The following is a 56327-nucleotide window of genomic DNA, read 5'->3' as shown; positions in this document are numbered from 1 at the left end:
AGACGATCACCCGGATGGCGTTGAGCGGCAACAGTGAACGCATCTCCGCGCAGCGTGCCTACGAGTTGGGCATCCTGTCCCAGGTGGTGCCGGCCGATCAGCTCCGCGAAGCAGCGGGCCGGCTCGCCGCCAGGATCGCCACTAATTCGCCGACCGCGATGCGCGCCACCAAGGAGGCGCTGTGGCACTCCCTGGAAGTCGGCATGACGCAGGCCCGCAACGATGCCGCCGACGAAATCTGGCGGCTGCGTAATCACCCCGATCACGGTGAAGGCGCAAGGGCGTGGCACGAGAAGCGCACGCCGCAGTGGCAACCGCTGTCGGACGCTTTGGAGGTTTCATGACGTACCAGAGGCTGGTGGTCGAGCGGCGCGGACCAGTCGGCTGGATCATCAACGACCGGCCGGACCGCCTCAATGCCTTCGACGCTGTGATGCGTGACGAATTCCCCAGAGCCTGGGCCGAATTGAACACCGACTCCGACGTTCGCGTCATCGTGCACACCGGTAACGGGCGGGCTTTCCAGGTGGGAGCCGACGTCGCGGAGCTCGAAGGCGAGGCCGTGCTTCAGTTCCAGGAGACCATGCGCACGCTGGACCTGAAGTTGACGGCGTGGCACTGCAACGTCGAGAAGCCGGTCATCACCGCCGTGAACGGGGTTTGTGCGGGCGGTGGATTGCACTGGGTGGCCGACGCCGACGTCGTGATCGCATCGTCGGATGCGAGCTTCGTCGATCCGCACGTCTCCATCGGTCAGGTCAGTGCCCTGGAGACCATCGCGCTGATGCGCAAGATGCCCGCCGAGGCCGTGCTGCGGATGGCTCTGGTCGGCAGCCACGAACGGCTCAGCGCCCAGCGCGCATACGAACTCGGCATGATCAGCCAGGTCGTCGACCCGCCCGAGAAGCTGCGCGAGGTCGCCCAGGCGCTCGCCGAAAAAATCGCCCGGAATTCGCCCGCGGCGATGCGCGCCACCAAGCGCGCGCTGTGGGGCGCACTCGAACATGGCCTCACTGATGCATGCCGCGAAGGTGCGAAGCATCTGACATCGATGTGGGGGCATCCGGATCAACGCGAGGGTCCCCTTGCGTTCGCGGACAGGCGAACTCCGAACTGGGCTCCGCTAGAGGCTGATTCGTGAGTCTCGCGGAGTTACTGGACGGCCTGCCCGACGTCGCGGTACACATGCTCGGCGCCTCAGTGTCGCGCGACGAGCTCGCGGCCAGCGCCGAACAACTCGACACGATGCTGGTAAAGAGCGGACTCGCGGCGGGACAGGTGGTCGCCGCGATGCTGCCCAACGACGCCACGACCATCGCCGCGCTGTTCGGCACATGGCGCGCCGGTGGCGTGTACACACCACTGAACCCCAGGGCGGCCGATGCCGAAATCGTGACACAGGTGGAGACATTGCGCCCCGCCGTCGTCATCACTGCTCCTCAACTTGCACAACGATTCTCGGCGTTTCGCCTGCCGGTCATCACCGGTGACTCGCTGAGATGGGCAACAACCGCGTCGCCGGACCACACCGCCGTCCTGCGGCGCTACGACGACTCCTACGACCAGGATGTCGCGCTGCTGCAGTTCACGTCGGGCACCACCGGTCCGCCGAAGCCGGTGCCCCTTCGCCACAGCACGGTGCTGGATCTGATCGACCGGCTGCTGCTCAAACTCCGCGGGACGAAAGCTGTTACAGACCAACCGAAGCGGCCCCCCATGCCGAATCTGGTCCCGTTGTCGTTGTCCCTGTGGGCCGGTATCTACCAGGTACTGTTCGCCTTCCGGGCGGGGTCGGGTGTCGTGCTGATGGACCGGTTCTCCCCGTCGGATTTCGCGGCGCTGGTCAAGCAACACAAGCTGCGCTCAACCGTGCTGCCACCAGCGGCGCTGACCATGGTCCTGCACGACGACTCGGTCCACGACCTATCGCCGCTGAAGATCGTCCGGTCGATCACCGCCCCCCTTTCGCCGGTACAGGCGGCCCGTTTCCGGGACAAGTTCGGGGTTATCGTGCTGAACTCCTACGGCCAAACGGAACTCGGCGGCGAGGTCGTGGGCTGGTCGGCCGCCGATGCGCGCGAATGGGGCGACACCAAACTGGGATCGGTCGGGCGGCCGCTGCCGGGCATCGACGTCACGATCGTCGACGACGAGGTGATGGTGCGCACGCCGACGACGGCCGCCCGCAAAATCGATCCAGCCTTCCTGGACCGCCTCACCCACGACGGTTGGTTTCACACCGGCGACCTCGGCTGGTTCGACGACGACGGCTTCCTGTGGCTCGACGGCCGGGTATCGGACATGATCAACCGCGGTGGCCTGAAGGTGTTTCCGGGCGCCGTGGAGGACGTCCTGCTGGCCGCCGATGGTGTGCGGGAAGCCGCCGTCGTGGGGATACCCGATGAACGGCTCGGAGAAGTGCCGTGGGCCTTCGTCGCGCGTCACCAGGATGACCCGTCGGAGGAGGATCTGATCGCGTGGTGTCGCGAACGTCTGACGCCTTACCGGGTTCCCGTGCGCGTGGTCTTCGTCGAGCAGTTGCCCCGCAACGACGTCGGCAAGGTGGTCAAGCGCGAACTGGCAGCATTGGCCGGCGAGTGACCCTTCTAGGTCTGGATACCACCGTTCTGCTAAGTTGAGAATCAATATTCTCAGTAGGTTGGAGGTGCGGGTGAGCGGCAAGGCATTGGAAGTGTGGGACGCCGACAACCACATGTACGAAACCATCGACGCCTACACGCGGTATCTGCCGGAGAAGTACTCCGAGGCGCTGAAGTTCATCGACGTCAACGGCCGCAAGAAGCTGCAGATCCTTGGTGTGGTCACCGAATGCATTCCGAACCCGACTTACGAGGTCATTCCCACCCCGGGCGCGTGGGCCGATTACTACCGCGGGATCAATCCGGAGGGCAAAACGCTGCGGGAACTCGCCGACCCGATCCGCTGCCCGGACGAGTTCCGTCGTCCTGACCTGCGCCTGGCGTTGATGGACCGCCAAGGTGTCAACGGCGCCGTGATGTTTCCCACCACGGCGGGCATGCTCGAGGAACGCACAAAGTCCGACACCGAGCTCACCCATGCTGTCACCCACGCCTTCAACCGCTGGCTGCTCGACGACTGGACGTTCAATTATCAGAACCGCATCTTCGCGGTCCCGGCAATCTCGCTCAACGATCCCGCAAAGGGCGTCGAAGAGCTCGAGTGGTGTTTGGACAACAGTGCCAAGACGGTGCTGATCCGTCCGGCGCCCGTCCCGCGGGAGGACGGTACGTCGCGTTCACCGGCATTGCCGGAATTCGACGAGTTCTGGAGGCTGGTCGAGTCGGCGGGCATCTCGGTCCAGATGCACAACTCCGACGCCGGCTACGATCGCTACCTCTCTGATTGGGAGGGCGGCGACGAGTTCCAGGGCTTCCAGCTGACGAAGTTCCGCGGCTTCATCTACGAGGAGAGCCGCCACATCTTCGACACCCTCGCGGCCTTCATCGCACACGGGGTATTCGAGCGGTTTCCGGGCTTGCGAATCGGTGTCGTCGAGAACGGCGGGTCGTGGGCTCACCGGCTGATGGATGTGTTCGATCGGGTGTACCGCAAGAAGCCGCGGGAGTTCAGCGAGCATCCCTGCGATGTCTTCCGCAGGCATGTGTGGGTCAACCCATTTCACGAGGAGGACATGTCGCACCTCATCGACATTCTCGGTGCGGATCGCGTGATGTTCGGGTCAGACTTCCCGCATCCCGAGGGACTGGCCGACCCTGCGGGTTTCGTCAAGGAGCTCGAGGCCCTTCCGGCGGCGACCACGGCGCGAGTGATGGGCGGCAACCTCAAAGAGCTCATCGGCGTCTAATCGGGTTCGACTGCGGTCCTCACCCGCATGTCGAATCGAATTGTGGGACATTACGTTTGGCCCCCGAACCGGGCACGCAATTCGGTCTTGAGCACCTTGCCGGTGAGGTTGCGGGGCAGCGCATCAACGATTTCGAGCCGTTCGGGTGTTTTGTGCTTGCTCAGCCCTCGCGCTCTACAATGTTCGGAGACCGACGACAGCGTCACCGTTGCGCCGGCGCGCACGACGACGACGGCGCAGACGCGCTCCCCGGTTCGCTCATCGGGCACGCCGATGACCGCGACGTCGGCCACCGCTGGGTCGGCGGCCAGTACGCCCTCGATCTCCAGTGCCGAGATGTTCTCCGCATTGCGGATGATCGCATCCTTGATTCGTCCGGTCACGACGACGTTTCCGTCGTCCTCGATGCGGCCCAGATCGCCTGTGCGGAACCAGCCGTCGGCGTCGAACGCGTGGGCATCCAAGGAGGCGTCGACGTAGCCGAGGAAGCACTGCGGCCCCTTGAGGCGCAGCTCCCCCTCCACCCCGCATTCGACCTGCCGCTCCGCTTCGTCGACGACTCGCACCGACACGCCCGCCACCGGCGGTCCGACAGTGCGGTCGAGGACATCCGGTGCAGCCTCCGGCGTCTGCGACGTGGCTACGGGAAACTCGGTCAAACCCCAGGAATTCGCGGCGCCGTTGACCGAAAAGGTCTGACGCAGTTGGTGACCCAACTCCGCGGTGATCGGGGCACCCCCGCCGACGCATCCCCGCAGATCGGGAAAGAGCGGCTCGGCGCCGTGTGCCCGCTGTGCCGCCATAAACGCGACGAAGAACGGTGTCGCGCTGCCCAACAAGGTCGGCCGATGCGCCGCGATGGCGATGGGGGTCTCGACAGGATCGAACACGTCGAACAGCACCAGCCGCATGCCGGTACGGAGAGCCGCGGCGAGCATGGCGGCGCCTCCTATGTGCGAAACCGGGAACGCGATCGGGTTGATGTCGCTGCTGGAAGCGCCGACGATGCCCACAACCCCCGCCGAGCCGGCGATGACCGAGCGGTCGCAGTGCCGTGCGCCTTTCGGCGCCGCCGTCGTGCCCGACGAATAGTAGATCCAGCGCGAGTCCTCGCTGCTCCTAGGCGGCTCAGGCAGCGCCTCGGGCGAGCCGGCAGGCAGCCGAAGCCCGCCGGTGATGGGCGCGGCGTGGTCGACGACCACGATGGACATCGGCCGCGCAACGGCACGTTCACCAGCGAGCTGATACGCGAGTGCGGCGTGGTCGAAGTTGCGCCACACACCCGGAACAATGATGACGTCGGTAGCGAGTTGCGTTGTCACAAAGCGCAGTTCGCTCGCCCGCCAAATCGGTAGCACCGGGTTCTGAACTGCGCCAAGACGTGTCAGTGCCGCCATGACGACCATCGTCTCCAGGGTGGTCGGCAGTTGCCATGTCACCACCGTGCCCGCGCCTATTCCCCGCTCGGCCAGCGCCGCCGCGCACGTCAGCGCCGATTCCCGCAGCTGTGCGCAGGACAGGCAGCGCCCATAGTCATCGGCGAGGACCACCCGATCCGGATGCGCTCGAGCTGCGGTCTCGATCAGGGACCAGTAGGTCTGCGCAGCGGGATGAGGGGTCACCGGCTCGGCAGGTGCAGTCGGCGTTTGGCGAGGATGTTGCGCATGATCTCCGAGCTGCCACCCGATATCGTGTAGGCGCGCGACCACAGCCAGCATTCACGTAGCCGTTGTTTGGCCTGCGCTACATCACGGTTTGCCGTCCCGCCGACTGTCGCATACGCTGCCAGCTCCGCCCCATAGGCCGCGACTCGGTGATATGTCTCGGCAAAACTCAACTTCGCGATCGAGCCGTCACCCGGTTGTTCGTCACCCATTGTCAGCCGCTCCACGTGGTCGTCGATGAACGCCTTGGCCACTTCGACCTCTACCGCCAACTCGGCCACCTGCTGGCGGATGTCGCCGGACTCCAGGGCCGGCGCGCCGTCGACATGGACGTGGCGGGCCACGGCGACCAAGTCGTCGATCAACAATTCCAGCAGGATGACGTTGCCGCCGATGCCGAACCGTTCAAAGTCCAAGCCCGCCATGATGATCGACCAACCTTGGCCAACCTGACCGATCAGGCTGCCGGAGTCAAGCCGAACTCCGGTGAGGAAGACCTCGTTGACTTCGATCGCATCACCGATCGTGCGGATCGGGCGAACCTCGACACCGTCCGCAGCGAGCGGCACGGCGAAGATCGAGAGTCCGTGGTGGCGCGACGAAGTCGGATCAGTGCGGATCAGGGCGAGGCCCATGTCAGCCCAGTGTCCGTCGGTAATCCAGATCTTGTGGCCGTCGACGAGCCAGCTGCCATCGGCTTGCGGCGCACCGCGGGTGCGTACTGCCGCGATATCGCTGCCGGCATCGGGCTCGCTGAGCAGCTGGCACCAGACGTGCTCGCTGCTCCGGATCGGTGCCAGCAGCGTGCGCTTCTGCTCTTCAGAACCGAAGTGCAACAAGACGTGTGCGGCCAAGTTGACTTGGTCGACGGGCCGTGGTGCGCGAGCGCGCAGAATCTCCTCGCTCACGATGCGGTCATGCAGTGGGTGGTAATCGGTGCGCCCACCGTATTCGACCGGCCAGTCCGCGCCGGTGAACCCCGCATCGAACAGGCTGGCAAACCACTTGCGAAGCAGGGCTTCCTGTTCGGCGGTTTCGGGGGCGCGGTGGCCCTCGCGCGCTTCGAACGCCGGTGCATGTTCGGCGATGTGTGCCCTGACCCGACTCCTGAATTCGGACAGCTGTGCGCGTGAAGGTCGGTTCCCGAAAACGCTCACCAGCCTGACACCTCCGCCAGCAGCGCCCGACTCGACCGCGCCGTGCCTATCAGCTGAGCGTTCGTGAAGACACGACGAAGTTCGAAGTGCAGCGGGTACTCCCAGGTGAATCCGATGCCGCCGGACAGTTGCATGCAGTCGTCCACGGCGGCAGTGGCTTTGGCCGCTACGAACGCGTGCGCCGCCGCCGCCAGCGCGGTCGCTCTTTCGTCGGCGACGGCAATTGCACGCGCCGCCCTCATGACTACGGCGCGTGCTTTGACCTCGAAGAGCAGTAGCTCTACCAGACGGTGCTGAATCGCCTGGAAACTCGCGATCGGCGCACCGAACGCGACGCGCTCCTTGAGATATGCCGTCAGCCGTTCAAGGGTCATCGATACGGCGCCGACAGAATCGGCCGCGACGAGCAACCGAGCCACGGAGATCAGCTCGTCCGCCCGTTCGCGCGACCCGATCAAGGCGCTGGGCGCGTCCGCGAGATCGGCCCGCCATACCGTTCTGGTGACGTCGAGCAGATCAGCATCCAACGTGAACCGTGCGGGATCCAGGTCGCAGAACAAGTGAATCCCGTTGCGCGCCAGAAGAACAACTACATCAACGTCATCGCCGCGGATGACCCGTACGGAGTCGTCGAAGGTCGAAAAGCCCGCCGTCGCAGTGCCGGCGAGCAAGCCGGGCAGTAACAGTTCCCTGACCTCCTCGGGCGCCGAGGCGAGTGCCGCGGCGGCCATGGTCGTGCCAAACCACGCCGACCCGTCCTGTGCTCGCCCGAGTTCCTCGGCCACAAGGCATGTCTCGACAGGACGCCAGCCTGCGCCACCCATCACCTCATCGACGAGCAGCCCGGTCCAATCCATCGCCGCGAGGTCCTTGACAGATCCCTTCTCAACGCGTTCGGCCAGAAACTCCCGCGCCGACACTCGCAGTAGGTCGAGGTCGACCTCGAAATCGACCACGCCTGAGTTCTGGTCAGCCATCGCGTGTCAGCTGCGCGAGAGCAGCTGGTCGGCGTTGTCGCGCATGATTCGCCGCTTCGAGGCGTCGTCGAGCGGATCGAGCAGGTTGGCGAACTCGCTCGGCACAGCCAGGCCCTCGGCGTGCGGATAGTCCGAACCCATTACCAGGCAGTCGTCGTATCCCATGCCCGCGACGATCGCCGGGATGTCGTCCTCGGGGTACGGCACGACACGGACATGACGCCGGAAGATCGCCGACGGCCGCTCGTTCAGTTTCCCGCCGATCCACGGACCGTTGCGGCCCATGCCGCGGCTCTTGTCCATGTGTCTGACGAAGAACGGCACCCATTCCGCCCCGTGCTCGGCGACGAGGACGTTCAGACCCGGAAAGCGACCGAAGAGGTTGTCGAAGATGAGCGCGGACAGCGTCTCCTCGATCGGCCGCTGGCCGTAGATGTTCATCCACTGCCACGCCGACATGTGCCACGAGGCAGGGTCGGAATTCTGCCCCCAGGCCGGCGAGATCGCATTGAAGTACCAGAACGGCATGATGTGGAACACCAGGATGCAGCCGGCCTCTTGCAAACGTGCGTAGATGGGGTCGAAGTACGGGTCGCCGGGTGACCGGCCGTAAGCCGGCCCAGTCGGCAGCAGCACGAATTTGGCACCCTGTGCGAGGATCGCCTCCGTCTCGGCGATCGCAGAATCCAAGTCGCGCAACGACATCAGCGCCGTGGCGAAGATCTTTTCTTCGTAGTTGAAACCCCATTCCTCGTCGAACCATCGGTTGAACGAGCGCAGATTGGCATACAGTGCCGCCGTGTCGTCGACGTAGTGTTCGGCGGCCAGCGCCATACCGCTGGGATAGATGACCATGCGCTCGATGTTCTGGTCCGCCATGACCGTTAGGCGGGCAGCACGCTCGATGAATTCCGGTTGCATGGGTTGCGGCTCGTAGGACTCCTCAGGGTTGCCCGATCCCATCTGCTTGAGCATCTCCTTGAGTGAGCCGGGCCGGTAAGCAACATCAAGACCCAGGCCCCCTTCGCTGTTGAAGGTGGCGACGCGATGCCCCGCGAGGATCACCTCGACGCCGTCCGCCCCTCGCACAGTGGTGATGGCCCGGTCCCGAAACTTTTCCGGCAGATAGCGGGTGAACGCATCCCGCGTCTCGTAGCAGTGGGTGTCGCAGTCAAAAATACCGTAGTCGAGTTCGGTCGCCACTGCGTCGCTCCTTCGCGCGAGAATGATTATTCTCTATTTTCAAGAAACATACTATCCTGGTCCGGCAATGGCTATCGCGGGGCGAGCTGGCCAGGGCAAGGAAGGCATGACCCCATCAAAGCCACTGACGGCCAACGTGATCGGCGGGAAGCAATGAGCCTGCGGGTTCCTGCACTGGTCAGGTGGATTCCCGTCGACGCCGAGGCGCTGCTGAACCGGGAGGTCGCGCGTGCCGACAAGTGAGGCCGAAGACCTTCGCAGCGTCGTCCGCGACTACCTGACTGCCACATCGCCCCGCGAGACCGTACGCAAGCTGATGTCGACGGACACCGGGTACGACGAGCCATCCTGGCGCCAGATGGCCGGCGAGTTGGGTCTGCACGGCATTGCCGTACCCGAGCGATGGGGCGGCGCGGGCGCTGGTGTGACCGAACTGGCAGTGGTCTTCGAAGAGATGGGGCGCGCGCTGTTGTGCTCCCCTTTTTTTGCCACCGTTGGGCTGGCGAGCCAGGCCGTTCTGTCCAGCGGTGACGACGCGGCTGCGGAACGGTTCGTACCCGGGTTCGTCGATGGCTCTACCACCGCGACGCTGATCCTCAACGGCCGACTCGACGCGTGGGACCCCGCCGCTGTGACATGCCGGGCTGACCGCGACGGCACCGGCTATCAAATCCATGGCGAGGCACCGCTGGTGATCGACGGTCACACCGCGGACGTCGTACTCGTAGCGGCCGGCACATCGGCGGGCATCTCGTTGCTTGCGGTAAGCGCCGAGTCACCGGGGCTGCGCCGAACGCCGCTGGCCGGACTCGACCGCACCCGCAAGCTGGCCCGGGTGGAGTTCGACGGCGCGCGAGCGGATTTGATCGGACCCGACGGTGGCGCCGAGAACTTCCTGGCGCGCACATCGGACCTCGCCGTCATTGCGTTGGCGGCCGAGCAGGTCGGTGCCGCGCAACGCTGCCTCGACATGGCCGTCGACTACGCCAAGAATCGAATCCAGTTCGGTCGCCCGATCGGCAGTTTCCAAGCGGTGAAGCATCGGTGCGCGGACATGCTGGTCCGGGTGGAGGGTGCGCGTTCGGCCGAGTCGCATGCGGCAGAAGCGGCGGGCACCGATGACCTGCCTACGGCCGCGTCGGTCGCGAAGCTGGTGTGTTCGGAAGCCTTCCTCCAGGTTGCGCTCGACAATATGCACATCCACGGCGGCCTCGGGTTCACCTGGGAACACGATGCCCACCTGTTCGTCCGGCGCGCCAAAGCCACCCAGTTGATCTTCGGCGACCCGGACTACCACGCCCAACGCCTCGCCACGCTCGTCTCCGGACCGAAAGGACCCTTGTGACCGTTTGCTTCTCCCTCGAACTGCCCACCCAACGTGTCGAAACGGCCGACGAATTCGTGACCGCTGACGCGATCGCCGACATCGCACGAGTGGCCGAAGCAAGCGGATTCGCGGCAGTCCACGTCACCGACCACCCCGCACCCGACGCAAAGTGGCTCGACCACGGTGGCCACCATGCCCTTGACCCCTTCGTCGCGTTGGCCTTCGCCGCGGCCGCAACAACCAACCTCAAGCTGCTGACCAATGTCTACATCGCCGCCTACCGCAACCCGTTTCTCGGCGCCAAATCGATTCAAAGCCTCGCCGCACTGTCGAACGGGCGGCTTATCCTGGGGACTGCCGCCGGATACCTCAAGCCCGAATTCAGGGCCCTCGGAATCGATTTCGACAACCGCGGCGCTCTGCTCGACGAGGCCCTCGACGTCCTGGACAAGGTGCTCACCGGCGAGGACATTGCCTACGAAGGGGCGTCGTTCGCCGCCCGCGGTGTCCGGCTGCGCCCGCTGCCGGCGACTCCCCCGCCGGTGTGGGTCGGCGGCAACAGCAAACCGGCCGTACGCCGTGCCGTGTCGCGCGCCCAGGGATGGGCCCCATTCAACACCTTCGGCTACGCCGCGGCGTCGCGCACCGCGGAGATCTCGACCATCGATGAATTGGAACGCGCCATTGACTGGGCCAAGCAGTACGCGGTCGAGATCGGCCGCACCGCGCAACTGGACATCTGCTTCTCGGCGGGAAACCTGTTGGACGACACCAAATCGGCCGATGAACGTCACACGACCATTGCACGGCTCGAGGCGGCCGGTGTCACCTGGCTCACCATCGCGCCGCGCGGCTTCGACCGGGCCGAAGTCGTCGACCGTTCGCGTGCTTTCGCCTCGGAGTTCATCGCGGCATGACGCGTTCTCAGGCCATCAGGCTGCCGCACCGACTCGCGCAGCGCAAGCTCCGGTGCCTGCAGCGGGTCCGCTCCTGGAAATCGCCTGCTGGCACGCGATAACGTGTATTCTCATGCCACAACCAAGCCTTCGCGACCTGCTCGATCCTGCCACCACGGCGCTCGTGACCCAGGAATGCCAGGGCGGCGTGATAGGACCACAGGCCGGCCTTCCACTGCTGGCCGAGGAGGCCCGTCGCGAAGCCGTGCCCAACATCGCCAAACTGCTCGGCGCCGCCAGGGCGGCCGGTGTCACGGTAGTGCATTGCGTGGTTCAACGGCGCGCGGACGGTCGCGGCTCCAACACGAACGCACGACTGTTCGCGGCGGGCAAGTCCTTCACCGCCGACCTGACGCCCGGCAGTGCCGGAGCCTCGGTACTGCCGGAGTTGGGCCCGCTCGGTACCGACCTCGTCCTCACTCGCATCCACGGCCTGGGCCCGATGAGCGGTACCGACCTCGACGCTGTGCTCCGCAACCTGAGCATCAAGACCATTGTGGGAGTGGGTGTTTCGGTCAACGTCGCGATCACGAACTTCGTCATGGATGCGGTCAACCGCGGTTACCAGTTCGTCTTGCCACGCGACGCGGTGAGTGGATACCCGCGGGAGTACGCAGATTCGATCATCGACAACACCTTGTCCCTGCTCGCCACCGTCACCCGGTCCAGCGCCGTTGTCGATGCGTGGAATGCCGTGCGTGAATGAAGGCCTGACCGAGTAGCGTCACCCCGATCTGGATGTTGATGGATCATGGTGATAACGTCATTCTCAGTTTACGTAAATGCTCATATTCACTGCGCAGGAGGAAAGTCCGGTGTCTGCCCGTTCATTGCCGTATCCGGTTTTCGACATCGACAACCACATGTACGAGACGACGGACGCACTCACCAAGTACCTGCCGAAGGAGCACCGCGGAAAAGTCGGTTACGTCGAGGTCAACGGCAGGCCCAAGCTCGTCGTCAAGGACCACATAAGCCACATGATCCCCAACCCGACATTCGCGCGCGTCGCCAGGCCGGGCAGCGCCGAGGACTACTTCCTCGGCAACAATCCCGAAGGTCTCAACTTCCGCGAGTTCGTCGGTGAGGCAATGGATGTCATCCCCGCCTACCAGGCGCCCGCGCCTCGGCTGGAGCTGATGGACGAATTGGGCATCGACCAGTGCGTGATGTACCCGACTCTCGCCAGCCTGATCGAGGAACGCACGACCGACGACGTCATCCTCACCCACGCGATCATCCACGCGCTCAACGAGTGGATGCACGAACACTGGACGTTCAACTACCACGACCGGATCTTTCCGACCCCCGTCATCTGCCTGCCGTTGGTGGACGAAGCCATCAGAGAATTTCACTGGGGCCTAGAGCGCGGTATGAAGACATTCCTGGTCCGGCCCGCGCCGGTGCCAAGCCGCTTCGGCGGTTCGCGATCCATGGGTCTGCCCGAGTTCGACCCGTTTTGGGAAGAGGTCGTCAACGCCGGCATGCCGGTCACCATGCATGCCTCGGACAGCGGCTACCAAAAGCACCTCATGGAGTGGGAGGGCGGCGACGAGTACCTGTCCTTCAAACCGAGCGCGCTACGCGAGGTCGTGATGGGCCACCGCGCCATCGAGGACACCCTGGCCGCCATGATCTGCCATGGCGCGCTGTCGCGCTTCCCAGACCTGAAGATTTTCTGCGTCGAGAACGGCAGCGGCTGGGTGCGCAATCTGCTCGAGCAGCTCAATACCGCATACAAGATCATGCCGAAGGAGTTCGACGAGCATCCCGTCGAGGTGTTCAAGCGCAATATATACATTCACCCGTTCCTCGAAGACGACGTCAAGGGAATCGTCGACATCATGGGCGAGGACCACGTGATGTTCGGCTCCGACTTCCCTCACCCCGAGGGCATCGGTGACCCACTGAGCTTTGTCGACCGACTTGACGGCATCTCGGAAACGGACAAGGCGAAGATTATGGGCGGCAACGCGATTGAACAGTTGCGGCTCAAGGTCGCGGCATGACTCAGGCGCCTGCGTTTCCGAAGATCTACGACGGGGTCGCCGGATTCCAGGCCCACGTCGGCGAACACTTGGGCTACAGCGACTGGCGGCGGGTCACGCAGAGGGAGATCGACCTCTTCGCCGAGGCGACGGGTGACCGACAGTGGATCCATGTAGATCCGGAGGCTGCGGCAAGAGGTCCGTACGGTAGAACGATCGCCCACGGCTACCTGACGCTGTCGCTGGTTCCGATTCTGGTGCAACAGATTTACCGGGTGACCGGCTTGTCGATGCAGGTCAACTACGGCGTCGACAAGCTCCGGTTTCCCGCACCCGTGCCCGTGGATTCACGTATCCGTGCGGGCGCCGAGCTGATCAAGGTGGACCGCAATGACAAGGGCGGTCGCGCCACCGTGCGGGTTACCGTCGAGGTCGACGGAAGCGACCGGCCGGCGTGCGTCGTCGACACGATCGCGGCGATGGTCGACGCCTGACCGAACGAGCAGGCGCGTCGAGCGTGGGGGAAACGCACACAGAACCAATGCTTTTCGTGCACTTAGCCCACGGTCGGCGAAAGCCGCTGGATCAGCCCGTCTTGCGCACGGGCACGTTGGACCACCCACAGACGTTGGACATCGCTACCCGCCGCAGCCCGCTGCGGTCGACTTCGTAGTCGGGGAGGAGGTCGAGCAGCGCCTCCAGTGCGATGCGGCTCTCCATCCTCGCCAGCGCCGCCCCCAGACAGCTGTGCACGCCATAGCCGAACGCGAGATTGAAACCCATCTTGCGCTCCCTGTCGATGTCCAGCCGATCGGGATCGGGAAACATCCGCTCGTCCCGCGTCGCCGAACCGGTGACCAGCAGGACGGCGCTCCCTTCCGGAATCACCCTGCCGTGCAGCATCACTTCGCGGGTTGCGGTACGGACCTGGTACTGCGACGGTGCCTCGTAGCGCAACAACTCTTCGATCGCCGCGGGAATCCTGCTGCGGTCCTGCTGTAACTTCCGCCACTGGTCGGGAAAGTCGGCGAAGGCGACCATGGCGTTGCCGACGAGCTTGGTGACGGTCTCCGCCCCCGCTCCCCCGAGCATGGTCGCGAATCCGGTGATATCCACATCCGTAAGCTTCTCCACCTGCCCGTCTCGCTCGATTTCCGTCTCGATGAGTCGGCTGATCATGTCATCGCGGGGTTGGGCACGCCGCTGCCGTACGAGGTTGTAGTAGTAGATCCCGGTATTCATCGAAGCCTTGAAACCCGCTGGGGTGGTCGCGATCTCACCGGGATGGCGCTCAAGCAGGAGATCGAGCCAGATCCGAATCTGATCGCGGTCCTGTCTCGGCACGCCCAACATGGTGGTGATGACCTCGTTCGGGAACAATGCCGAAAAGTCGGCCACCACGTCGAAGGAGGCCGGGTCAAGCGCCTGGATGCGTTCGTAGACCTTTTCGCGCACCATGTCTTCCAGCGCGGCAATGGCGCGCGGCGTAAACACGTTGCTCACCAGCCTGCGCATCTTCTGGTGTTCGGGCGGGTCCATCGAGATGATCACCTTGGGCACCGGTATCGCGTCGTCATGCGCTTGCACCATGTCCAAGGTGGCACCCTTTGCCGATGAGAAGGTCTCGTGGTCCTTGGTGGCGGGTGCCACGTCGTCGTAGCGCGTCAGTGCCCAGAAGTCCCACTTGGCGCTGTAATAGACCGGAGCCTCGTCGCGCAAGCGCCGGTAAGTGTCAAACGCCCCGTTGAAGAAGTCCTCCGAGAACGGGTCGAATTCGACGGCGTCCCCGGAAACAGCCTGCGGCACAGTCGGGCTCATAGGATCGCTCCCGCCTCCTTGTAGCCCATGATGGTGTCCCAGTCGAAGCCCGCGTCCATCAACACTTCCTCCGTGTGCTGGCCGTGCTCGGGGGCCCCCGGTGGGACAACCGCCTGTTCATCGAACTGGACCGGGTTGGTGGGCAGTGAGTATGGCGATCCGTTCATCGTCTTGGCGCCGGCGATATAGCCGTTCGCAGTCACTGCCGGGTCGTGGCACAGTTCTGCCGGTGTCTGGACCACGCCCCACGCACCGGAAATGCCTGCTAACTGTGCACGCCATTCGGCGAGGGTGCGTTGGGCAAAGACATCGTCCATGAGCGAGATCAGCTCTGCCCGGTTGGCGAATCGAGATGCGGGGTCGGCGAATCGCTCGTCGTCGATCAACACCGGTAAACCGATGGCGCGCATCACTTCCGGGTAGAACTTGTCGAGTTGCAGCATCATCAGCTGGACGTATCGGTCGTCCTTGGTGCGGTAGGTACCCACCAATGGGTTAGGCGCGTCGGCGTGACTGTAGTTCGGGATGGAGCTGCCGCCATGAATCTGGCTTACGGCGACATCAGGGCTGAGGTTCCAGGCCGCAAGTCCGAGTAGGGAGACATCTACAACTGACCCCTTGCCGGTGGTCGCCATCTTGTACAACGCCGCCGCAACTCCGCCGGCAATCGTCATGCCCCCGAGCAGGTCTCCGAACGCAGGCCGCGCACGCACCGGCTCATCTGCGTCTTCGCTCAGCATGGCGGCGATGCCGCCGCGCGCCCAGTAGGAGACGCCATCGTAGCCGGGTTTGTCCGAATCGGGTCCCTTTGGACCGTGGCCCGACCCGCGCACGTAGACGATGCCGGGGTTCACGGCTTTGATGTCGTCGACGTCGATGCCCATCTGTTTGCGGCGGCTCGGCAGGTAACTGGTGAGGAATACATCGCACGTCGCTGCGAGCTTGTGAATCACTTCCCGGCCGCCAGCGGTGCTCAGATCGACCCCAATCGACTTCTTCCCTCGATTCGGTATCTCGATCATGTAGTTGACCGTGCCACCACCTTCGTCCACGATGCCCATCGTGACGAGGCCGCGCTGCGGGTCGCCTCCTTCGCGCGGCTCGACCTTGATGACCTCGGCACCCCACTCCGCCAGCACGGCGCCGGCGGATGGCACAAAGGTCCACGCGGCGACCTCCAGCACGCGGACACCGCTGAGTACTCTATCGACGGAAATGATTGCCTCCAAGGACGCGGTGTCACCAGCGCGAACGCACCAACGGGTCAGCAACGGCGGAAACGCCCGTTTGCATCTTCTGAGAATGGCAGTTTCTGGTGGACTTGTAAACTGCTAGGGTTGCGCTGACAGGCGTTCGGGCAACGCTGGATCTCCGTTGGCCCAGAAGGCCCGCCACGTCGGCATCCGCTGGGGCATGGCTGCGCGCAACGGGAGATCGGTGGGCCAGCGTATGAAGTCCGGTCCCGGTCGCTCGGTGACATCGACTGAGTACCAGGGATGTTCGCGTCGCTTGACGAAGCACCACCGACCGTTGCGCCGCTCGTAGACGTCGTCGTAACGCATGGTGATGACGTACCAGCCGTCGCCGTCCTCGTGTTCGGCGCGGCAGTAGATACATCCGGTCGCGCGGTCGGCGTCGACGAAGTCGAACTGCTGGCCGCAGACCAGGTGGATGCTGCGGTAGAACCGCCGAAGCACACGGTCGTACCAACGCTTCAACGCATCTCTGCCACGACCCTCCGGGCCTGCGTCGACGTCGTCGACGAACAATGCCACCAGCCCGTCGAGGTCGCGCGCGTCGAGGGCCATCGCGTACCTGCTGGGTAGCTGACTGATTGCGAGGCTCGACTCCACTCGGTCCAGCCGGTCGCCCGCGGTCGAATTCCTCGATTCTGCGGCCATGGCGGCATTGTAGGCGGGACCCAGCTTACTGAGAACTAGTGTTATCGTTTTCCGGAAAGGCTACTATCCTGCGCTCATGCCCTTCCCGACCATCTCCCCTACGATTCCTGCACTTGTGCGGTTTTGCGCAGCCCGTTACGGAGACAAGCCCTTTCTCATCGCAGACGGGCAGCAATTGACCTATGCCGATCTCGACCGGCGCTCGGCTGCACTGGCGACTGCCCTGTTGTACGAGGGCATCAGCAAGGGCGATCACGTCGGAATCTTGATGCCCAACAGTGTCGACTGGGCACTGGCGTGGTTTGCCACCACACGAATCGGCGCGGTTGCCGTGCCGCTCAACACCTTCTACCAGGCTTCCGAACTGGCCTGGACTGCCCGCCACGCCGACCTGCGGGCGATCCTGACGTGGTCGCGGTTCCGCAATCACGACTTCCTCGCGCGACTGGAGGAGGCGCTGCCGGGGCTGGCCGATCAGCGCCACCCAGACCGCATCGCGGTACGCAAAGCCCCGTTCCTGCGGACCGTCGCGGTGTGGGGTCCATCCGACCGGGCCTGGACGACAACGGTCCACACCGATAGCGGGCTGTCGGCTAACGACGCCGATTTCCTCATCGACGTGGAATCGTGCGTCACACCGGCTGACGACGTGACGATCATCTACACCTCAGGCAGTACCGGCGACCCGAAGGGGCCCGTGCACAGCCAGGGCGCCCTCGTACGGCACACCTACAACCTCACGTTCATGTATGGCGTCACCCAGGATGACGTGATGTTCACCGCCATGCCCTTCTTCTGGGTGGGCGGGCTGATCACCGGACTGCATGCGGTGATCCACCACGGCGCGACCCTGGTCACCCAGCCCGCGTTCGACGCGGCCGAGGCCCTGGAGCTGATGGAGCGCCACCGCGCGACGATCACGCTGGGCTGGCCACAGCAGGGCAAGACACTGGCCGAGCATCCCGATTTCCCCGCACGCGATCTGACCTCGGTGCAACGCACCAGCATGCCCGCGATGGTGCCACCCCAGCGTCAGCCCAAGGGGTCCAGTGGTCTGGGGATGACGGAGCTGTGCGGCAATCACATCGGCGTCGACCCGTATCTACCGCAGCCGCCTGATCGATCCGAAACCGGCGGCCTGCCAATCGAAGGGCTGCACCATCTGGTCGTCGATCCCGAGACAGGACGGCCGGCGCCCCTCGGCACGCCGGGCGAAATCTGGGTTCGCGGATACTCGTTGATGCAACGCCTGCACAAGCGTGAGCGCGAGGAGGTGTTCACCTCTGACGGCTATTACCGGACGGGCGACTGCGGCGTCGAGTACGACGACGGCTGGATCAGGTTCACGGGGCGGTTGGGGGACATGATCAAGACGGGTGGCGGCACCAACGTCACGCCCAGCGAAGTCGAACTGGCGCTTGCCGACTGCGACGGCGTGCTCGAGGCGTACGTGGTCGGCGCCGAGAGTGACGACGGGACGGTGGTTGCCGCGGCGGTGGTGCCACGCGGCGAATCGACGCTCGACGGCGACGCCCTGCGGACGCAACTGCGTGGTCGGCTGTCGGCGTACAAGGTGCCGAAGTTCATCTGGGTCACCGCCAAGCAGGACCTTCCGTTCACCGCCACCGGCAAGGTCAAGAAGTCGGAACTGGCGCAGCGGCTCAGCGGACTGTTGGCGGGCTTTGAACCACACTGACTCTGCGGTGCCGGCGCGCCCTACTCGCACTCCTCTGGACCTTCCGACCACCGCACAGCGCCACGCGTTGGATTCGGCTAGTCGATGAACATGCCGATCTAACTGCGGGATTGACGGCTTACGATCGGGGGGCCCGCTAAGGGATTTGTCAACAGTCCCGCTGGTGCGGTCACCACCTCAGGAATCGCACTGATTGCGGCCAGCGCAGTCACGACGACGCCAGGGTTCACTCGGTCTTCAGCTGAATGCTCGAAATACAACTCCAAACTCATGCTGGGGTTGCCTTCGACTCTGAATACCATCCCGCCCTGCCCCTTGCGCGCCGGCCTGGGCCACCGCTCCGGCCACGGCGTGGAACTGACTGTTGCAAAATACTGGACTGCAACTGCAGGCCGCTTGCCGATAAGCCCGGATAGTTGCCACCTATGCGCACAAATTGTCCCCTCCGGAATCACGCCTACCGCCGTATCCAGATCGGTTGGCGCAAGCAAAGTCTCCCAATCCAATTCGATTGCATCCAGTTTCAGTCCAAGGACATCGGCGATGTAGCGCACCACCGTCTCCCAATCCTTGTTGACTTTTCCTGAGGAGATACGAATGGGCACGTGACCATCGGGCTTCCCGAAACCCATCGAATCGTGCAGGACATCCCATATCGGGTAGGACTTATCCAAGTCCACGGCGTACTCGTCCATACGATAGCTGTCCACCCGGCCAGCCCCGGTCAGCAACGCGGTAGGAAGATTCAGGCTGACGAATCCCGGCTCGCCGCCGGTCGCGTAGAACGTCGAATTGCCTTTCTTTGCTGCAGCTTCCAGGACGGTGCGCCATTCCGCCGGCGCCGCGGGTGGGTAGACCATCGGAATAGTGGAGATCGTCACGACATTGATTCCCGCCGCGAGGTAGGCCGCCATGTCGGCGATTGCCTCGTCCTCGCGCCGCACAGCAGTCGCACAATAAGCCACGCAGTCAGGTGCGAGGGCTAGCACCGCTGCAAGGTCGCCGGTCGCGAGCACTCCGGTATCACCCTCACCGCAGAGGCGCCCCGCATCCACTCCGGCCTTCTCAGGCGTGGACACTTTGACACCGATGAGCTCCAAGGCGGGGTCCTTGATTATTGCGCGCAGCGCCTCCCTACCGGTCAAGCCGGTACCGACGTGCACCACTCGGCATGGACTGACTTCCGGTTGATTGGTCAAGATTCACTACCTCCCGTTGCGAGCGCTTAGACTCTGCGCTCCTCGGAGCGCACCAACGCGCCTCTGACTCAAGTGCATATCCAAAACCGAGCGAACATCGGCAAGGCTTACCTGGAGAAGGGTCCCGGTTTGCCCGCTTTCTCCAGGTGCCCGTAAGGGTCGTACACCTTGACGGTCGGATACGGGTTCTGTTCGTATGCGGGTTCGGACAGTCCCGCAGCCCGCAGCCCAGACAGCACCGCCAGCGGTATGCCGAACGATACGAGGCCCACCGAAGCCGAGACGAGAAGCTGGCGAGTCAGCGTGACCGTGCTGCGACCCGGTCCCGCCGGTAGCCGGCGGCCGATACGGTTGATCATTACCAACTCACCGTCGTCGTCGCGGACGCACATGACGGCGACCATCGCGAAAATGAACGAGTCGTACACCGCCATGATGAGCGGCAAATGGATATGGCCGATCCGCAGCGTCGGCCCGACCGCCTCGGTGTAGTAGAAGATGCCGAATTTCATCCAGGCGAATTGGACGATCCCGTTGAGCGGTATGGCAATGACGAACGCGCCGAGGAAGACGCCGATGAGACGATGGCGCGCAAGCCAACTCGTGCGCCGAACCATCGGATCCAAAAATCGGTGGTGCAGCTGCGATATCCCCATTCCGGTCAGGAGGTAGTAAGCCGCATAACCCCCGAGGAAGGACAGCGCGGGCTCTAGATTCGGCGCGATGTTCACATATGGCCATGACAGCGGGAAGTGCAGCATGCGCGGGTCGAAGATCGCGAACGTCGCCCAGTTGGCGAGCGGATCTAGCGCGCCGGTGATCAGGCCGGCGAACGCGATCACCGCCGTCCAGTGCATCTTGCGCTGTCGCACCGAGAGCCACACCAGCGTTGCGATTAAGCCGATCCCCATCGGAATGGAGCTGAGAGAGACTGCCAGCGGCCAGTTATCGAAACCGAGGAACGCCGGATAGGGCGCCGGACCCGGGTTTGGGTTGGTGGTCCGGAGGTCCCCTTGAGTGCCCGATTGCATGCTCGCGACGGTCACAACGGCGAAGATCAGGTAGCCGATGACGAAGAGTCCCCAACACACCCGGGACAACGTAAGCGAACCGCCTGCCTCAACCGGCTCGGCGAAATCCGAATCCCTACCAGTGTTAACGGTCTTCGTCATGTCACAGCATGTCGGGCAGTCTCATCAATCCCACACCACATCGAGATGCGGCGGCGAACGGAACATCGTGCCGCTCACATACGGCGGTGCGGCGTCGGGGTCGAGGCGCAACCCCGGCAATTGATCGAGCAGCGCATTGAAGATCTTGATGCTCTCCAGGCGGGCCAAGTGCATTCCCAGACACACGTGTGCGCCGTGGCCGAACCCGATGTGCGGCTTGCGTTCCCGGAAGATGTTGAATGACTCGGCGTCCTCCCAGCGCGTCTCGTCATGGTTGGCACTACCCAGGTTCACCATCATCGTCGATCCCTTCGGGATGTGGACCCCGAAGAATTCGGTGTCGGTGCTGACTTCGCGGATGAAGTTCAACAGCGGCGTCTCCCACCGGATGCCCTCCTCGATCGCCTGCGGCAACAGGCTACGGTCGGCACGCACCGCGTCGAGTTGGTCGGGGTGGGTCAGCAGTCCGAATGCGAGGCTGGCGGTCGATCGAGACGTGGTCTCCGCACCTGCGGGCAGCAGATTGCGCATGAACCCGTAAATTTGCTCGTCCGACATCTTGACGCCGTCGATCTCGGCCTGCGACAGGATGGTCACCATATCGTCTTTCGGCGACTCGCGCCGGTCGGCAAGCACTCCGACGAAGTATTCCTTCATCGCTGCCGACGCTTCCATCGCGGTTGCCATGTCGGCGCGAAAGCCCAGCAAGTCGATGGCCAGCCGGTGAAACTCCCCGATGTCGGACTCGGGCAGCCCGAGCAGGGCCGCGATGATCCGTACGGGAATGGGCATGAAGACCGCATCGACCAAATCGGCACGCTTGTCGTCGCGGAATTTCGCGATCGTGCGATCGACGAGGGGCCCGACAAGCTCGGTGTCCCAACGCTTCATCGACGAGCGGGCGAAGGCGAATTCGTGCAGCCTGCGGTAGGTGGCATGCTCGGGCTCCTGCATTTCCAAGATCGTCGGGCCCTGCAGCGGCCGCACCATGTCCTCGTAGATCCGGGTGCTGAACGTGATGTTGTCAGTGAAAACGCCTTTGACGGCGTCGAACGAGTACGCCGTGAACGTCTGCTTGCCGTCCGGCCCGCCCGCGGGAACGCCCATCTCCGGCCAGCCCGGGTGGACGGCCGCCTTCGCGCGCAGTTCGCGCAGCAGCGGGTATGGGGTCGCATCGCCGTCGGCGCCCATGCCGGCGTTGAACTTCTCCTGTGCCTCGCGGATGCGCCGATCGATATCGTCGGTAACCGTCGGCTCCCCCACGCGCCGCCTCCCATACGGTCGGTCAACCTACATCTTGTCGGTTGCAAACCTACATGATGTAGGTTGAAGCGACCAGTAGCCCGAAACACTCGCGAAAGCGCAACCTGGAGCATTCGATTGGTTATTCGAGTCGCGCAATGGGCGACCGGTGCGGTCGGCCGCGCCGCCCTGCAGGAGCTTATTGAGAATCCCCGTTATCAGCTGGTGGGCGTGCTGGTGTACGACGCGGCCAAAGCCGGCCTCGACGCCGGCGCGCTGTGCGGGCTGCCGCCGACGACGGGCGTGATCGCCACGGCCGTCAAGGACGAGATCATCGCCGTGGGCGCCGATGTCGTCGTGCACGCGGCCAGCAAGGCCCACGCCGTCGACACCAACGCCGAGGACATCTGCCGCCTGCTCGCGGCCGGCAGCACGGTCATCACCACGACGTCCTACAACCACCTGCCCACCTACGGCGCGGAAACCCAGTCGGCGTTCGCCGAGGCCTGCCGCCGTGGCGGAACACGGTTCCACGCCGCCGGGGAGAACCCTGGGTTCATGTTCGAGCGGCTCGTCGCGACCGTGACCGGACTGAGCAAGACGATCGACCGGATCGACCTGTATGAGGCCACCGACGTCTCCGCCGTCGACAGTCGGCCGATGCTGGTCGACCTGATGGGCATGGGGCGGCCACCCGAGGACGTCAGGGACGATTCCCCGATCATCAAGAAGCTGGACATGGCCTACCGCCAGGCGCTCAATGCCACCGCCGACGTCCTCGGGATCAGTCTGTCGCACATCGACGTGGCGGTCGACGCGACCACGCTGCCTTACGATATCGAGGTCCTCGCCGGCACGATCGAGGCGGGAGCGGTTGTCGGGCAGCGGTTCTCGTGGGTCGGTCATTGGTCGGGGCGTCCGCTGCTGGCCATCCACGAAGAGTGGGTGCTCACCCGCGACCTTCCCCAGTGGGGCATGGCACCGCTGGCGCCCGGCGAGAAGGCGCCGCTGATCCGCGCGGTCATCAAAGGGGAGCCGAGCTTCGAACTCCAGCTCGACGTGGGGTCAGACACTCAGATGCCGACGGGCCGGCACGCCATGGCAGGCCACCTAATGATCGCAATGTGCGCGGTTCGTGCCATTCCTGACGTGCTTGCCCAACCGCCAGGCATTGTGACCGCGCCGGTGTTCGGCGCGATCCAATTAGCTTGAGGTGTGAGCGACCGCGCGTGCGAGGTGATCGCTGGGCGCCGCGTGGAAGACGTGTGCGCTGCCGTCGGGCAGCACCCGCCGGGCCACAAGGTAGTCCGAACCCATCCAGCCCTGCCGGATGAACCGACCGAACCGCAGGAACGTTCCCGGCGCGCCGCTGGCCGCCGGCACGAGCTTCACCTGCTCCATACCGTTCTTCACGCCCTCTCCGGTCAGCGGGCGCGCGGCGGCGAGGCCACGCACGATCACGGTGGCCGCGTCGTGGGACAGGCCCGGCATCGAGTGCGCCGGCCGACGACCATATCGCGCCTCAAAGCGGCCGAGAAAGGCCTGCCCGACGATATTGCGCTCGTCGTAGCTGTCCAGACCGACCCAGCCTGACAGGTGCCGCCTCCACTCCGCACTGATATGGGCCATTTCGAAAGCCGTCGTCGTGTACCGCGGCGGATCCCAGCCCGCGGCCAGCAGCGCATCTGTGAAGCCCCACAGGCCGTGCCCGAACCCGACATGGACGACCGCGTCGGGCTCCGATGCGCGCAGCGCGGTGACCGCGTTGGACTTGTCTGCTTCCACCTGGGGTATCTCCACGGTGGCAACGACCTTCAAACCCGCTGCGCCGTATGCCTTTTGAGCGAAGGCGAGATACTCCTTGCCGATCAGGGAGGACTCGTGGGCAATGGCGATCCGCGAGCGGCCATCGCCGATCATCACGGCGGCCAACATCACCGGCTCCTCGGCCATCGAGCCGTTGTTCAGCGCGAAGCACCAGTCGCCGAGCGCGCCCTCCGACCCCGAGAGAGTGAGGATCGGAACCCGGGCGGTGGCTTCGACGTGGGAACGCAGTGGCACCACATTGTCCGATACCCATGGCCCGTAGATGGCCAGACAACCCTCCGCGACGAGCTCGTCGAAGGCGCGTTCGACCGCAAGGTATGTGCCGTTGGGCAGGCCGACCACGTTGCGCGTGACGAGTTCGATCGGCCGGTCGAGCAGTCCGGAGGAAAGCGCTTCGTCCATCACCAGCCGAAGCGCGTCGACGGTGTCATTGTTTGTGTCATTGTCTGTGTCACCGGTGGTCGGATAGTCGTTGAGCAAGCCGACTTTCAACGGAGCGACCGAACCGTATGCGCGTACCTCGTCGTCTCCCATAGCGGCAACATACAACATACAGTTTGAATGTTGATACGATCGTCGGCATGGCGAAGCGCGGTGGCGCGGACGACGATCGGCGCGCCCGCGGCGAGAAGACCCGTCGCGACCTCATCGATGCGGGCCGAGAACTGTTCGTGGAACGCGGATTCTTCAATACGAGCATCGGCGACCTCGTGACGAAGTCAGGCGTCGGCACCCGCGGTGCTTTTTACCACCACTTCAAGGACAAGGCCGAGCTGTTTCGGGCCGTCTTCGAAGACGTCGAGAACGACCTCACGCTTCGGTCCATCGCCGCTCCCCCGCCGGGGGCGGATCCGTGGGAGCGGCTCACGAGCGGGCTGCACGGGTTTCTCGAAGCGGCACAAGAACCCGCCGTGCAGCGGGTAATCCTCATCGACGGGCCGGTGGTACTGGGCTGGCAGACCCTGCGTGAAATCCAGGAGGGCAACAGCATCGCCCTCATCAACGACGTGGTCCGCGAGGCGATCGCCGAGGGGGTCATCGACGACCAACCAGTCGGAGAGCTGACGCACATGCTCGTCGCGGCGCTCGAGGAGGCCTCGCTTCTGGTGGCGCATGCCGCGAATCCGACCAGGGCGCGCCGTCGGGCCGCCAAGATCCTCGACCGGCTCCTGCTCGCATTCGCCATCGAAGACCCAAAAGTGTCGGGGCGGTGATCATTTGGCCCCGGCCACCGGCGGCCGCCCTAGGGATGGAAATGTGTATTTTCATAAATCAGAATAGTGCCTCTGCGTAGCTGATAACCTCACTCTCAACCTCTCTGCAAGGAGCCCGATGCTAGCCGTCAGTGCCAGACTCGATGTCTGAGAACGGACCATTACGGGTCGCCGTCGTCGGCGCGTCCTCCGGTCTTGGCCGTTGCATCGCCACCGGGCTCGCTCACCGGGGTGCACGTGTCGCCTTGCTGGCGCGTCGATATGACAGGTTGGTCGACGCCGCCAGGCAAGCGGGCAACGGCGCGGTGGCCGTCGCCTGCGATGTCACCGTGAACGACAGTTGCCGGCAGGCGATCAGCCAGGTGGTCGACACGCTCGGTGGCCTCGACGCCCTCGTGTACACGACCGGCATGGGCGTGCTGGCGCCACTGCGCGACGTGACCGCGGAGCAATGGGCGCAATTGTTCGCCACCAATGTCACCGGTGCCTCGCTCGTCACCGCGGCGGCGGCGCCACACCTGACCGCGGCGGCGGGCTCCGCCGTATACCTGTCGTCACTGAGTGCCTCCTACACGACTCCGTGGCCGATGCTCGGGGCGTACGCGGTTACCAAGGGGGCGCTGGACAAGCTCGTCGAAGCGTGGCGCATCGAACATCCGGAGATCGGTTTCACCCGTCTCGCCGTGGGTGACAGCCTGGGCGGGACGGGCGACGCCCAGACCGAGTTCAACAAGAGCTGGGATCCTGGCGTTCTAGAGTCGGCCATCAAGTACTGGATGGAGAACAAGTACATGTTGGGCGGTCTGGTTGACCACGAACATCTGACCGAAGTCGTCAACGCCGTCATCCGCTGCGGCGCCAGCAGCTTCATTCCCCACCTGACGCTGGCCCCGCGTGCCTCCGGCGCAGTGAAGGAACTCCGGCAATGGTGAACCACAAATCGCGAATGCTGATCCACGGCATGCTCGTCGAATCCGAGACCGAGATCTGCACTGAGACAAAGACTCTCGGCTGGCCGGCGTCCTGAGCCGACGCTCCGACGAAAGAGACGCGATGAAGACCAAGGCAGCGGTGTTGCGCGGTGTGGGTGTGGACTGGCAAGTCACCGAAATAGAACTCGATCCGCCGCGCGCCGGCGAAGTTCTGGTCAAGATGGCCTACGCGGGGGTCTGCCATTCCGACGAGCACTTCTACACCGGTGACAGTGTTCCGACCGCGGAGATGGAAGAGATGATGCGGGCCTCCGGACTTCCGGTGCCCGAATGGTTCCCCATGCTCGGCGGCCACGAGGGCTCCGGCGTCGTCGAAGCGGTCGGCCCACGTGTCACGACGCTGAAACCCGGTGACCACGTCGCCGTCTCGTTCCTGCCCGCCTGCGGCAACTGCCGATGGTGCGCCACCGGCCACACCTACCTGTGTGACGTGGGAGCCGATATCTACAGCAAGGCGATGACGACCGACGGCACTCGGCGACGCCACCTCGGAGACGAAGACCTGATGGCGATGATGCAGGTCGGCACCTTCTCCGAGTACGTGGTGGCATCGGAGCGCTCGCTGGTCAAAGTCCATGACTGGATCCCCCTGGAGGCAGCATCGCTGGTGTCCTGCGGTGTGACAACAGGGTTCGGGTCGGGATCGGTGGCAGCAGGTACCGAAATGGGCGACACCGTCGTCGTGGTCGGTGTCGGCGGAATCGGCATGAACGCCGTGCAGGGCGCAAAGGTCGCGGGCGCCAAGCACATCGTCGCCGTGGACCCCAACGAGTTCAAACGGGAGGTCGCACCGACGTTCGGTGCCACCCACACCGCTGCGGACACCGGTGCCGCACTGGAACTCGTCAAGGAGATCACCTGGGGTGTGATGGCCGACCGCGTCGTTCTCACCCCCGGGGTTGTGCCCGCGGACATGGTGTTGATGGCGATGATGTTGTTGCGCAAGGGCGGTACCTGTGTATTGACCGGGATGGCGAAACTCACCGACATGATGGTGCCGATGCTCCTCGGCGACATGGTCAGTTCTTGCAAAACCTTCAAAGGCGTGCTCTACGGCGAGATGAACCCGCGCGAAGCCATGCCGAAACTACTGTCGATGTACGAGGCGGGCTTGATAAAGCTCGACGAGCTGGTTACCCAGAAATACAAGCTCGACGACATCAACGAGGCCATGAAAGACCTTCGCGCGGGCAGAAACATTCGCGGCGTCCTCGCCTTCGAGTGATAGGACCGCCGGGCGTGCAGTCGGTCAAGGCCGTCGGGACCGGTGCCGCGGTGGTCGATGTCACCTAAAGAGTCGAGCGTCGGCTACTCCTTGAGGAGAATGGACCCGTGTCGTCATGGCGCCCGATCACCTGGTGCATCCTCGGGCTGCAGGTTTTGTTCGTCATCTGGCTGATCGTGAATGTCATCTCGGGATTCGACGCCTGCTCGAACCAACACTCCGATGGCTGCAGAGCTGGCGAAGCAATCGGCACGAAAATCGGGATGGGGATCTTCATCTTGCTCTGTGTCGATGTCCTTCTCGGCGTCTTATGGGTGGTGACGAGCAAGACGGACACGGGCCCACAGACATGCCCTGCCTGTGGGCACAATATGACGAACGGACTTCCGGTCTGCCCCGGTTGCGGATTCGACATCGGGGCTGCGACTCCCGGGCAAGACCCGCCCGGGCCCCTTGGTTGACGCGCAGGCCAGCCGAACGCCTGCTTTCGCTGGCTTTCCTAGGGGTTGTTCTGCATCACACAGCGCACGACCGCATTGGCAACACGCGGCTCGAATCCCATCTGCGTAACTTTCTGAGCTTCTGCAGCAGGGGAAACGCCGGATTTCAGATCCTGCTCAATAGTTCCAGCGAGGTACCGACTGTTTGGGCTGGGGGATGTCAGCGGGATGTTGGGAATGTTTCCCACGCAACGGAGGTAACCGTCGTCGTCAGCGTGAGCCGACGACGCCTCCAGCAGCACAGCGGGGGCGATCAACGGGACAGCGATGGCGGTGCCGACCGCCGCAACGGCGTGGATGATGCGCATGGTTGCACGCATACCCGCCGCCGAGGCCAATAACTCCTTCCGGAGATCAGACGGTGCGGGAATCCACTTCGAATCAGGCAAGCCGCCGCGCTACATGCCCGGAATCGGCAAGAACTCAAAAACCTCGATGCTGCCGCCGTGGGTGCTGTGCGGATGACCCTCCAGCACCGCTCGCAACGCTTCGGCAGAATCCGCCTGCAGGATTGAGAATCCGCCGATCGGGTCGCCACTGACTGTGGTGCCCTCGGCCGGCTGCAGCGGTGAGCCCAAGTCCACGATGGCCGATCCGGCCTTCCCGGCCCACGCCATCCATTCCTGCATCCCGGCCTGCTGCTCTTCGGCGGTGGCCCCCGCCATCTGATCCGCTGCCGACTGACCTGATCGATACAACACGAGAAACTTCGTCATCTGCCGCTCCCGTCACACTAGGAGAGTTGAAACCGCGACCCACTCATCATGGCCCTGGAGCGGCCTGGCCGTGTACCAATGAACGGAAAAGGATTGCGTCGCAATGCTGATGCATCCGCCCGGCGTAAGGAGATTTGTCGGACGCTCAGCAACGAACGCTAGGGAAAGGCTAAGACGCTTCGGAAGCCCGTTCGCCAGCCCCTACGTCGAGCGGCCCAGTTCGTCCCGAACGTGTTTCTCGATGAACAATGGGATGAAGCCCCGGATCGGACTGGCGTCGAATCGAGCGTGCTCTCGCCGCACGACGGCGTCGACATGCTCGGGCGAGACTCTGGGGAACTCGTGAACCAGTCGCCGTTCAAGATGCGCTAGTACCGGTTCCTCACTGATCGGACTGACCTGTCTCATGCTCGGAGCTCTTCCCTTCACTTGCCGTAGTAAACGGATGGCCATCCGGGAAGTAATACTGCGTTGTGCCCACGCCGCGGGGCCACCCCGCCCGGGCATGATCCTCAAGATTTCGCGAGAAGTTCACGAATACTTCGCACAAGCGACGTATGGCAGTGGCGTAGGGAGGCGTCCTGAAGCAGATGATTGCCGGAGCATTCGCGCTGGCGCGGCGTCGGAGCGACCCGCCGCCAGACCTCGCAGAAGCGCCTTTGGACCGGCCCGCGAGTCACCGCTCCGCAGTCGAAACCTCTTGTGCCGGAAATGATTCGATGACTTCTACCAGCTCATCGGCCGCTTCCCAATTCAACAGGTGTCCGGCGTCGGGAACGGTGACGAGGCGTGCCCCCGGAATGCCTGCGGCAAGTCGGCGCGAGTGGTGGGGCGGGGTTGTCCGATCGGCAGAGCCGACCATGACCACCGTCGGCACCGCGATTTCACCTAGACGCGGGTATCGGTCTTCTTGCGAGAAAGCCCGCACGATCGGTAGCAACGACCCGTGGTCGTCGAGGTGTCGATTGAACAACTCGATGAACGCCGAGACCATCGTCGGCGAGGGGCGCCTCCCGCACTGCGCCGCGCCGAACAGCACCGCCACGGTCTTGCTGTGCAGCATCTGCTGCAGGACGCCGTATTGCAGCAGCGGGATCTGCAGCCGGTTCTGCGGCGCTCCGTCCAGGACGCGCCCCGCCCACGTGGCGAAGAGCACCAGCCCGCGTAGCCGCGGCGCCAGATCGGGATGGTCGAGCATGGCACGGATGGTCAGAAATCCGCCCATCGAGTGTCCGATGAGCACGCCGTCGCGAACGTCGAAGTGCTCCAGGACTGCCGCGATATCGGCCGCCATGGGCTCCGACCCGATGCCGTCGGAGCCCAGAGTTGAACGCCCGTGGCCGCGCTGATCGAAGGCGATGACTCGAAAGCCCTTGGCCTGCAACTTGTCCCACACGAAGTTCCACTCGGCCAGGGTGGCGGTGTAGCCGTGCACGAAAACCACCGGCGGTCCCTGGCCCGCGGCCAGCGCCCGCAACACTGTCCCGTCCGGGCGGGTTATCAGCGTCTCCTCACCCGTGGGCTCGGCGATGAGTTGCTCACGGGTAAAAGGATCCGGGTTTTGTTCGATCCGTGCGGCCGCCGCCCGCGCAGCGCCCCAGAATGCACCAATCATCAAGCCCGCGGCCAGCTTCGTTCTCATCGCACGTCGACCCAAACCGTAAGAGCCACAGTCAGAATGGCGAACAGACCGAGCAGGATCGTATCCATTGCGTGAAGTCGCGGTGATTCCGATGCGCCCAAACGCAATTCGCGGGCGATCAGGAAAAGCGGAAACGTCACGCTCACCGCAATCAGTGCGGACCCCAGAATGTAAGCCCAGACGAACCGTATGTGGTACCTCCTGGCTTCGATCACCATCAGGATGGTCGCGGCCAGGGCGAACATGAGGATGTCGGCGGTGATGCTTCGCGAAGCCGCCGTGACGGTGGTGTCTTTCACGAAGTCGATCAGAAAACCGGCTGGCTTGCCCGCGTATGCGAGGTTCTGGCTCCAGGTCGCGACAAGCGCCGCGAGCGCGATCGCCGCATAGACGCCGCACAGCACCTTGCGGGACATAGGCATGACCGACGGTGTTTGCTCTGCTGTTTCCACGGCCCCAACATTAGGGCAGCCCGATACCTGGCAGAACGGATATGCCGGTCAGCTGCCGGCTTTCGGGGCCGGACTGGTGTCCTCCCCGGTGACGTACTTGGGACAGTAATGTGCGGCGGCGAGCGTCGTGAACTTGGCGGCGCCGGTTCCCTGGAATGCCGGGTTGCGGTTGCGCAGTTCGGTGACGATGTCCGCGGCCGACTTTCCCTCGTCGATCAATTGACATACCGACTTGGCAGCCGTTATCGCGTGATCCGGGTCCTGGTAGGTGATTCCGGCCTGTCGCAGGTCGGCGAGGAACTCTTGATCGTTGTCGTCGGCGTGCGCCGGCGCGGCGATACCGATCATGACGGCGACGCTTGTCAGCACCAGCAGGAGTCTCATGACTTCCTGATCTTGGCAGAGGGGCTTGGCCGACGCATCTCATGGCGCGAACGCGAGACGCCTACGCCGCCGACGAAACTCGTGACAACCTGAGTGCGGACCGGCGAACCGGCTGGGCTCCGGGTAGTGCGGTGACCGGGCGACGTTGCGGGATTTCCCAGACGTCTCCTTCGAGAACGCCAGGCAGGTCCGCCTCGCTGGCCACGAAGATCGGCTCGACGCCCAGTTCCGACTGACGTTGGTAATCCTTCACCGCCGCGAACGCCCACCGGCTCAGCAGGCAAATTGCGACCAGATTGGCAATCGCCATCAGTGCCATCGCGAGGTCGGCGAGCGCCCATACCAGCGTCAGCCTGGACATGGCCCCGAACGCGATCGCCATCAGCGTGACGAGCTTCAGCGCGCGTATCGCCCAGCGGCGGCCGCCCAGGAAGAACAGGTTGGCCTCTGCGCACACGTAGTTGCTCAGCACCGAGGCGAACGCAAAGACGAACACCACCGCGGTCATCAACACGGTGGTCCACGAGCCCAGTCCGGCGGCGACGGCCGATTCGGTCAGGCTGGCACCGGCGATCGAACCGGTATGAGCGGGGTTGTACACGCTTGGCCCGGACATCAGCACGATGAGCGCCGTCGCCGTGCAGATCACCATGGTGTCGACGAAAACGGCGAGCGACTGAATCAGCCCCTGCTCCACCGGATGTGACACGGTGGCGGCACCGGCGATGTTGGGCGAACTGCCCATCCCCGCCTCGCAGGCGAACAGGCCCCGCTTGACACCGGTTGGCATCGCCACCGCGATGCCCCCGGCGAAACCGCCTGCCATTTGCTTGATTCCGAATGCGCCGCCGACAATCTGCTCGATCACCGCCGGCAGCTGGGTGATGTTGGCTGCCACAATCGCAAGCGCCAGCACCGCATACGCCAGCGCCACCCCGGGCAGGACCGTTCCGGCGAACTTGGCGATTCTGCGGACACCGCCGAAGAGCACCGGGGCCGCGAGCACGGCCAAAGCCAGCGTTGTCCAACCGACCGGGATGCCGTGGGATGACTTCAGAACTCCGCTGATGGCGTTCGTCTCCACCATGTTGAACGCGGTCGAGAACGTGATCATCAGCAACACCGCGAACAAGACGCCGCCCGCCCGGGAGCGCAGCCCGCGCTGGATGTAGAACGCGGGGCCACCCCGGAAAGTACCGTCGCCCGAGCGGACCTTGAACAGCTGGGCGAGCGTCGCTTCGACGACAGCGGTGGCCATGCCGACCGCGGCCACGACCCACATCCAGAAGATCGCGCCCGGTCCGCCGACGGTGAGCGCGATAGCGACACCGGCGATGTTCCCGGTGCCCACCCGTGACGCCAGCCCGACGCAGAATGCCTGAAAGGAAGAAATCCCACCGTCGTGACGGTGGGATTTGCGAAGCTGGCCAACCATGCGGCCGAAGTACCGGATCTGAATACACCTGGTGCGCAACGTGAAATAGATGCCGGCACCGATCAGTAAGTAGACGAGGACATGGGTGTTCAGGACATCGCTAAGCGGATCGATCAACTGCGCCTGAAGGAAGTCCAAAGTTTGCTTCCTCTCCGCGTGGCGGCTAGTCCGTCACAGGATGGTAGGTACGAAATGTTGAGGACACGTTTCGTTCACCGGGATGTCGGTAGCCAGGGTGTTAACAATCGGTCACGCGCTGCTCGCTAGGAGCCGCCACCGCCGTCGACGACATTCGTCGAAAGTGCTTTCGGGCAATAGATGTTGGCCGCGATGGCCGTGAACTTCGCGGCCTTCTCCTGACTGAGCCCAGGGTTCAGGCGTTGGACGTCCTTCACGACATCCACCATCTGCGTGCCTTGACCGGCCGTTTCGCACACCCATTTGCCGGCCGCGATCACCCGGGCCGGGTCCGGGAAGCTGATGCCGGCCGCCTGGATCGTCGCGATGAATTCGTCGTCGGTGCTGTCGGCATACGCGGGCCCGGCCACGCCGAGCACAACGGCGAGGCCCGCCAGCGTCAGGATCGGCGGCTTCACAGTGCCCTGATAGTCGCAGAGCGGCGAAGCGGTCGCATCCTCTGCGGCGGATTCGCCCTCTGAGGGGCAACTAATACGGGCCGCCACCGACTCCGGCTTTGCGGGTGAATCCTGGGCTTTGCGGGTGAATCCTGGGCTTTGCGAGTGAAACCTGGGCGGAGTCCACGGCCCGATTCCCGCCCTGCGTTCACATCGGAAGCCGTCAGTTCACGCTGGAAGCCGTCAGTTCACGCCGGAAGCGGTCAGCCCGTACGTCAACCCGAAGTTGACGACGCGCGCATCGTCAACCTATCGTTGACGGCATGGCCGAGCCGACACCGATCGCCTATCCCGTCCGCCTCGACGAGTTGATCAGCGCGATCAAACGCGTCCACAGCGACGCTTTGGAACAGCTCAGCGACGCGGTACTGGCCGCCGAGCATTTGGGCGAGGTCGCCGATCACCTGATCGGGCATTTCGTCGACAAGGCGCGCCGGTCGGGCGCCTCGTGGACTGATATCGGCAAGAGCATGGGCGTCACCAAGCAGGCCGCGCAGAAGCGGTTCGTGCCGCGCCCCGAAGCCAGCGTGCTGGACCCGGATCAAGGCTTCGGGCGCTTCACACCGAGGGCGCGCGGGGCCGTCGTCGCCGCTCAGAACATCGCCCACGAAAACGCCAACAGCGAGATCACCCCCGACCATCTGCTGCTCGGGCTGCTCAGTGACCCGGCCGCGCTGGCAACCGTCCTGCTCAACCTGCAACACGTCGACGCCGAGACGCTGCGGGCGGCCGTGACCCTTCCCCCGCCCGCCGCCGAGGTGCCCGAACTCATCCCGTTCAACGGCCCGGCGCGCAAGGCGCTCGAACTGACCTTCCGCGAAGCACTTCGGTTGGGCCACAACTACATCGGCACCGAACACCTGCTTATGGCGCTGCTCGAGCTTGAAGCCGGCGACGGGCCACTGCACCGATGCGGCGTGGACAAAGAACGCGTCGAGGTGGACTTGGTCGCCGCGCTGGAATCCCTTACCAGCGGCAACACGGTCACCGGCCCCGGCCGGGACGCTGCGCAGGACGGCTGACCAGCTACGCCAACACCTCCCCTTTGCTGCGGCGCGTGTGCAATCATGCGAGGGTCCGCCGAAGGAGCCGAGGAGGCAACGATGCACCGCTGGCTGGCCGTCATGACCACTTTCCTAGTCGCCGTTGCGGGAGTCGTCACCGTCGCAGGACTCACCTCTGCCGCACCGCGTGCCTGGGCGAGCGACGCGCCTATCGGCCACATCGGCGACACGTTGCGGGTGGATACCGGCACCTACGTCGCAGACGTCACGGTCAGCAGCGTCACGCCGTGTGACCCGCCGCCAGGATTCGGCTACACCCGCTCCGGCGTCCCGGTAAAGAGCTTTCCCGACAGCACCGTTGAGCGCGCCGACGTGACCATTCACGCGGTGCGCGTACCGAATTCGTTCATCATGGCCACCAACTTCAGCTTCAACGGCGTGACGCCGTTCGCCGACGCCTACAAGCCCCGGACATCCGACGCACCCGACGCGCTGGACAACGTCCTCGTGAACGCTCCGCAGGGATCCGTCGTGCGCGGCGAAGTGTATTGGGACGCCTACCGTGATCCGGTGTCCAACGTTGTGCTGCTGGACAAGAAGACCGGCGTGCACCTCGCCCAATGGAATCTCTGACCTCAACCGGGAGTTTGATTTACCTGGGCGGTCAGCGCCAGCAGCCGAGAAGTGGCCCGCAGATACTTCTTTCGGTAACCACCAGCCAGCATCTCCTCGCTGAAGATGGTGTCCAGCTTCGCCCCGGAAGCCACCACCGGGATGCCGGCGTCGTATAGCCGATCGGTCAGCGATACCAGTCTCAAGGCGACGTTCTGGTCGTCGATCGCGTGCACGCCCGTCAGGAAGACGGCGGTCACGTTTTCGATCAAGGTCAGATACCGCGACGGGTGCATGGTGGCCAGATGACGGCACAGGGCGTCGAAGTCATCGAGGGTCGCCCCGGCCACACCCGCCGCGCGCGCGGCGACCTGCTCGTCAGACAACGGTTTAGGCGCCGGCGGCAGGTCGCGGTGCCGATAGTCGGGTCCCTCGATCCGCACTGTGGTGAAAATGCTTGCCAGCGTGTTGATTTCGCGTAGAAAATCCTGCGCGGCGAAGCGGCCCTCGCCGAGTTGCTCGGGCAGCGTATTGGAGGTGGCGGCCACCGACACACCGCGCTCGACCAGCGACGAGAGCATCCGAGAAACCAGCGTGGTGTTGCCCGGGTCGTCCAATTCGAACTCGTCGATGCACACCGCGGTGTAATTGGCCAGCAGATCAATACATTCGGCGAAGCCGAACACCCCCGCCAACTGTGTGAGTTCGCCGAAAGTTGCGAAAGCCTTTGGCGCCTCGGCGTTTTCCGGCGCCGCCTCGGGTCCTGGACCGGGCAGCTGGTAGTACGCCGAGGCCAGCAGATGGGTCTTGCCCACTCCGAACCCGCCGTCCAGATAAAGCCCGACGCCGGGCAGCACCTCCCGCCTGCCCAACAGTTTCTTGCGGCCCGCCCGTCGCTCCACAGCCTGCCGGCAGAAGTCCTGACACGCCGCGACGGCGGCAGCCTGAGTCGGTTCCGCCGGGTCGGGACGATACGTCGCAAAGCTGACATCGGCGAACGTCGGCGGCGGCCGCAATTGCGAGATCAGTCGCTCCGGCGACACGCTCGGATGCCGGTCCACCAGATGAGCGACCGGGCCGGGCGCATTCGGCCCGGGCGCATTCGGCCCGGGCGCATTCGGCCCGGGCGCATTCGGCGAAGCGGACCCGTGCATGCAGGCACTGTAGCGGCGTGCTGCAATCAATCTCATGCCCGCACTGAGGCTGCTCGAATCCGGGCGCGAAGTCGATGACGGTGAATTGCCGCAGTTCTACGACTACCCGGCCGAGCACGACGGCGTCTGGCTGCGAGCGAATTTCATCACCAGCACGGACGGGGGTGCCACCGCGGCCGGCACCACCGCAGCGATGGCGTCACCCGGCGACAAGTTCATCTTCAATCTGCTGCGTGAATTGGCCGATGTCGTGCTGGTCGGCGCCGGCACGGTGCGCATCGAGAAGTATTCGGGCGCGCATCTGAGCGTCACTCAGCGCCAGCGTCGGCAAGCACGAGGCCAAAGCGAGGTCCCGCAGCTGGCGATCGTCACAAGAGCGGGTCGACTGGACCGGGACATGGGAGTGTTCACCCGCACCGAGGTGCGGCCCTTGGTCCTCACCTGCACGAAAGCCGCCGATTCGACGCGCGACAGGCTTGCCGGCCTGGCCGAGGTAATCGATTGCTCAGCAAACGATCCGGGCGAGGTCGACGAAGCGGCCGTGCTGGCAACCCTCGCAGCGCGCGGTCTTCGACGCATCCTCACCGAGGGCGGGCCCATGTTGCTCGGCTCGTTCGTCCAGCGAGGCCTGCTCGACGAACTCTGCCTGACGATCGCGCCCTGCCTGGTCGGCGGGTTGGCCCCACGGATCGCGACCGGATCGGGCCAGCTGTTGACCCCGATGCGGTGTGCACACGTTCTCACTGATGCGTCCGGCTACCTGTACACGCGCTACATCAAGAGCTGACGCGTCGATCCCTTTGGATATGGCTACTGTGGTCGGCATGTGTCGGCGCGCCACGTCTGCCGCGATCCTGGTCGCGGTGACCCTCTCGACGAGCCTGGTGTTGTCCGGCTGCGTCCCGCTGCTGCCCGCAGATCCGCGCTTCGCCACCAACAAAGGCGCCCGGCCGCAGGGCGTGGCCACTACCAAGCCGCCGCCAGCCGGGCCGCCGCCGATCGCCGCGCCCAAGAACGACTTGTCCTGGCGCGACTGCACCAAGCGGGTGCTCGCCGACGCCGGGGTCACCGCACCGCCCGGCCTGCTGTTGGAATGCGCTACCTATGACGCCGACCTCGACCCGGTGAACGGCGGATCGGGAACGTTGAGCATTGGCGCCGTCCGCGCTCGGTCGAGTCAGACTCCACGCGACGCCGGCCCGCTGGTCTTCACCACCGGCGCCGACCTGCCCTCGTCGACGCAGTTGGCGGTCTGGCTCTCCCGCGCCGGTTCCGACGTGCTCCGCAGCCATCCCGTCGTCGCCGTCGACCGCCGCGGCATGGGCATGTCGAGCCCCATCGACTGCCGAGACCGCTTCGACCGCCAGACGATGCGCGATCAGGCGCAGTACAAGTCCGGCGACGACCCGGTTGCCAACCTCTCGAACGTCTCGAACACCGCGACCACGAACTGCACCGACGCCCTGGCGCCGGGCGCATCGTCCTACGACAACTCCCACGCCGCCTCCGATCTGGAGCGGTTGCGCAACCTGTGGGACGTGCCCGCACTTGCCCTGGTCGGAATCGGCAACGGCGCACAGGTGGCGTTGGCTTACGCCGGATCGCGTCCCGACAAAGTTGCCAGACTGATCCTCGACTCCCCCGTTTCGCTCGGGATCAACGCCGAAGGCGCCGCCGAGCAGCAGGTCAAGGGGCAGCAAGCCGCCCTCGATGCGTTCGCCGCGCAGTGCGTGGCGATGAACTGCTCGCTGGGTCCCGACCCGAAGGGCGCTGTCTCCGTGCTGCTCGCCGATGCCCGTGCCGGTAAGGGTCCGCGCGGCGCCTCGGTGGCGTCGGTGGCCAACGCCATCGTCAGCGCCCTGGGCTATCCCGCCGGCGGCCGCGCCAACATCACCACGAGCCTGTCCGACGCGCTGGCGTCGGCCCGCGCCGGCGACACCAACCAACTGAACAGCTTGATCAACCGCGCCGACGCCACCATGGATTCGGACGGCCAGTTCGTCAACGGCTGCAGCGATGCGCTCAACCGCCCCACCCCCGACCGGGTCCGCGAGCTGGTGGTCGCGTGGGGGAAGCTCTATCCCCAGTTCGGCACGGTCGCGGCGCTCAACCTAGTCAAATGCGTGCACTGGCCGACGACTTCGCCGTCACCGCCCCCGAAGGACCTCAAGGTTGACGTCTTGCTGATGGGGGTGCAGAACGACCCGATCGTGGGCTCCGAGGGCGTCGCCGCCACCGCGGCCACCATCATCAATGCCAACGCGGCCAGCAAGCGGGTCATGTGGCAGGGCATCGGCCACGGCGCCAGCATCTATTCGTCCTGCGCGGTCCCACCGCTGATCGCATATCTGGACACCGGCAAGCTGCCCGGCACCGACACCTATTGCCCCGCCTAACAGTTGGCGGCGCGACCGGCCGGTGTACGGTTCGCTCGTGACGGCAGCTGACTCGACCCGAACCGGCTTCAGCGATTGGATACAAGCCGCATTCCGTCCCCCCACCAGTGCGCCCAGCGCGGCGACTGTGCTGCGCTCGGTGTTATGGCCGGTGGCCATCCTGTCGGTGCTGCACCGCAGCATCGTGCTCACGGCCAATGGGAACATCACCGACGATTTCAAGCCCGTTTACCGTGCGGTGCTCAACTTCCGGCGCGGCTGGGACATCTACAACGAGCACTTCGACTACGTCGACCCGCACTACCTTTACCCGCCCGGCGGCACACTGCTGATGGCCCCATTCGGGTATCTGTCCTTCACGCCGTCGCGCTACCTGTTCATCCTGATCAACACCGTCGCCATTTTGCTTGCCTGGTACTTGATGCTGCGGTTGTTCAAATTCACGCTGTCCTCGGTCGCGGCGCCCGCCTTGCTGCTTGCCATGTTCTGCACCGAGACGGTGACCAGCACGCTGGTGTTCACCAACATCAACGGCTGCGTACTGCTGGCTGAGATGCTCTTCCTGCGGTGGCTTTTGGACGGCAGAGTCAGCCGTCAGTGGTGGGCCGGCCTAGCGATAGGACTGACGCTGACTCTCAAACCCCTGCTCGGGCCACTGCTGTTGTTGCCGCTGCTGAACCGCCAGTGGCGCACGCTGGTGGCCGCCTTCGCGGTCCCCATCGTTATCAATCTGATTGCGCTGCCGCTAGTGCCCCACCCGATGGACTTCTTCACCCGCACGCTGCCCTACATCCTGGGCACGCGCGACTATTTCAACAGCTCGATCGAGGGCAACGGGGTGTACTTCGGGCTGCCGACGTGGCTGATAGTGTCCCTGCGAATTCTATTTACGCTGCTGGCAATTGGCGCCCTTTGGCTGCTGAACCGCTACTACCGCACCAGGGATCCGCTGTTTTGGTTCACCAATTCGGCCGGTGTGCTGCTGCTGTGGTCGTGGCTGGTGCTGTCGCTGGCCCAGGGTTACTACTCAATGATGCTGTTCCCGTTCCTGATGACGGTCGTGCTGCCCAATTCGCTGATCCGCAACTGGCCGGCCTGGCTCGGTGTCTACGGCTTCATAACGCTGGACAAGTGGTTGATCTATAAGGCGATGCGATATGGCCGCGCCCTGGACTACCTGAAAATCACCTACGGCTGGTCGTTGCTGCTGATCGTGGTGTTCACCGTGCTCTGCTACCGCTACCTGGACGCCAAGGCGGAGGATCGGCTGGACAGCGGCATCGACCCGGCATGGCTGACCGCCGAGCGGGAACGCGCGATGATCGCAACCGCAGCGGAGACGGGCGCGGCGGGTCACCGCTAGTTTCGCTAGCGTGGACGCATGACCCGTCCAAAGCTTGAGCTGTCCGATGACGAGTGGCGGCAAAAACTGACCCCGGAAGAGTTCCACGTGCTGCGTCGCGCCGGTACCGAGCGGCCGTTCACCGGTGAGTACACCGACACCAAAACCGAGGGCGTCTACGAGTGCCGAGCCTGCGGGGCCGAATTGTTCCGCAGCACAGAAAAATTCGAGTCACACTGCGGCTGGCCGTCATTCTTCGATCCATCGAGCTCCGACGCGGTGATCCTGCGTTCCGACAATTCGATGGGAATGGCGCGCACCGAGGTGTTGTGCGCCAACTGTCACAGCCACCTCGGTCATGTATTCGCCGGTGAGGGGTATCCGACGCCGACGGACCAGCGCTACTGCATCAACTCGATCTCGCTGCGCCTGGTGCCGACAAAGGCTTAGCCGGTTAGGGCCCGCGGGCCGCCGGTCGCAGCAGTCCCACTAGTCACGGGAAAGTTCGATGTGTTGGCGCAGCGAATGCGATAGCGCCGGCGCTAGCACTTGCCGGAAACGGATGGTGCTTCCCTTGCCTCAATAACCCCACCAGTCACGGGAAAGCTCGGGTGTGTCGCTTCAACGATGTGATAGCGCTGGCGTTAGCACTTTCCGGAAACGATTGGTAGCAGCCGCGGCGGTGCTGAAGTGACACCTGTGACTAGGGCGCTAAGCCTGGCTCAGTCGACCCGGGTGGCGTGCACTTCCCAGAACGGCGCGTGCAGCCTGCCGTTGACCAGCCACGGCTCCATCGCCCGGAACTGCTTCAGCATTTCGGCCGCTTGCTCGGCAACATCGGGATTGCGCGCCGCCATCATCTCGATCGTCTCGGCGCTGATATTGACCTGGTAGGTGGTGGTGCCCAGGTAGGTGATCTCGAAGCCGCCGAGGGGAAGAACTTCGCGAAAGCTGTTCTCGGACAGCGACCGGAACATTTTAAAGCCGTTGACGTCGTGTTCGCCGAACTCGAACATATAGAGTCGCGCTCCCGGCTTGGTCGCCCGGTGCAGCGCCTGCACGTAGGACTTCTGCAGCTCGGGCGCGGTGCTGAAGGTGTGGTAGAAAGCGCAGTCGACGACGGTGTCGAACCGGTTGTCCAGGCCCTCCAGCTTCGTCGCGTCGGCGACCTCGAAGTTGACCGAGACGCCCGCCTTGCGCGCGTTCTCCTTGGCGCGCTCGATAGCCGCGGCCGACCCGTCGATGCCGGTGGCCGAATAGCCCTTGGAGGCGTAGTAGATCGCGTGATGCCCTGGGCCGGTGCCCGGGTCGAGCACCTCGCCCCTGATCGCGCCCACCGCGACCAGCTGCTGAACCACCGGCTGCGGGCCGCCGATGTCCCACGGCGTGGCGGCGGGCAAGCCGTGCGACCGCCGATCGTCGCGGTACATGTCCTCGAAACGAGTGGGATCGGTGGGGTCCGGGGTGGTCATGGCAGCGCGTTCACCAACTGCTCGACCGGCACTCGCGGCCCGGTGAAGAACGGCGTTTCCGCCCGGGTGTGACGCCGGGCGTCGGTCGCGCGCAGTTCCCGCATCAGGTCCACTATCCGGTCCAGTTCGGGTGCCTCGAACGCCAGGATCCACTCGTAGTCGCCGAGCGCGAACGCCGGCACCGTATTGGCCCGAACGTCCTTGTACTCGCGGGCGGCCATGCCATGCTCGGCGAGCATGCGTCGGCGCTCTTCGTCGGGCAACAGGTACCACTCGTAGGACCGCACGAACGGGTACACGCAGACGTAGTTGCCGGGGTCTTCGCCGGCCAGAAACGCCGGGATATGGCTTTTGTTGAACTCCGCCGGCCGATGCAGCGCGACGCTGCTCCACACCGGCGAACTGGCCCTGCCCAGTGTGGTGGTGCGCCGGAAATCGGCGTACGTGGCCTGCAGCGCCTCGACGCGCTCGGCGTGCGTCCAGATCATGAAGTCGGCGTCGGCGCGCAGCCCCGCGACGTCGTATAGGCCGCGCACGACGACCCCGCGTTCCTCCTGCTGCTTGAAAAACGTCGCGGCGTCGTCGACGACAGCATCCCGCTGGTCGCCGAGCTCGCCGGGTCGCACCGAAAACACCGAGAACATCAGGTAGCGAAGCGTCGAGTTCAGCGCCTCGTAGTCCAGCCGGGTCATGGGACCTATCGTGCCACTTGCGCGTCGAGCGCCTCGACATCCCTGATGACGCGGGTGACCGCTGAGCCGGCCGCGCCAATGCAAGCGGGCACGCCGATGCCGTCCAGATAGCTGCCCGCTACCGCCAGCGTCGGCGGCAGACCCGCCCGCACCTGCGCGACCAGATCCGCATGACCCGGTCCGTACTGCGGCATGGCGTCGACCCAGCGCTGCACGCGGACATCGACCGGCTGAACGTCCAGACCGAACACCGCGGCCAGGTCGCTCAGCGCCCAGGCCAGCAGTTCGTCGTCGGAAGCCCGGACGGCCAGATCCTCGCCGAACCGCCCAAATGACAGCCGCAGCAGCTGCACCTCAGCATCGTCGCCCCATTTCCGCCCCCATTTTTGGGACGACAAGGTGATCGCCTTGGCTCGCAACGGCTCACCACTGGCCACCAGCACACCGGAAGAATCCGGAAACGCAGTGTCGGCCGGCACCGCCAGCGCAACCACCGCCGACGAGGCACTGGCGATCCGGCCGGCGGCGGCGACGCTGCGCGGGGCCAGATCCTCGACCAGGCGCACCAGTCGCGCGGCCGGGACGGCCAGGATCACTGCGTCGGCGTGCCAGCTGGTACAGGTGTCGTCGTGCAGCACCCAACCGGGTTCCAGCTTCGTCACCGCGGCCTGCACCCACCGCAGCCGGCTGCGCGCCGCGAGTTCGTCGAGCAGTACCTGATAGCCACCGCTCAGCGATCCGAACACCGGCCCGCCGTCGGCCGGCGGCAATCCCCGCCGAACCGCGTCGGTCAAACTCCCCGCGCCGCCGTCGAGCGCGGCCGCAACGGTGGGCGCCCCCGCACGCAGCCCAATCGTCGCCGCCGACCCCGCGTACACCCCGCCCAGCAGCGGATCCACCGACCTCGCCACGGCCTGTTCGCCGAACCGGTCGGTCACCAGCGAGGCCACCGACGGATCGCTGCCGGGCTGCCAGCTGAAAGGACGGCCCGGTTCGGCCTCGATGCGCGCGAGCGTGTCCTCGTCGACCAGTCCGGCCACCGATGCAGCCGACGACGGGATACCGGCCACCGTGCCCGACGGCAGGGGGTGCAGCTCGCCCTGGCTGTAGATCAACGGTCGGGCGCCGGTCGTGCCGCGTTGGCGCCCCGACAAGCCCAGCTCGGTCAACAGCGCCGGCATCTCGGGCCTGCGCAGCACGAACGCTTCAGCGCCCACGTCCATGGGCCGGCCGGCCACCAGCTCGGTGCGCAGCACCCCGCCGAGCCGGTCGGCGGGATCGAACAGCGTGATGATCGCGTCGTCACCCGCGGCCGCCCGCAGCCGGTAGGCCGCCGTCAAACCCGAAATACCGCCACCCACAATGCAATACGAACGCGCCCTCATAACGAGTGGACCAGCGACACCAACTCGGTCAGCACTCCGGGATCGGTCTCCGGCAGTACTCCGTGGCCGAGGTTGAAGACGTGGCCGGCCGCGCCGGCGTCCACGGCGCGACGCCCGTCGTCGACGACGGCACGTGCGGCACGTTCCACCACCGGCCAACCCGCCAACAGCACCACCGGGTCGAGGTTGCCCTGCAGCGCCGTCCCGGGTTGCACGCGGGCCGCGGCGTCGGTGAGCGACGTGCGCCAATCGACGCCTACGGCCGTGCCCTGTCCGGCGCAGGTGCCGGACTTCAGGGCCTCGGACATCGCGCCCAGCAGCTCAGCGGTCCCCACACCGAAGTGCGTCATCGGCACGCCGTAGTCGGCCAGCGAAGCGAAAACCCGGGCGCTGTGCGGCAGCACGTACTGGCGGTAGTCGGCCAGCGACAGCGTGCCGGCCCACGAATCGAACATCTGGATGGCGTCGACCCCGGCGTCGATCTGGCCGCGCAGAAACGCGATGGTCAAATCGGCCAGCTTCGTCATCAGCGCATGCCAGCTCGCCGGCTCGGCCAGCATCATCGCCTTGGTACGGGCGTGGTTTCGGCTGGGCCCGCCTTCGACGAGATAGGACGCCAAGGTGAACGGGGCACCGGCGAAACCGATCAACGGTACCTCGCCCAATGCGTCGATCAGCAACGAGACCGTCTGCAGCACCGGCTGAATCGATTGTGGCTCAAGGGGTTTCATCGCATCGATATCTGCGGCGGTGCGAACCGGATGAGCGATCACCGGTCCGACGTCGGCGACGATGTCCAGATCGATGCCCGCCGCCCGCAGCGGCACCACTATGTCGGAGAACAAGATTGCCGCGTCAACGTCGTAGCGGCGTATCGGCTGCAGAGTGATCTCGCAGGCAACTTCCGGCTCGAAGCAGGCCGCCAGCATGCTGTGGCGTTCTCGCAACGCCCGATACTCGGGCAGCGAACGACCCGCCTGCCGCATGAACCACACCGGGACTCGGCTGGGTTTGCGGCCGGCGACGGCGGCCAGATAGGGCGACTGGACGAGGTCGCGACGGGTACGCGCAGGAATATTCACTGGCCCCAATGCTGCCACGTCGGCCAAATCCTGTGCCCCGGACCCGTTAGTGGGCGGCCGTTTTGGGTAAGCGCCGTTAGGCGGGGACACATTTTCGAAGTCCAGTCGCCCCCCTCGACTGCCGCGGAAGGAGACGTTCGATGTTGCTTATGGACAAGCCGGGAAGTGGCGCCAACACTGTTGAAGAGGTGGAGTACCTCGTCGATCGGGTGCTGCGGAACGTAGCCCATGGCCGCTTCGAGCGCTCGCTGTCGGGGTTGACCGCGTTCGCGGCGGTGGTGACGACCGCCGAGGTCTACCTGGAGCACTACAAGGCCAGCTTCGGCAACAAATGGATGTGGAGCCCCATCGTGGTCACCCCGCCAGTGGTGGTGGCGGGCGTGGGCGGCGTCTTTTCGAAGCGCTGGGCCAAGCGCTGGCTGCCGATCACCGCAGCCGTGTACGCGGCGAACGGGTTGATGGGTCAGTACTTCCATGCTCGCGGCGTGTCGCGTCGTCCCGGCGGCTGGGGAATGGCCAGCTACAACGTTCCGATGGGACCGCCCATCGCCGCACCCGGGCTGATGAGCGTTGTCGGGGGGATGGGCTTGCTGGCCGCCGTGCTGCGGCGGGAGAAGTGAGAGCCTGCGATGCCGGACATTCCCAGCGGCGAGCATCTGCCCCACTTGAGGCGGAACGGACGGCCGTTGCATCCGTCATGGTTGCCCCGCCAGCGTCGCGGCACCACGCCGCAGATGATCGGCCGCTATCCGGACTATGACGTGCTGGCCACCGTCGACAGCTGGGACGACGCAACCAAGAAAGTGGTGCTGGCCCGGCTCGAGAAGCCCGGGCCGCTGCGTTTTTTCGACGCGTCGCACGAGCCGACCCTGCGGGCGTTCTGCGACACCGTGCTCGCTCAGGATTCTGATCCCCGCATTCCCGTCGCCGAGTTCGTCGACGCCAAGCTCGCCGACGGCAAGCTCGACGGCTATCAATACGCCGACATGCCTGACGACCGCGACACCTGGCGGCTGGTGCTGGCGGGTCTGGATGAGACAGCCCGGGCGACCTCGGGTGCTGAGTCGTTTGCCGCCGCCGACCTGGACAGCCGGGAATCGATCATCGGGCAGTTCGCCGACGGAAAGCTGTCCGGCGGCAGCTGGGAGCGCTTGAACGTCTCGCGGGCCTGGTCGGTGGTGATGCGGATGGCGCTCAGCGCGTTCTACAGCCATCCATGGGCATGGAACGAGATCGGCTTCGGCGGCCCCGCCTATCCCCGCGGTTTCATGCGGCTGGGCGGCGTGGGCAGCCGGGAACCCTTCGAAAGCCCGGGCGCAACCGACGAGGACCCGGTCAAAGCCGTGAATGAGGACGACATCGATGGGTGACTTCTGGCGCGGCCTGCTCAAGGGCGCAGTGGGGCCGCGGGACAACGACTCCCGGTTCCTGCTCGACGTGCACTCGCGCGACTTGCCCGGCGAGGCCACCATGCGTCGCTACTCCGACGACGAGGAAGTCGACCTCGTCGTCGTGGGCGCCGGTGCGGGCGGTTCGGTGCTGGCCCAGCGACTGGCGCGGGCCGGCTGGCGAATCGTGATACTCGAGGCCGGCCCGTTTTGGCACCCCGACGAGGACTGGGTCTCCGACGAAGCCGGCTCACACGCCCTGTACTGGACACAGAAGCGGATCATCGGCGGCTCCGACCCAATCGAGTTGGGCAAGAACAACTCCGGCCGCGGCGTGGGCGGATCGATGGTGCACTACGCCGGTTACACGCCGCGGTTTCACCCCAGCGACTTCGAAACCTTCACCCGGGACGGCGTCGGCGCCGACTGGCCGATCAGCTACGCCGACCTGCGCTCGCACTACCAGCGCTTGGAGCAAGAGCTGCCGGTGGCAGGTCAAGACTGGCCGTGGGGCGATCCGCATCGCTACCCCTTCGCGCCGCATCCGGTGACCGGAGCAGCCATGCGGCTGTGGGAAGGCGCCATCAAACTCGGCATCGAGATGCGCGTCGGCCCAGTGGGAATCGTCAACGGCACCTTCGGCAACCGGCCGCACTGCATCTACCGCGGGTATTGCCTGCAGGGCTGCAAGGTCAACGCCAAGGCCAGCCCGTTCGTCACGCACCTGCCCGACGCGCTGGCCCACGGCGTCGAGATCCGGGCGAACTGCATGGCCAGCCGCGTCGAACTGGACGAGGCCGGAAATGCTTGCGGGGTGGTCTATTTCGACGAGCATGGAGAAAAGGAGCGCCGCCAGCGTGCCAAAGTGGTTGCGATAGCCTGCTATTCAATCGAGACTCCGCGGCTTCTGCTCAACTCCACAAGCGCCAGATTCCCGCACGGCTTGTGCAACAACGACGACCAGGTCGGCCGATATGTGATGGTGCAGGGCGCATCCCAGACCGCGGGCCGCTGGCCGGAGGAACTGCGGATGTACAAGGCGCCGCCGCCGGAGGTGTCGTCGGAGCAGTACTACGAAACCGATCCACAGCGTGGTTTCGCCCGCGGCTTTTCCATCCAGACCGTCTCGCCAATGCCCATCGGCTGGGCCGAACACGTCCTGGCCGACGGGCATTGGGGGGCTGCGCTGCGCGAATACATGCGGGACTACAACCACTGGGCCACCATCGGGGTGCTCAACGAGTTGCTTCCGCACCCGGACAACCGGGTGACCCTGGCCTCCGGAGCTGAAGCGACCGATCACTACGGAATTCCTGTCGCCCGTTTCGACTACACCCTGTCGGACAACGACAAGGCCAACATGGAGTACTCGACGAACGTGATCAAGAACATCCTGCAGGCCGCCGACGCGCAGGACATGTTGACCATCCAGCGATTCGCACACCTCATCGGTGGCGCCCGGATGGGTTCGGACCCGCAGACCAGCGTGGTCAACTCGGACCAGCGGACCTGGGCCGTACCCAACCTCTTCCTGGCCGACGGCTCGGTGTGTCCCACGCAGGGCAGCGCCAATCCGGCGCTGACCATCATGGCGTTGGCTTCCCGCCTGGCCGAACGCATTGTCCGCGGCGACATCAAAGCGGAGGCGGGCACCGCCGCTCGATCGGGGCGTGCGTAGCATCCACGTATGCCAGTGCGCCACGCTCCAGTGAGCTATGACGAATTCCCCAGTCTGCGAATCGAACCCGGCGATAACGGCGTGCTGACGCTGGTTCTCGACGCGCCGGGGCTGAATTCGGTGGGGCCGCAGATGCACCGTGACCTCGCCGACATCTGGCCGGTGATCGACCGCGATCCCAACGTCAAGGTGGTCCTGGTCCGCGGCGAAGGCAAGGCGTTTTCCTCCGGCGGCAGCTTCGACCTGATCGAGGAAACCATGGGCGACTACGAAGGCCGTGTCCGCATCATGCGCGAGGCCCGCGACTTGGTGCTCAACCTGGTGAACCTCGACAAACCGGTGGTGTCGGCCATCAGGGGCCCTGCCGTCGGCGCCGGTCTGGTGGTGGCCTTGCTCGCCGACATCTCGGTGGCCGGCCGCACCGCCAAGATCATCGACGGTCACACCAAGCTCGGGGTGGCGGCCGGCGACCACGCGGCGATTTGCTGGCCGCTGCTGGTCGGCATGGCCAAGGCCAAGTACTACCTGCTCACCTGCGAGACGCTGTCCGGCGAAGAAGCCGAACGCATCGGGCTGGTGTCCACCTGCGTCGACGACGACGACGTGCTGGCCACCGCGACACGGCTGGCCGAGAACCTGGCCAACGGGGCCCAACACGCGATCCGCTGGACCAAACACAGCCTCAACCACTGGTATCGCATGTTCGGGCCGGCTTTCGAAACGTCGCTCGGGCTGGAATTCATCGGGTTCGGCGGCCCCGACGTCCGCGAAGGGCTCGCCGCCCACCGCGAGAAGCGCCCCGCCCGGTTCGGGACCGACGGCCCCAGGAAAGAGACCCCCCACTAGCCCGAAAACGGCGCGCCTGTCGCGGCGTGTCGGGGGATGGGTCTACCGTCCATTTGTGACTTCCCCGGCTGAACCGGCCCCCTTCCGCGAAGCGGTGGCGGCCATGAACGCTGTCACCGTGCGGCCCGAAATCGAGCTCGGTCCCATTCGGCCGCCGCAGCGACTGGCTCCGTACAGCTACGCGCTGGGCGCCGAGGTCAAGCATCCCGACGTCGAGATCGTCCCCGAGCGATCCGAGGGCGACGCCTTCGGCCGGCTGATCCTGCTCTACGACCCGGACGGCTCCGACGCGTGGGACGGCACCATTCGCCTGGTCGCCTACATCCAGGCCGACCTGGACTCACACGAGGCGGTAGACCCCCTGCTGCCCGAGGTGGCCTGGAGCTGGCTGGTCGATGCGCTTGCGTCGCGCACCGAACAGGTCACCGCGCTGGGCGGCACCGTCACCGCCACCACGTCGGTGCGCTACGGCGACATTTCCGGACCGCCGCGCGCCCACCAGCTTGAACTGCGCGCGTCGTGGACGGCGACAACTCCCGACCTCGGCGCCCACGTCGAGGCGTTCTGCGAGGTCCTGGAGCACGCCGCGGGTATGCCGCCGACCGGGGTCACCGACCTGGGCTCGCGGTCACGCGCCTGACATGCGTCCCGAGCCGTCTCCGCCGGAGACTGATTCTTCGGGCGGCACCGAACCGGAACCTACCCCGCTACTGCATCCCGCCGACGGGCTACCGCACCTGTCGGTGACGGCCGGCGACATCGAGGCGGCCGCTACGCTCCTGGACCGCGGCCGCGGACCGTTTGCGGTGGACGCCGAGCGCGCGTCTGGCTTCCGCTACTCCAACCGGGCCTACCTGATTCAGATCCGGCGGGCCGATGCCGGCACCGTGCTCATCGACCCGGTCAGCCACGGCGGTGATCCGCTGACCGTGTTGCGTCCGGTGGCTGAGGTCCTGGGCCAGGACGAGTGGATTCTGCACTCCGCCGATCAGGATCTGCCCTGTCTGGCCGAGGTCGGCCTGCGGCCACCGGCGCTGTACGACACCGAGCTCGCCGGGCGCCTGGCCGGATTCGACCGGGTCAACCTGGCGACCATGGTCCACCGGCTGCTGGGCCTCGGCCTGGCCAAGGGCCACGGCGCTGCAGACTGGTCCAAGCGGCCGCTGCCCATCGAATGGCTCAATTACGCGGCACTCGACGTCGAACTGCTAATCGAGCTGCGGGGGGCCATCGCGGAAGTCCTGGCTCAGCAGCACAAAACTGACTGGGCCGCAGAGGAATTCGAATACCTACGCAGCTTCGAGGCACGGGAGGCCGAGCGGGAGGCGGCCGTCCGGCGGGACCGCTGGCGGCGAACGTCGGGGATCCACAAGGTACGTGACCCGCGCGGCTTGGCGGCGGTCCGTGAATTGTGGACGACGCGTGACCGGATCGCCCAGCGCCGCGACATTGCGCCGCGTCGCATCCTGCCTGACTCGGCCATCATCGACGCCGCCATCGCCGACCCGAAGACGGTCGAGGATCTCGTCGCCCTGCCGGTATTCGGCGGGCGCAACCAGCGCCGCAGCGCTGCAACGTGGTTGGCGGCGTTGCAGGCGGCCCGGGAGAGCCCGAATTCGCTGGACGAAGCCGAACCGGCCAACGGGCCGCCGCCGGCGGCGCGGTGGAGCAAACGGAAACCCGAGGCCGCGGCCAGGCTGGAGGCTGCCCGGGCGGCCCTGGCGGAAGTGTCACAGCGGGTCGGGGTGCCGGCCGAGAACCTGATCTTGCCTGACCTGGTGCGGCGGCTGTGCTGGGACTGGGAGACCATCTCGGCGAATGCCGGTGGTGCGGTCGAGGCCGTAGAGGAGCAATTGCGCCTCGGCCAGGCGCGGACCTGGCAGCGAAAGCTCGTGGTCCCCGCGCTGGCCGCGGCCCTGACCCAGACGCCTGCGGCCCCAGCAGGCTAGTCGAGTCGTTCGCTGATCGGCGCTTCGCCGGACTCCGTCGCCCTGGCGCCGAGTGCGGCGACCCAACCGGTGATCCGGCGGGCGACGTCCTGGTCGGTCAGTTCGAGATCGGCCAGCACCTCACCTCGCGACGCGTGCTCGAAGAACTCCTGCGGCAGTCCCACGTCGCGACACGGCACGTCGATCTCCGCGCGCCGCAGCGCGGCCGATACCGCGGCACCCACGCCACCGTTGACCCCGTTGTCCTCCAGCGTGACGAGCAGTTTGTGCTGTGCCGCCAGTTCGCCGACCGCGTCGGACACCGGTAACACCCAGCGTGGGTCGATCACCGTCACTCCGATTCCCTGGTTGTGCAGCCGTTTGGCCACCGCCAGCGCCATCGGCGCGAAGGCCCCCACCGCCACCAGCAGCACGTCGTGGTTCAAACCGCCGGCCGGCACCGCCAGCACATCCACGCCGGAGCGCCGTTCGATGGCCGGAACATCTTCGCCCACATCGCCTTTCGGGAACCGCAAAGCCGTCGGACCGTCGTGGATGTCCAGCGCCTCGCCGAGTTCCTCGCGCAAGCGGGTGGCGTCGCGCGGTGCGGCTACCCGCATACCGGGCACGATGCCGAGCATCGACAGGTCCCACATGCCGTTGTGGCTGGGGCCGTCCGAGCCGGTGATCCCGGCCCGGTCCAGCACCAGGGTGACCGGCAGCTTGTGCAGCGCCACGTCCATCATGATCTGGTCGAAAGCCCGGTTGAGGAACGTCGAGTAGATCGCGACCACCGGATGCAGACCGCCCATCGCCAGCCCGGCCGCCGACGTCATCGCGTGCTGCTCGGCGATGCCTACGTCGAACAATCGGTCCGGAAATTTCTTCCCGAACGCCGTCAGTCCGGTGGGGCCCGGCATGGCCGCGGTGATGGCGACAATGTCGCGGCGCTTCTTGCCGTAGGCGATCAGCGCGTCGGAGAAAGTCGCCGTCCACCCCGGGCCGGCGACCTTGGTGGCCAGGCCGGTTGCCGGGTCGATCACGCCGCACGAATGCATCTGTTCGGCCTCGTCGTCCTCGGCCGGCGGGTAGCCCATCCCCTTGCGCGTGACGACGTGCACGATCACCGGACGGCCGAAGCCGCGCGCCCTGCGCAGGGCCACCTCCACCGCGTGTTCGTCGTGGCCGTCCACCGGGCCGACGTACTTCAGCCCGAGATCGGTGAACAACAGTTGCGGCGACAGCGAGTCCTTGATCCCGGCTTTGACGCTGTGCAGGAAGTGGTAGACGACCTCGCCCACCAGCGGCACCGCGCGCACCGCGTCGCGGCCCTTCTCGAGCGCCTGTTCATAGGCCGGCTGCAGCCGGAGCGTCGCCAGATGGTCGGCCACCCCGCCGATCGTGGGTGCGTAGCTGCGGCCGTTGTCGTTGACCACGATGACGACCGGGCGGCGCGACGCCGCGATATTGTTCAGCGCCTCCCAGCACATGCCGCCGGTGAGGGCGCCGTCGCCGACCACCGCGACGACGTGCCGGTTGCGGTGTCCGGTCAACTCGAAAGCCTTGGCCAAGCCGTCGGCGTACGACAACGCCGCGCTGGCGTGGCTGGACTCCACCCAGTCGTGTTCGCTCTCGGCGCGCGACGGATAGCCGGACAGCCCGCCCTTTTTACGCAGGCTTTCGAAGTCCTGGCAGCGGCCGGTGAGCATCTTGTGCACGTAGGCCTGGTGACCCGTGTCGAAGACGATCGGATCGTGAGGTGAGTCGAATACCCGGTGCAGCGCCAGCGTTAGTTCGACGACACCGAGGTTCGGGCCCAGGTGCCCCCCCGTTGCGGCGACCTTGTGGATCAGGAATTGGCGAATCTCGGAAGCCAGGCCGCGCAATTGCCGCTGGGAAAGGTGCTGCAGATCAGCGGGCCCGCGGATCTGTTCCAGCATCCAGCCAGTCTACGCAGCGACGGGCGGATGCCGAACTCTCACAGATGCCGCGCCGTATTGTCTATCTATGCGCGCCGCGGAACTCGCCGAAGACTTCCCGGTCGTCACCGTCGACTCGGACGCCCTCGCCGCCGCCCGGCTGCTCGCCGAGCACCAATTACCGGGGATCGTGGTGACCGACAGCGCCGGTAAACCGTTCGCGGTGCTGCCGGCGTCCCAGGTGGTCAGGTTCCTGGTGCCTCGATATGTGCAAGACGATCCCTCGCTGGCCGGCGTGCTGAACGAATCCATGGCCGATCGCGCCGCCGACAAGCTGGGCTCCAAGACGGTTCGCGACGTGCTGCCCGAGAAGCTGGTCAAGCTACCGTCCGCGCACGCCGACGACACCATCATCGAGGTGGCGGCGATCATGGCCCAGCTGCGCAGCCCGCTGATCGCGGTGGTCAAGGACGACCGGCTGCTCGGCGTCATCACCGCATCCCACCTACTGGCGGCAGCGCTGAAACACTGAACTACGAAAACACTGAAAGCCAATGAACTACATAGCGATCGCCGTCTTCGTGATCGCCTATGCGCTGATCGCCGGCGACCGGATCAACAAGACGTTGGTGGCTCTGACGGGTGCGGCGATCGTGGTCGCCTTGCCGGTGATCAGGTCAGATGACGTCTTCTACTCCCGCGACACCGGGATCGATTGGGACGTAATCTTTTTGCTGCTCGGCATGATGATCATCGTCAGCGTGCTGCGCAAGACCGGCGTGTTCGAATACATCGCCATCTGGGCGGCCAAACGCGCCAAGGGCTCCCCGCTGCGCATCATGATCCTGCTGGTATTGGTCACCGCGATCGCGTCGGCGTTGCTGGACAACGTCACGACGGTGTTGTTGATCGCGCCGGTCACGCTGCTGGTCTGTGATCGACTGGCAATCAACCCCGCGCCGTTTCTGATGGCGGAGGTGTTCGCATCCAATATCGGCGGCGCGGCCACCCTGGTCGGCGATCCGCCGAATATCATCATCGGCAGCCGGGCGGGCTTGTCGTTCAACGACTTTCTGATCCACATGACGCCGACGTGATCGTCGTGCTGACTGTTTTCGTCGCGCTGTTGCCGCGCCTGTTCCCCGGCGCGTTCCACGTCGAACCGGAGCGGGTCGCCGACGTGATGTCGCTGGAGGAACGCGAAGCCATCCGCGATCCGCGGCTGCTCATCAAGTCCGGTGCTGTCCTGATGGCGGTCCTGATCGGATTCGTCGCGCATTCGGCGCTTCGCATGGAGCCCTCGGTCGTGGCGCTGCTGGGGGCCGGCATCCTCGTGGTGATCTCCGGGCTGGAGCACTCCGATTACCTATCCGGTGTCGAATGGGACACGCTGCTGTTCTTCACCGGGCTGTTCGTCATGGTGGGCGCCCTGGTGAAGACCGGCGTCGTGAACCAACTGGCGCGCATGGCCACCGAAGCTACCGGTGGCCATGCGCTGTTGACGACGATGTTGATCCTGGTGGTGTCCTTCGTGCTCAGCGGCGTCATCAACAACGTGCCCTACGCGGCGACGATGGCGCCGATCGTCGGCCAGCTGGTGCATTCGATGGCGGGCAGCCCGCACCCGCAGGTGCTGTGGTGGTCGCTAGTGCTGGGGACCGACCTCGGCGGCAATCTCACCGCCGTCGGCGCCAGCGCCAACGTCGTCATCCTGGGCATCGCCCGCCGAGCCGAAAGCCCGATCTCCTTTTGGGAATTCACCCGCAAGGGCGCCATCGTCGCGGCGATCTCCATCGGGATATCCGCGATCTATCTGTGGTTGCGGTATTTCGCGTTGGCCTGAATACCCTGAATCCCGTTGCGCCGCTGCTGGTTCCATTCAGGTCACAGCCGCTCCATCTCGCGGGCCATGCGGGCGTGCTCAAGGTACCTGTTGGACTGCGGGAGGTGTTGTTTCGGTGGCGGCAGGCGCAATGCGGCGCCGGCTGCGCGGATCGCGTCGAACAACCGGCGCGATTTCGATGCCGGCCGAGGCGACAGGGCCACCGCGGTACTGAACACAACCTCCTGCTCGGTGATGAGGACGGGCGCCTGAGACGCAACGTCTTCCACCACGATTGGCTCGACGTTTTCGATGACATCGGGTTTTGCGACGGGTGTCACGGCGGATGTCGTTGCTGGTTGCGGCATTTCACGCCTCCTTGTCGTGTCGGCTTGTCACACTCGGTGTGGACATGCCTTGGATGGCATGAAGTTTCGTCGGACAGCGCGGCAGCGGACCAGAGAGCACACACCACATTCGGCGGTGATATGCACCCCCGGGTGTGCACAGGTCGGAAAATGGTGCAGGCACCACCGTGTGCGCACCACCACAAATCGTGGTGCCGGCAGGCTGCCACGGACCTCGACTGGCGGCGACCATGGTTGTGCAGCTGCCGCAGCCGTAGGACCGAGATGGCGTCGCTGCGAGAGCCGATGTCACGTCAACGACAAGGACCTGTAAGGGACGACTTGCAATGCGCACTATCCGCGACCTGATGGTAAGGGTGTCGCCGGTGGCGATACGACCGCCGCGAAGAAGAGGAACGATCAACAAATCCACGCTCGTTTTGAGTACGGACGCCTCGGGCCGCACGCTGTGGGTAGATATCGGCTGGCAAGCCTGCGACGAACGATTGGTCACCATCGCCGAAGCCAATGCGCTCCGAATCGGCGCCTGCCGGCGATTCGACCGACTGGCGTTAATCCGGAGCAAACGTTGATGGTCCAGGTTCACCGCGCCTGCAGCAGGCTTGATATCTCCGATCGCGCGAACCGTCGGCCGTGGTCATCGAACCCAACCGCGGCGTGGCATGAAGAAATGCGGTAGTGGCATGCCATCGGTTTGTGCATTAGTCGAGCGAATTGGCGCCGATAGCCGGATAATTTCACCGTCGACGCCGACGACGTGGAGCGGCGACGGTGATCTTGAACGACCGGGAAAGGACGGCAGCAACATGAGCGGTCCGATCTCGGTCCTCATTGCCGAGGATTCCCTGTTGGTGCGAGACAGCGTTTCCCGGGCATTGTCGACCGACCCCGACGTCACTGTCGTCGGCGTTGCCGAAGACTACGACTCCACCGTCGAACTGATCGAGAAGCATCAACCGACGATGCTGTTCACCGACGTGCGGATGCCGCCGACATCGACCGATGAGGGCATCAGGTTGGCCAGGTGGATGCGCACCGCGCATCCGGCCACCGGGGTGATCGTGTTGTCGCAATACGCGGACCCGAGCTACGCGGCGGGCCTTCTGGACGGCGGTACCGCGGCCCGCGGATACCTGTTGAAGGAACGTATTTCGCATTTCGAGCAGCTCAGCGAGGCGGTGCACCAAGTCGCTGCCGGTGGCACGGTGCTCGATCCGCTGGTGGTGGAGGCGCTACTGGCCCAGCCGCGCTCCGCGGCAACCCTTAGCCGATTGACCCCCAGGGAACGCGAGGTGCTCGCCGAATTGGCGACCGGACTCAGCAATCGCACAGTGGCGCAACGGCTTGTGCTTTCGCAGCGGGCGGTGGAAAAGCACATAAATTCGATCTTTTCCAAGCTGGGCCTGACCGTCGACGACTCGGTTGACCGGCGGGTCAAGGCCGTACTGATGTTCCTCGAACACGTCTCGGCTTGAAACGGTGAGCGTCGACAGCCTTGCGAAGTGTGGTGTGTACACCATTGTCTGGGCCGGACAGGCTTCGCATAATGCCCAGGTGCGGGACGAGCGAGTGCCAGTCTGGGTCGTCGACGACCAGGCCAGTTTCCGTCTCGCTACCGCCGCCGCCGTGGCTGCCACCGAAGATTTCGTCATGGCCGGCGAATGCGAAACCGGCGAATCCGCGATCGAACTGCTTCGGGACCGCGATGCCGGGATCGTGCTGATGGACATCCACATGCCGGGGATGGGCGGCATCGAAGCCACGCGCCGCATCCGGGCGGCACACCCGGAGCTGATGGTCCTGCTGATGTCGACCTACGACCTCGAGGATCTTCCCGCCGGGGCGGCCGACTGCGGCGCGACGGCGTACCTGCACAAAGAGCACCTGAGTCCAGATCTGCTGACCCGGCTATGGCGAGCACCCCACTGAAACCGGCGGATCCGGCCACGTCGGTGCCCTACTGGCGGGTGCCGAAGGTTCTCCTTCTCGCGGCGGTCCGGTCGTCGTCCTGGTTGGGTCACGACCTCGTTTACCGCCTGAAGGCGGAACGCTTTCAGCTTTTCCTTGGTT

The 56327-nt window shown here is 65.1% G+C and carries 56 protein-coding genes and 1 pseudogene (1 of these 57 running past the window's edge); 31 read left to right on the top strand and 26 right to left on the bottom strand.

The window, feature by feature from the left end; genetic code table 11:
• The 4 genes from A5791_RS02490 to A5791_RS02475 form a co-directional block, all read left to right on the top strand.
• Positions 1–344: the 3' end of an enoyl-CoA hydratase/isomerase family protein gene (locus A5791_RS02490; RefSeq protein ID WP_067230460.1), read on the top strand. Its footprint begins 472 nt before the window's first position; 344 of the gene's 816 nt are visible here — the last part of the coding sequence; its start codon lies off the left edge, out of view; it ends in the stop codon at positions 342–344.
• Positions 341–1141 carry an enoyl-CoA hydratase/isomerase family protein gene (locus tag A5791_RS02485; protein WP_067230457.1) on the top strand — a complete coding sequence of 267 codons (801 nt, stop codon included), beginning with the start codon at positions 341–343 and terminating at the stop codon, positions 1139–1141. Before A5791_RS02490 ends, A5791_RS02485 begins: the two co-directional genes overlap by 4 nt.
• Complete coding sequence (locus A5791_RS02480) at positions 1138–2601, top strand: class I adenylate-forming enzyme family protein (protein WP_067230454.1); 1464 nt, start codon at positions 1138–1140, stop codon at positions 2599–2601. Before A5791_RS02485 ends, A5791_RS02480 begins: the two co-directional genes overlap by 4 nt.
• 112 nt (positions 2602–2713) lie before the next feature.
• Positions 2714–3847 (top strand): amidohydrolase family protein, encoded by a 1134-nt coding sequence (locus A5791_RS02475; RefSeq protein ID WP_067230560.1) that lies wholly within the window; start codon positions 2714–2716, stop codon positions 3845–3847.
• A gap of 50 nt (positions 3848–3897) precedes the next feature.
• On the opposite strand, the gene A5791_RS02470 is transcribed toward A5791_RS02475, so the two are convergent.
• Genes A5791_RS02470 through A5791_RS02455 form a run of 4 tightly spaced genes read right to left on the bottom strand, consistent with a single transcriptional unit; the run spans position 3898 to position 8848 of the window.
• A complete protein-coding gene (locus A5791_RS02470; RefSeq protein ID WP_067230451.1) occupies positions 3898–5469 on the bottom strand; it encodes a class I adenylate-forming enzyme family protein in 1572 nt (523 codons plus the stop codon).
• A complete protein-coding gene (locus tag A5791_RS02465; protein WP_067230448.1) occupies positions 5466–6668 on the bottom strand; it encodes an acyl-CoA dehydrogenase family protein in 1203 nt (400 codons plus the stop codon). Before A5791_RS02465 ends, A5791_RS02470 begins: the two co-directional genes overlap by 4 nt.
• Positions 6665–7624, bottom strand: a complete 960-nt coding sequence (locus A5791_RS02460; RefSeq protein WP_067230557.1) for an acyl-CoA dehydrogenase family protein — start codon at positions 7622–7624, stop codon at positions 6665–6667. Before A5791_RS02460 ends, A5791_RS02465 begins: the two co-directional genes overlap by 4 nt.
• A gap of 27 nt (positions 7625–7651) precedes the next feature.
• Positions 7652–8848 (bottom strand): amidohydrolase family protein, encoded by a 1197-nt coding sequence (locus A5791_RS02455; RefSeq protein WP_067230446.1) that lies wholly within the window; start codon positions 8846–8848, stop codon positions 7652–7654.
• A 229-nt stretch (positions 8849–9077) separates the two neighbouring features.
• Between A5791_RS02455 and A5791_RS02450 the strand changes: the two genes are divergently transcribed.
• From A5791_RS02450 to A5791_RS02430, 5 genes are all read left to right on the top strand, one after another.
• Positions 9078–10193 (top strand): acyl-CoA dehydrogenase family protein, encoded by a 1116-nt coding sequence (locus A5791_RS02450; protein ID WP_067230443.1) that lies wholly within the window; start codon positions 9078–9080, stop codon positions 10191–10193.
• The gene (locus A5791_RS02445) at positions 10190–11092 is read left to right on the top strand and encodes a TIGR03619 family F420-dependent LLM class oxidoreductase (protein ID WP_067230440.1); all 903 of its coding nucleotides are present in this window, start codon (positions 10190–10192) and stop codon (positions 11090–11092) included. The genes A5791_RS02450 and A5791_RS02445 overlap by 4 nt, the downstream gene beginning before the upstream one ends.
• Positions 11093–11204: 112 nt before the next feature.
• On the top strand, positions 11205–11837 hold the full coding sequence (locus tag A5791_RS02440) for a cysteine hydrolase (RefSeq protein ID WP_067230436.1): 633 nt from the start codon (positions 11205–11207) through the stop codon (positions 11835–11837).
• Between the two features lie 109 nt (positions 11838–11946).
• A complete protein-coding gene (locus A5791_RS02435) occupies positions 11947–13140 on the top strand; it encodes an amidohydrolase family protein (protein ID WP_067230554.1) in 1194 nt (397 codons plus the stop codon).
• Entirely contained in the window at positions 13137–13613 is a 477-nt protein-coding gene (locus A5791_RS02430; protein WP_067230434.1) for a MaoC family dehydratase, read from the top strand. Before A5791_RS02435 ends, A5791_RS02430 begins: the two co-directional genes overlap by 4 nt.
• Positions 13614–13704: 91 nt before the next feature.
• Here A5791_RS02430 and A5791_RS02425 read toward each other — a convergent pair whose 3' ends face one another.
• The 3 genes from A5791_RS02425 to A5791_RS02415 form a co-directional block, all read right to left on the bottom strand.
• The gene (locus A5791_RS02425; RefSeq protein ID WP_067230431.1) at positions 13705–14937 is read right to left on the bottom strand and encodes a cytochrome P450; all 1233 of its coding nucleotides are present in this window, start codon (positions 14935–14937) and stop codon (positions 13705–13707) included.
• Positions 14934–16166 carry a CaiB/BaiF CoA-transferase family protein gene (locus A5791_RS02420; RefSeq protein WP_067230427.1) on the bottom strand — a complete coding sequence of 411 codons (1233 nt, stop codon included), beginning with the start codon at positions 16164–16166 and terminating at the stop codon, positions 14934–14936. Before A5791_RS02420 ends, A5791_RS02425 begins: the two co-directional genes overlap by 4 nt.
• A gap of 102 nt (positions 16167–16268) precedes the next feature.
• Complete coding sequence (locus A5791_RS02415; RefSeq protein WP_067230550.1) at positions 16269–16799, bottom strand: nuclear transport factor 2 family protein; 531 nt, start codon at positions 16797–16799, stop codon at positions 16269–16271.
• 115 nt (positions 16800–16914) lie between these two features.
• On the opposite strand from A5791_RS02415, the gene A5791_RS02410 reads away from it, so the two are divergent.
• On the top strand, positions 16915–18534 hold the full coding sequence (locus A5791_RS02410) for a class I adenylate-forming enzyme family protein (protein WP_067230422.1): 1620 nt from the start codon (positions 16915–16917) through the stop codon (positions 18532–18534).
• A 98-nt stretch (positions 18535–18632) separates the two neighbouring features.
• On the opposite strand, the gene A5791_RS02405 is transcribed toward A5791_RS02410, so the two are convergent.
• From A5791_RS02405 to A5791_RS02395, 3 genes are all read right to left on the bottom strand, one after another.
• The gene (locus A5791_RS02405; protein WP_369828011.1) at positions 18633–19733 is read right to left on the bottom strand and encodes a dihydrodipicolinate reductase; all 1101 of its coding nucleotides are present in this window, start codon (positions 19731–19733) and stop codon (positions 18633–18635) included.
• 107 nt (positions 19734–19840) lie between these two features.
• A complete protein-coding gene (locus A5791_RS02400; protein WP_067230419.1) occupies positions 19841–20905 on the bottom strand; it encodes a spirocyclase AveC family protein in 1065 nt (354 codons plus the stop codon).
• Positions 20906–20929: 24 nt separating this feature from the next.
• Positions 20930–22168: a cytochrome P450 gene (locus tag A5791_RS02395; RefSeq protein WP_067230416.1), complete on the bottom strand. Its 1239-nt coding sequence runs from the start codon at positions 22166–22168 to the stop codon at positions 20930–20932.
• Positions 22169–22285: 117 nt separating this feature from the next.
• On the opposite strand from A5791_RS02395, the gene A5791_RS02390 reads away from it, so the two are divergent.
• A complete protein-coding gene (locus A5791_RS02390; RefSeq protein WP_067230413.1) occupies positions 22286–23359 on the top strand; it encodes a dihydrodipicolinate synthase in 1074 nt (357 codons plus the stop codon).
• Here the strand turns inward: A5791_RS02390 and A5791_RS02385 are convergent.
• The gene (locus tag A5791_RS02385) at positions 23351–24508 is read right to left on the bottom strand and encodes an ABC transporter substrate-binding protein (RefSeq protein ID WP_067230410.1); all 1158 of its coding nucleotides are present in this window, start codon (positions 24506–24508) and stop codon (positions 23351–23353) included. The two genes, A5791_RS02390 and A5791_RS02385, sit on opposite strands and share 9 nt — an antisense overlap.
• A 47-nt stretch (positions 24509–24555) precedes the next feature.
• On the opposite strand from A5791_RS02385, the gene A5791_RS02380 reads away from it, so the two are divergent.
• The 3 genes from A5791_RS02380 (at position 24556) to A5791_RS02370 (ending at position 27405) form a co-directional block, all read left to right on the top strand.
• On the top strand, positions 24556–25188 hold the full coding sequence (locus tag A5791_RS02380) for a TetR/AcrR family transcriptional regulator (RefSeq protein WP_067230407.1): 633 nt from the start codon (positions 24556–24558) through the stop codon (positions 25186–25188).
• 143 nt (positions 25189–25331) lie between these two features.
• Positions 25332–26120, top strand: a complete 789-nt coding sequence (locus A5791_RS02375) for an SDR family oxidoreductase (protein ID WP_067230403.1) — start codon at positions 25332–25334, stop codon at positions 26118–26120.
• A gap of 121 nt (positions 26121–26241) precedes the next feature.
• Positions 26242–27405, top strand: coding sequence for an NDMA-dependent alcohol dehydrogenase (locus A5791_RS02370; RefSeq protein WP_067230400.1), 1164 nt, complete (start codon positions 26242–26244; stop codon positions 27403–27405).
• 499 nt (positions 27406–27904) lie between these two features.
• On the opposite strand, the gene A5791_RS02360 is transcribed toward A5791_RS02370, so the two are convergent.
• The 8 genes from A5791_RS02360 to A5791_RS02325 form a co-directional block, all read right to left on the bottom strand.
• A complete protein-coding gene (locus A5791_RS02360; RefSeq protein WP_156660957.1) occupies positions 27905–28213 on the bottom strand; it encodes a hypothetical protein in 309 nt (102 codons plus the stop codon).
• A gap of 90 nt (positions 28214–28303) precedes the next feature.
• Complete coding sequence (locus A5791_RS02355; RefSeq protein WP_067230391.1) at positions 28304–28621, bottom strand: YciI family protein; 318 nt, start codon at positions 28619–28621, stop codon at positions 28304–28306.
• 201 nt (positions 28622–28822) lie between these two features.
• A complete protein-coding gene (locus A5791_RS02350) occupies positions 28823–29029 on the bottom strand; it encodes a three-helix bundle dimerization domain-containing protein (protein WP_082966694.1) in 207 nt (68 codons plus the stop codon).
• 268 nt (positions 29030–29297) lie between these two features.
• Positions 29298–30263 (bottom strand): alpha/beta fold hydrolase, encoded by a 966-nt coding sequence (locus tag A5791_RS02345; RefSeq protein ID WP_067230387.1) that lies wholly within the window; start codon positions 30261–30263, stop codon positions 29298–29300.
• Positions 30260–30715 carry a DUF2834 domain-containing protein gene (locus A5791_RS02340; RefSeq protein ID WP_369828010.1) on the bottom strand — a complete coding sequence of 152 codons (456 nt, stop codon included), beginning with the start codon at positions 30713–30715 and terminating at the stop codon, positions 30260–30262. Before A5791_RS02340 ends, A5791_RS02345 begins: the two co-directional genes overlap by 4 nt.
• Positions 30716–30763: 48 nt before the next feature.
• Positions 30764–31099 carry a DUF732 domain-containing protein gene (locus A5791_RS02335; RefSeq protein ID WP_067230380.1) on the bottom strand — a complete coding sequence of 112 codons (336 nt, stop codon included), beginning with the start codon at positions 31097–31099 and terminating at the stop codon, positions 30764–30766.
• A gap of 61 nt (positions 31100–31160) precedes the next feature.
• A complete protein-coding gene (locus tag A5791_RS02330) occupies positions 31161–32672 on the bottom strand; it encodes a sodium:alanine symporter family protein (protein ID WP_067230377.1) in 1512 nt (503 codons plus the stop codon).
• Positions 32673–32797: 125 nt separating this feature from the next.
• Positions 32798–33130, bottom strand: a complete 333-nt coding sequence (locus A5791_RS02325; RefSeq protein ID WP_231995772.1) for a DUF732 domain-containing protein — start codon at positions 33128–33130, stop codon at positions 32798–32800.
• A 302-nt stretch (positions 33131–33432) separates the two neighbouring features.
• On the opposite strand from A5791_RS02325, the gene A5791_RS02320 reads away from it, so the two are divergent.
• Both A5791_RS02320 and A5791_RS02315 read left to right on the top strand, forming a co-directional pair.
• Positions 33433–34191: a Clp protease N-terminal domain-containing protein gene (locus A5791_RS02320; protein WP_067230372.1), complete on the top strand. Its 759-nt coding sequence runs from the start codon at positions 33433–33435 to the stop codon at positions 34189–34191.
• Positions 34192–34272: 81 nt separating this feature from the next.
• Positions 34273–34806 carry a hypothetical protein gene (locus tag A5791_RS02315; protein ID WP_156660961.1) on the top strand — a complete coding sequence of 178 codons (534 nt, stop codon included), beginning with the start codon at positions 34273–34275 and terminating at the stop codon, positions 34804–34806.
• A gap of 2 nt (positions 34807–34808) precedes the next feature.
• Here the strand turns inward: A5791_RS02315 and zapE are convergent, their stop codons facing one another.
• Positions 34809–35975, bottom strand: a complete 1167-nt coding sequence (gene zapE / locus A5791_RS02310; RefSeq protein ID WP_067230370.1) for a cell division protein ZapE — start codon at positions 35973–35975, stop codon at positions 34809–34811.
• Here zapE and A5791_RS02305 point away from each other — a divergent pair.
• The 4 genes from A5791_RS02305 to msrB are packed head-to-tail and all read left to right on the top strand — an operon-like array spanning position 35974 to position 40127.
• Positions 35974–36726, top strand: a complete 753-nt coding sequence (locus A5791_RS02305; protein WP_067230367.1) for a pyrimidine reductase family protein — start codon at positions 35974–35976, stop codon at positions 36724–36726. The genes zapE and A5791_RS02305 overlap by 2 nt on opposite strands.
• A gap of 19 nt (positions 36727–36745) precedes the next feature.
• Positions 36746–38335: an alpha/beta hydrolase gene (locus A5791_RS02300; RefSeq protein ID WP_082966693.1), complete on the top strand. Its 1590-nt coding sequence runs from the start codon at positions 36746–36748 to the stop codon at positions 38333–38335.
• A 22-nt stretch (positions 38336–38357) separates the two neighbouring features.
• On the top strand, positions 38358–39698 hold the full coding sequence (gene aftC / locus A5791_RS02295; protein ID WP_067230364.1) for an arabinofuranan 3-O-arabinosyltransferase: 1341 nt from the start codon (positions 38358–38360) through the stop codon (positions 39696–39698).
• Positions 39699–39716: 18 nt separating this feature from the next.
• On the top strand, positions 39717–40127 hold the full coding sequence (gene msrB, locus A5791_RS02290; RefSeq protein ID WP_067230362.1) for a peptide-methionine (R)-S-oxide reductase MsrB: 411 nt from the start codon (positions 39717–39719) through the stop codon (positions 40125–40127).
• 272 nt (positions 40128–40399) lie between these two features.
• On the opposite strand, the gene A5791_RS02285 is transcribed toward msrB, so the two are convergent.
• From A5791_RS02285 to hemE, 4 genes are read right to left on the bottom strand one after another with little or no spacing between them, the layout of a single operon-like run.
• Entirely contained in the window at positions 40400–41149 is a 750-nt protein-coding gene (locus tag A5791_RS02285; protein WP_067230358.1) for a class I SAM-dependent methyltransferase, read from the bottom strand.
• Positions 41146–41841, bottom strand: a complete 696-nt coding sequence (gene hemQ / locus A5791_RS02280; RefSeq protein ID WP_067230355.1) for a hydrogen peroxide-dependent heme synthase — start codon at positions 41839–41841, stop codon at positions 41146–41148. The genes A5791_RS02285 and hemQ overlap by 4 nt, the downstream gene beginning before the upstream one ends.
• Positions 41842–41846: 5 nt before the next feature.
• Positions 41847–43226, bottom strand: coding sequence for a protoporphyrinogen oxidase (locus A5791_RS02275; RefSeq protein ID WP_067230351.1), 1380 nt, complete (start codon positions 43224–43226; stop codon positions 41847–41849).
• A complete protein-coding gene (hemE, locus tag A5791_RS02270; RefSeq protein ID WP_231995775.1) occupies positions 43223–44302 on the bottom strand; it encodes a uroporphyrinogen decarboxylase in 1080 nt (359 codons plus the stop codon). The genes A5791_RS02275 and hemE overlap by 4 nt, the downstream gene beginning before the upstream one ends.
• A gap of 146 nt (positions 44303–44448) precedes the next feature.
• On the opposite strand from hemE, the gene A5791_RS02265 reads away from it, so the two are divergent.
• The 6 genes from A5791_RS02265 (at position 44449) to A5791_RS02240 (ending at position 50169) form a co-directional block, all read left to right on the top strand.
• Positions 44449–44928, top strand: a complete 480-nt coding sequence (locus A5791_RS02265) for a hypothetical protein (RefSeq protein ID WP_067230345.1) — start codon at positions 44449–44451, stop codon at positions 44926–44928.
• Positions 44929–44937: 9 nt separating this feature from the next.
• On the top strand, positions 44938–45678 hold the full coding sequence (locus A5791_RS02260; protein WP_067230341.1) for a gluconate 2-dehydrogenase subunit 3 family protein: 741 nt from the start codon (positions 44938–44940) through the stop codon (positions 45676–45678).
• Positions 45671–47374 carry a GMC family oxidoreductase gene (locus A5791_RS02255; protein ID WP_067230337.1) on the top strand — a complete coding sequence of 568 codons (1704 nt, stop codon included), beginning with the start codon at positions 45671–45673 and terminating at the stop codon, positions 47372–47374. Before A5791_RS02260 ends, A5791_RS02255 begins: the two co-directional genes overlap by 8 nt.
• A 9-nt stretch (positions 47375–47383) precedes the next feature.
• Positions 47384–48220, top strand: a complete 837-nt coding sequence (locus tag A5791_RS02250; protein ID WP_067230332.1) for an enoyl-CoA hydratase/isomerase family protein — start codon at positions 47384–47386, stop codon at positions 48218–48220.
• Positions 48221–48323: 103 nt separating this feature from the next.
• Positions 48324–48860 (top strand): DUF3000 domain-containing protein, encoded by a 537-nt coding sequence (locus tag A5791_RS02245; RefSeq protein WP_067230329.1) that lies wholly within the window; start codon positions 48324–48326, stop codon positions 48858–48860.
• 1 nt (position 48861) lies between these two features.
• Complete coding sequence (locus tag A5791_RS02240) at positions 48862–50169, top strand: ribonuclease D (protein WP_067230324.1); 1308 nt, start codon at positions 48862–48864, stop codon at positions 50167–50169.
• Here the strand turns inward: A5791_RS02240 and dxs are convergent.
• Positions 50166–52088 carry a 1-deoxy-D-xylulose-5-phosphate synthase gene (dxs, locus tag A5791_RS02235; RefSeq protein WP_067230321.1) on the bottom strand — a complete coding sequence of 641 codons (1923 nt, stop codon included), beginning with the start codon at positions 52086–52088 and terminating at the stop codon, positions 50166–50168. The two genes, A5791_RS02240 and dxs, sit on opposite strands and share 4 nt — an antisense overlap.
• Before the next feature lie 67 nt (positions 52089–52155).
• Here dxs and A5791_RS02230 point away from each other — a divergent pair, with 67 nt between their 5' ends.
• The gene (locus A5791_RS02230) at positions 52156–52599 is read left to right on the top strand and encodes a CBS domain-containing protein (RefSeq protein ID WP_067230317.1); all 444 of its coding nucleotides are present in this window, start codon (positions 52156–52158) and stop codon (positions 52597–52599) included.
• Positions 52600–52621: 22 nt separating this feature from the next.
• Positions 52622–53910: pseudogene (locus A5791_RS02225) on the top strand (SLC13 family permease).
• Between the two features lie 41 nt (positions 53911–53951).
• On the opposite strand, the gene A5791_RS02220 reads toward A5791_RS02225, so the two are convergent.
• Positions 53952–54257 carry a hypothetical protein gene (locus tag A5791_RS02220; protein ID WP_156660955.1) on the bottom strand — a complete coding sequence of 102 codons (306 nt, stop codon included), beginning with the start codon at positions 54255–54257 and terminating at the stop codon, positions 53952–53954.
• 326 nt (positions 54258–54583) lie between these two features.
• On the opposite strand from A5791_RS02220, the gene A5791_RS02215 reads away from it, so the two are divergent.
• From A5791_RS02215 to A5791_RS02205, 3 genes are all read left to right on the top strand, one after another.
• Entirely contained in the window at positions 54584–54829 is a 246-nt protein-coding gene (locus A5791_RS02215) for a hypothetical protein (protein WP_067230310.1), read from the top strand.
• Positions 54830–55063: 234 nt separating this feature from the next.
• On the top strand, positions 55064–55732 hold the full coding sequence (locus A5791_RS02210; RefSeq protein WP_067230306.1) for a response regulator transcription factor: 669 nt from the start codon (positions 55064–55066) through the stop codon (positions 55730–55732).
• 79 nt (positions 55733–55811) lie between these two features.
• Positions 55812–56186 carry a response regulator transcription factor gene (locus tag A5791_RS02205; RefSeq protein ID WP_231995771.1) on the top strand — a complete coding sequence of 125 codons (375 nt, stop codon included), beginning with the start codon at positions 55812–55814 and terminating at the stop codon, positions 56184–56186.
• Positions 56187–56327 lie beyond the last annotated feature (141 nt).

Source organism: Mycobacterium sp. 852002-51163_SCH5372311 (assembly GCF_001667115.1).
Taxonomy (GTDB): Bacteria; Actinomycetota; Actinomycetes; order Mycobacteriales; family Mycobacteriaceae; genus Mycobacterium.
Note: the sequence above shows the minus strand (reverse complement) of the source record. Positions and strands in the feature narration are given on the sequence as shown.

What these genes read in the sequence shown, in the direction of transcription:
- hemQ (WP_067230355.1), bottom strand. Translation starts at nt 41,841, where the DNA reads ATGACCCGGCTGGACTACGAGGCGCTGAACTCGACGCTTCGCTACCTG.
- A5791_RS02475 (WP_067230560.1), top strand. Translation starts at nt 2,714, where the DNA reads ATGTACGAAACCATCGACGCCTACACGCGGTATCTGCCGGAGAAGTAC.
- A5791_RS02260 (WP_067230341.1), top strand. Translation starts at nt 44,938, where the DNA reads ATGCCGGACATTCCCAGCGGCGAGCATCTGCCCCACTTGAGGCGGAAC.
- A5791_RS02230 (WP_067230317.1), top strand. Translation starts at nt 52,156, where the DNA reads ATGCGCGCCGCGGAACTCGCCGAAGACTTCCCGGTCGTCACCGTCGAC.
- A5791_RS02255 (WP_067230337.1), top strand. Translation starts at nt 45,671, where the DNA reads ATGGGTGACTTCTGGCGCGGCCTGCTCAAGGGCGCAGTGGGGCCGCGG.
- zapE (WP_067230370.1), bottom strand. Translation starts at nt 35,975, where the DNA reads ATGAGATTGATTGCAGCACGCCGCTACAGTGCCTGCATGCACGGGTCC.
- A5791_RS02245 (WP_067230329.1), top strand. Translation starts at nt 48,324, where the DNA reads ATGAACGCTGTCACCGTGCGGCCCGAAATCGAGCTCGGTCCCATTCGG.
- dxs (WP_067230321.1), bottom strand. Translation starts at nt 52,088, where the DNA reads ATGCTGGAACAGATCCGCGGGCCCGCTGATCTGCAGCACCTTTCCCAG.
- A5791_RS02380 (WP_067230407.1), top strand. Translation starts at nt 24,556, where the DNA reads ATGGCGAAGCGCGGTGGCGCGGACGACGATCGGCGCGCCCGCGGCGAG.
- A5791_RS02220 (WP_156660955.1), bottom strand. Translation starts at nt 54,257, where the DNA reads ATGCCGCAACCAGCAACGACATCCGCCGTGACACCCGTCGCAAAACCC.
- A5791_RS02285 (WP_067230358.1), bottom strand. Translation starts at nt 41,149, where the DNA reads ATGACCACCCCGGACCCCACCGATCCCACTCGTTTCGAGGACATGTAC.
- msrB (WP_067230362.1), top strand. Translation starts at nt 39,717, where the DNA reads ATGACCCGTCCAAAGCTTGAGCTGTCCGATGACGAGTGGCGGCAAAAA.
- A5791_RS02370 (WP_067230400.1), top strand. Translation starts at nt 26,242, where the DNA reads ATGAAGACCAAGGCAGCGGTGTTGCGCGGTGTGGGTGTGGACTGGCAA.
- A5791_RS02335 (WP_067230380.1), bottom strand. Translation starts at nt 31,099, where the DNA reads ATGAGACTCCTGCTGGTGCTGACAAGCGTCGCCGTCATGATCGGTATC.
- A5791_RS02360 (WP_156660957.1), bottom strand. Translation starts at nt 28,213, where the DNA reads ATGCGCATCATCCACGCCGTTGCGGCGGTCGGCACCGCCATCGCTGTC.
- A5791_RS02350 (WP_082966694.1), bottom strand. Translation starts at nt 29,029, where the DNA reads ATGAGACAGGTCAGTCCGATCAGTGAGGAACCGGTACTAGCGCATCTT.
- A5791_RS02315 (WP_156660961.1), top strand. Translation starts at nt 34,273, where the DNA reads ATGCACCGCTGGCTGGCCGTCATGACCACTTTCCTAGTCGCCGTTGCG.
- A5791_RS02385 (WP_067230410.1), bottom strand. Translation starts at nt 24,508, where the DNA reads ATGGGAGACGACGAGGTACGCGCATACGGTTCGGTCGCTCCGTTGAAA.
- A5791_RS02375 (WP_067230403.1), top strand. Translation starts at nt 25,332, where the DNA reads ATGTCTGAGAACGGACCATTACGGGTCGCCGTCGTCGGCGCGTCCTCC.
- A5791_RS02300 (WP_082966693.1), top strand. Translation starts at nt 36,746, where the DNA reads ATGGCTACTGTGGTCGGCATGTGTCGGCGCGCCACGTCTGCCGCGATC.
- A5791_RS02355 (WP_067230391.1), bottom strand. Translation starts at nt 28,621, where the DNA reads ATGACGAAGTTTCTCGTGTTGTATCGATCAGGTCAGTCGGCAGCGGAT.
- A5791_RS02275 (WP_067230351.1), bottom strand. Translation starts at nt 43,226, where the DNA reads ATGAGGGCGCGTTCGTATTGCATTGTGGGTGGCGGTATTTCGGGTTTG.
- A5791_RS02210 (WP_067230306.1), top strand. Translation starts at nt 55,064, where the DNA reads ATGAGCGGTCCGATCTCGGTCCTCATTGCCGAGGATTCCCTGTTGGTG.
- A5791_RS02440 (WP_067230436.1), top strand. Translation starts at nt 11,205, where the DNA reads ATGCCACAACCAAGCCTTCGCGACCTGCTCGATCCTGCCACCACGGCG.
- A5791_RS02215 (WP_067230310.1), top strand. Translation starts at nt 54,584, where the DNA reads ATGCGCACTATCCGCGACCTGATGGTAAGGGTGTCGCCGGTGGCGATA.
- A5791_RS02240 (WP_067230324.1), top strand. Translation starts at nt 48,862, where the DNA reads ATGCGTCCCGAGCCGTCTCCGCCGGAGACTGATTCTTCGGGCGGCACC.
- A5791_RS02305 (WP_067230367.1), top strand. Translation starts at nt 35,974, where the DNA reads ATGCCCGCACTGAGGCTGCTCGAATCCGGGCGCGAAGTCGATGACGGT.
- A5791_RS02265 (WP_067230345.1), top strand. Translation starts at nt 44,449, where the DNA reads ATGTTGCTTATGGACAAGCCGGGAAGTGGCGCCAACACTGTTGAAGAG.
- A5791_RS02485 (WP_067230457.1), top strand. Translation starts at nt 341, where the DNA reads ATGACGTACCAGAGGCTGGTGGTCGAGCGGCGCGGACCAGTCGGCTGG.
- A5791_RS02400 (WP_067230419.1), bottom strand. Translation starts at nt 20,905, where the DNA reads ATGACGAAGACCGTTAACACTGGTAGGGATTCGGATTTCGCCGAGCCG.
- A5791_RS02430 (WP_067230434.1), top strand. Translation starts at nt 13,137, where the DNA reads ATGACTCAGGCGCCTGCGTTTCCGAAGATCTACGACGGGGTCGCCGGA.
- A5791_RS02345 (WP_067230387.1), bottom strand. Translation starts at nt 30,263, where the DNA reads ATGAGAACGAAGCTGGCCGCGGGCTTGATGATTGGTGCATTCTGGGGC.
- A5791_RS02320 (WP_067230372.1), top strand. Translation starts at nt 33,433, where the DNA reads ATGGCCGAGCCGACACCGATCGCCTATCCCGTCCGCCTCGACGAGTTG.
- A5791_RS02410 (WP_067230422.1), top strand. Translation starts at nt 16,915, where the DNA reads ATGCCCTTCCCGACCATCTCCCCTACGATTCCTGCACTTGTGCGGTTT.
- A5791_RS02250 (WP_067230332.1), top strand. Translation starts at nt 47,384, where the DNA reads ATGCCAGTGCGCCACGCTCCAGTGAGCTATGACGAATTCCCCAGTCTG.
- A5791_RS02425 (WP_067230431.1), bottom strand. Translation starts at nt 14,937, where the DNA reads ATGAGCCCGACTGTGCCGCAGGCTGTTTCCGGGGACGCCGTCGAATTC.